Annotated in this window: 63 protein-coding genes (2 of these 63 only partly in view); 30 read left to right on the plus strand and 33 right to left on the minus strand. The window is 52.7% G+C overall.

Features of this window, described 5'->3' with window-relative positions; translation table 11 throughout:
* Together RJ53_RS03365 and RJ53_RS03370 are read right to left on the minus strand one after the other, a co-directional pair.
* Window positions 1–256: the 5' portion of a tRNA(His) guanylyltransferase Thg1 family protein gene (locus tag RJ53_RS03365; RefSeq protein ID WP_211530207.1), read on the minus strand. It extends 470 nt beyond the left edge of the window; the window shows 256 of its 726 coding nt (coding positions 1–256); the start codon lies at window positions 254–256; its stop codon lies off the left edge, out of view.
* Window positions 253–525 carry a PRC-barrel domain-containing protein gene (locus RJ53_RS03370; protein WP_211530208.1) on the minus strand — a complete coding sequence of 91 codons (273 nt, stop codon included), beginning with the start codon at window positions 523–525 and terminating at the stop codon, window positions 253–255. The genes RJ53_RS03365 and RJ53_RS03370 overlap by 4 nt, the downstream gene beginning before the upstream one ends.
* 51 nt (window positions 526–576) lie before the next feature.
* Here RJ53_RS03370 and RJ53_RS03375 point away from each other — a divergent pair, with 51 nt between their 5' ends.
* On the plus strand, window positions 577–1,716 hold the full coding sequence (locus RJ53_RS03375; protein ID WP_211530209.1) for a CBS domain-containing protein: 1,140 nt from the start codon (window positions 577–579) through the stop codon (window positions 1,714–1,716).
* Here the strand turns inward: RJ53_RS03375 and RJ53_RS03380 are convergent.
* Genes RJ53_RS03380 through RJ53_RS03390 form a run of 3 tightly spaced genes read right to left on the minus strand, consistent with a single transcriptional unit; the run spans window position 1,713 to window position 4,935 of the window.
* Complete coding sequence (locus RJ53_RS03380; protein ID WP_211530210.1) at window positions 1,713–3,566, minus strand: molybdopterin biosynthesis protein; 1,854 nt, start codon at window positions 3,564–3,566, stop codon at window positions 1,713–1,715. The two genes, RJ53_RS03375 and RJ53_RS03380, sit on opposite strands and share 4 nt — an antisense overlap.
* Window positions 3,560–4,762 carry a molybdopterin molybdotransferase MoeA gene (locus RJ53_RS03385; RefSeq protein WP_211530211.1) on the minus strand — a complete coding sequence of 401 codons (1,203 nt, stop codon included), beginning with the start codon at window positions 4,760–4,762 and terminating at the stop codon, window positions 3,560–3,562. The genes RJ53_RS03380 and RJ53_RS03385 overlap by 7 nt, the downstream gene beginning before the upstream one ends.
* Complete coding sequence (locus RJ53_RS03390) at window positions 4,759–4,935, minus strand: hypothetical protein (RefSeq protein WP_211530212.1); 177 nt, start codon at window positions 4,933–4,935, stop codon at window positions 4,759–4,761. Before RJ53_RS03390 ends, RJ53_RS03385 begins: the two co-directional genes overlap by 4 nt.
* 91 nt (window positions 4,936–5,026) lie before the next feature.
* Between RJ53_RS03390 and RJ53_RS03395 the strand changes: the two genes are divergently transcribed.
* From RJ53_RS03395 to rpl12p, 8 genes are all read left to right on the plus strand, one after another.
* On the plus strand, window positions 5,027–6,349 hold the full coding sequence (locus tag RJ53_RS03395) for a D-aminoacyl-tRNA deacylase (RefSeq protein ID WP_211530213.1): 1,323 nt from the start codon (window positions 5,027–5,029) through the stop codon (window positions 6,347–6,349).
* Window positions 6,346–7,515, plus strand: coding sequence for a cell division protein FtsZ (gene ftsZ, locus RJ53_RS03400; RefSeq protein WP_211530214.1), 1,170 nt, complete (start codon window positions 6,346–6,348; stop codon window positions 7,513–7,515). Before RJ53_RS03395 ends, ftsZ begins: the two co-directional genes overlap by 4 nt.
* Before the next feature lie 6 nt (window positions 7,516–7,521).
* Complete coding sequence (locus RJ53_RS03405) at window positions 7,522–7,731, plus strand: protein translocase SEC61 complex subunit gamma (RefSeq protein ID WP_246495960.1); 210 nt, start codon at window positions 7,522–7,524, stop codon at window positions 7,729–7,731.
* Between the two features lie 5 nt (window positions 7,732–7,736).
* Complete coding sequence (locus tag RJ53_RS03410) at window positions 7,737–8,210, plus strand: transcription elongation factor Spt5 (RefSeq protein ID WP_211530215.1); 474 nt, start codon at window positions 7,737–7,739, stop codon at window positions 8,208–8,210.
* Window positions 8,211–8,348: 138 nt separating this feature from the next.
* Window positions 8,349–8,825, plus strand: a complete 477-nt coding sequence (locus RJ53_RS03415; protein ID WP_211530216.1) for a 50S ribosomal protein L11 — start codon at window positions 8,349–8,351, stop codon at window positions 8,823–8,825.
* A 59-nt stretch (window positions 8,826–8,884) separates the two neighbouring features.
* Window positions 8,885–9,526 carry a 50S ribosomal protein L1 gene (locus tag RJ53_RS03420; RefSeq protein WP_211530217.1) on the plus strand — a complete coding sequence of 214 codons (642 nt, stop codon included), beginning with the start codon at window positions 8,885–8,887 and terminating at the stop codon, window positions 9,524–9,526.
* Window positions 9,527–10,375, plus strand: a complete 849-nt coding sequence (locus RJ53_RS03425) for a 50S ribosomal protein L10 (RefSeq protein WP_211530218.1) — start codon at window positions 9,527–9,529, stop codon at window positions 10,373–10,375.
* Between the two features lie 10 nt (window positions 10,376–10,385).
* Window positions 10,386–10,694 (plus strand): 50S ribosomal protein P1, encoded by a 309-nt coding sequence (rpl12p, locus tag RJ53_RS03430; RefSeq protein ID WP_211530219.1) that lies wholly within the window; start codon window positions 10,386–10,388, stop codon window positions 10,692–10,694.
* Window positions 10,695–10,783: 89 nt separating this feature from the next.
* Here the strand turns inward: rpl12p and RJ53_RS03435 are convergent, their stop codons facing one another.
* Both RJ53_RS03435 and hypF read right to left on the minus strand, forming a co-directional pair.
* Window positions 10,784–11,386: a hypothetical protein gene (locus RJ53_RS03435; protein WP_211530220.1), complete on the minus strand. Its 603-nt coding sequence runs from the start codon at window positions 11,384–11,386 to the stop codon at window positions 10,784–10,786.
* A 5-nt stretch (window positions 11,387–11,391) separates the two neighbouring features.
* On the minus strand, window positions 11,392–13,623 hold the full coding sequence (gene hypF, locus RJ53_RS03440) for a carbamoyltransferase HypF (RefSeq protein ID WP_211530221.1): 2,232 nt from the start codon (window positions 13,621–13,623) through the stop codon (window positions 11,392–11,394).
* 95 nt (window positions 13,624–13,718) lie between these two features.
* On the opposite strand from hypF, the gene RJ53_RS03445 reads away from it, so the two are divergent.
* From RJ53_RS03445 to RJ53_RS03455, 3 genes are read left to right on the plus strand one after another with little or no spacing between them, the layout of a single operon-like run.
* A complete protein-coding gene (locus tag RJ53_RS03445) occupies window positions 13,719–14,195 on the plus strand; it encodes an ArsR family transcriptional regulator (RefSeq protein WP_343221818.1) in 477 nt (158 codons plus the stop codon).
* Window positions 14,179–14,985, plus strand: coding sequence for a DUF7839 domain-containing protein (locus tag RJ53_RS03450; RefSeq protein WP_211530222.1), 807 nt, complete (start codon window positions 14,179–14,181; stop codon window positions 14,983–14,985). Before RJ53_RS03445 ends, RJ53_RS03450 begins: the two co-directional genes overlap by 17 nt.
* Before the next feature lie 9 nt (window positions 14,986–14,994).
* Window positions 14,995–17,019, plus strand: a complete 2,025-nt coding sequence (locus RJ53_RS03455) for a DEAD/DEAH box helicase (protein WP_211530223.1) — start codon at window positions 14,995–14,997, stop codon at window positions 17,017–17,019.
* Here RJ53_RS03455 and RJ53_RS03460 read toward each other — a convergent pair.
* The 17 genes from RJ53_RS03460 to nifS form a co-directional block, all read right to left on the minus strand.
* A complete protein-coding gene (locus RJ53_RS03460; protein ID WP_211530224.1) occupies window positions 17,016–17,660 on the minus strand; it encodes a hypothetical protein in 645 nt (214 codons plus the stop codon). The genes RJ53_RS03455 and RJ53_RS03460 overlap by 4 nt on opposite strands.
* A complete protein-coding gene (locus RJ53_RS03465) occupies window positions 17,657–17,806 on the minus strand; it encodes a hypothetical protein (RefSeq protein WP_211530225.1) in 150 nt (49 codons plus the stop codon). The genes RJ53_RS03460 and RJ53_RS03465 overlap by 4 nt, the downstream gene beginning before the upstream one ends.
* Before the next feature lie 263 nt (window positions 17,807–18,069).
* Window positions 18,070–18,663, minus strand: coding sequence for a PH domain-containing protein (locus RJ53_RS03470; protein WP_211530226.1), 594 nt, complete (start codon window positions 18,661–18,663; stop codon window positions 18,070–18,072).
* Between the two features lie 53 nt (window positions 18,664–18,716).
* A complete protein-coding gene (locus RJ53_RS03475; RefSeq protein ID WP_211530227.1) occupies window positions 18,717–19,094 on the minus strand; it encodes a desulfoferrodoxin in 378 nt (125 codons plus the stop codon).
* Window positions 19,095–19,129: 35 nt separating this feature from the next.
* Window positions 19,130–20,308 carry an FprA family A-type flavoprotein gene (locus RJ53_RS03480; protein ID WP_211530228.1) on the minus strand — a complete coding sequence of 393 codons (1,179 nt, stop codon included), beginning with the start codon at window positions 20,306–20,308 and terminating at the stop codon, window positions 19,130–19,132.
* Between the two features lie 6 nt (window positions 20,309–20,314).
* Window positions 20,315–20,452: a rubredoxin gene (locus RJ53_RS03485; RefSeq protein WP_211530229.1), complete on the minus strand. Its 138-nt coding sequence runs from the start codon at window positions 20,450–20,452 to the stop codon at window positions 20,315–20,317.
* A gap of 65 nt (window positions 20,453–20,517) precedes the next feature.
* Entirely contained in the window at window positions 20,518–21,036 is a 519-nt protein-coding gene (locus RJ53_RS03490) for a hypothetical protein (RefSeq protein ID WP_211530230.1), read from the minus strand.
* Window positions 21,033–22,271, minus strand: a complete 1,239-nt coding sequence (locus tag RJ53_RS03495; protein ID WP_211530231.1) for an AAA family ATPase — start codon at window positions 22,269–22,271, stop codon at window positions 21,033–21,035. Before RJ53_RS03495 ends, RJ53_RS03490 begins: the two co-directional genes overlap by 4 nt.
* A gap of 62 nt (window positions 22,272–22,333) precedes the next feature.
* Complete coding sequence (locus RJ53_RS03500) at window positions 22,334–22,828, minus strand: TspO/MBR family protein (protein WP_211530232.1); 495 nt, start codon at window positions 22,826–22,828, stop codon at window positions 22,334–22,336.
* Window positions 22,829–22,918: 90 nt separating this feature from the next.
* Window positions 22,919–23,479, minus strand: coding sequence for a manganese efflux pump MntP (locus RJ53_RS03505; protein WP_211530233.1), 561 nt, complete (start codon window positions 23,477–23,479; stop codon window positions 22,919–22,921).
* Window positions 23,476–26,751, minus strand: a complete 3,276-nt coding sequence (locus RJ53_RS03510; protein WP_211530234.1) for a HEAT repeat domain-containing protein — start codon at window positions 26,749–26,751, stop codon at window positions 23,476–23,478. The genes RJ53_RS03505 and RJ53_RS03510 overlap by 4 nt, the downstream gene beginning before the upstream one ends.
* Window positions 26,752–26,872: 121 nt before the next feature.
* Complete coding sequence (locus RJ53_RS03515) at window positions 26,873–27,712, minus strand: 2-oxoacid:ferredoxin oxidoreductase subunit beta (protein WP_211530235.1); 840 nt, start codon at window positions 27,710–27,712, stop codon at window positions 26,873–26,875.
* Window positions 27,709–29,343 (minus strand): 2-oxoacid:acceptor oxidoreductase subunit alpha, encoded by a 1,635-nt coding sequence (locus tag RJ53_RS03520; RefSeq protein WP_211530236.1) that lies wholly within the window; start codon window positions 29,341–29,343, stop codon window positions 27,709–27,711. The genes RJ53_RS03515 and RJ53_RS03520 overlap by 4 nt, the downstream gene beginning before the upstream one ends.
* Window positions 29,343–30,080, minus strand: a complete 738-nt coding sequence (gene fdhD, locus RJ53_RS03525; RefSeq protein WP_211530237.1) for a formate dehydrogenase accessory sulfurtransferase FdhD — start codon at window positions 30,078–30,080, stop codon at window positions 29,343–29,345. The genes RJ53_RS03520 and fdhD overlap by 1 nt, the downstream gene beginning before the upstream one ends.
* Entirely contained in the window at window positions 30,077–30,406 is a 330-nt protein-coding gene (cutA, locus tag RJ53_RS03530; RefSeq protein WP_211530238.1) for a divalent-cation tolerance protein CutA, read from the minus strand. Before cutA ends, fdhD begins: the two co-directional genes overlap by 4 nt.
* A 37-nt stretch (window positions 30,407–30,443) precedes the next feature.
* Window positions 30,444–30,872 (minus strand): Fe-S cluster assembly scaffold protein NifU, encoded by a 429-nt coding sequence (nifU, locus tag RJ53_RS03535; RefSeq protein ID WP_211530239.1) that lies wholly within the window; start codon window positions 30,870–30,872, stop codon window positions 30,444–30,446.
* A gap of 5 nt (window positions 30,873–30,877) precedes the next feature.
* Window positions 30,878–32,059 (minus strand): cysteine desulfurase NifS, encoded by a 1,182-nt coding sequence (gene nifS / locus RJ53_RS03540; protein ID WP_211530240.1) that lies wholly within the window; start codon window positions 32,057–32,059, stop codon window positions 30,878–30,880.
* Between the two features lie 111 nt (window positions 32,060–32,170).
* Between nifS and RJ53_RS03545 the strand changes: the two genes are divergently transcribed.
* From RJ53_RS03545 to RJ53_RS03565, 5 genes are read left to right on the plus strand one after another with little or no spacing between them, the layout of a single operon-like run.
* Window positions 32,171–33,319, plus strand: a complete 1,149-nt coding sequence (locus RJ53_RS03545; RefSeq protein WP_211530241.1) for an LL-diaminopimelate aminotransferase — start codon at window positions 32,171–32,173, stop codon at window positions 33,317–33,319.
* Window positions 33,316–34,617, plus strand: coding sequence for a diaminopimelate decarboxylase (lysA, locus tag RJ53_RS03550; protein WP_211530242.1), 1,302 nt, complete (start codon window positions 33,316–33,318; stop codon window positions 34,615–34,617). Before RJ53_RS03545 ends, lysA begins: the two co-directional genes overlap by 4 nt.
* 10 nt (window positions 34,618–34,627) lie before the next feature.
* Window positions 34,628–35,917 carry an OB-fold nucleic acid binding domain-containing protein gene (locus tag RJ53_RS03555; protein WP_211530243.1) on the plus strand — a complete coding sequence of 430 codons (1,290 nt, stop codon included), beginning with the start codon at window positions 34,628–34,630 and terminating at the stop codon, window positions 35,915–35,917.
* Between the two features lie 55 nt (window positions 35,918–35,972).
* A complete protein-coding gene (gene radA, locus RJ53_RS03560; RefSeq protein WP_211530244.1) occupies window positions 35,973–36,947 on the plus strand; it encodes a DNA repair and recombination protein RadA in 975 nt (324 codons plus the stop codon).
* A complete protein-coding gene (locus tag RJ53_RS03565; RefSeq protein WP_211530245.1) occupies window positions 36,941–37,633 on the plus strand; it encodes a phosphoglycolate phosphatase in 693 nt (230 codons plus the stop codon). Before radA ends, RJ53_RS03565 begins: the two co-directional genes overlap by 7 nt.
* A gap of 5 nt (window positions 37,634–37,638) precedes the next feature.
* Here the strand turns inward: RJ53_RS03565 and RJ53_RS03570 are convergent, their stop codons facing one another.
* Entirely contained in the window at window positions 37,639–37,887 is a 249-nt protein-coding gene (locus tag RJ53_RS03570) for a PRC-barrel domain-containing protein (protein WP_211530246.1), read from the minus strand.
* 58 nt (window positions 37,888–37,945) lie between these two features.
* Complete coding sequence (locus tag RJ53_RS03575) at window positions 37,946–38,824, minus strand: CBS domain-containing protein (protein ID WP_211530247.1); 879 nt, start codon at window positions 38,822–38,824, stop codon at window positions 37,946–37,948.
* Between the two features lie 49 nt (window positions 38,825–38,873).
* Between RJ53_RS03575 and RJ53_RS03580 the strand changes: the two genes are divergently transcribed.
* A complete protein-coding gene (locus RJ53_RS03580; RefSeq protein ID WP_394357503.1) occupies window positions 38,874–39,851 on the plus strand; it encodes an NOG1 family protein in 978 nt (325 codons plus the stop codon).
* Here RJ53_RS03580 and RJ53_RS03585 read toward each other — a convergent pair.
* Window positions 39,787–40,689: a presenilin family intramembrane aspartyl protease PSH gene (locus tag RJ53_RS03585; RefSeq protein WP_211530248.1), complete on the minus strand. Its 903-nt coding sequence runs from the start codon at window positions 40,687–40,689 to the stop codon at window positions 39,787–39,789. The genes RJ53_RS03580 and RJ53_RS03585 overlap by 65 nt on opposite strands.
* Window positions 40,690–40,744: 55 nt before the next feature.
* Between RJ53_RS03585 and RJ53_RS03590 the strand changes: the two genes are divergently transcribed.
* From RJ53_RS03590 to RJ53_RS03620, 7 genes are all read left to right on the plus strand, one after another.
* Window positions 40,745–41,056, plus strand: a complete 312-nt coding sequence (locus RJ53_RS03590; protein ID WP_211530249.1) for a hypothetical protein — start codon at window positions 40,745–40,747, stop codon at window positions 41,054–41,056.
* 11 nt (window positions 41,057–41,067) lie between these two features.
* Window positions 41,068–42,078, plus strand: coding sequence for a flap endonuclease-1 (gene fen, locus RJ53_RS03595; RefSeq protein ID WP_211530250.1), 1,011 nt, complete (start codon window positions 41,068–41,070; stop codon window positions 42,076–42,078).
* Window positions 42,079–42,117: 39 nt separating this feature from the next.
* Window positions 42,118–43,074 carry a phosphoribulokinase gene (locus tag RJ53_RS03600; RefSeq protein WP_211530251.1) on the plus strand — a complete coding sequence of 319 codons (957 nt, stop codon included), beginning with the start codon at window positions 42,118–42,120 and terminating at the stop codon, window positions 43,072–43,074.
* A 40-nt stretch (window positions 43,075–43,114) separates the two neighbouring features.
* Entirely contained in the window at window positions 43,115–44,578 is a 1,464-nt protein-coding gene (locus RJ53_RS03605) for a TrkH family potassium uptake protein (RefSeq protein WP_211530252.1), read from the plus strand.
* 63 nt (window positions 44,579–44,641) lie between these two features.
* The gene (cfbC, locus tag RJ53_RS03610) at window positions 44,642–45,457 is read left to right on the plus strand and encodes a Ni-sirohydrochlorin a,c-diamide reductive cyclase ATP-dependent reductase subunit (RefSeq protein WP_211530253.1); all 816 of its coding nucleotides are present in this window, start codon (window positions 44,642–44,644) and stop codon (window positions 45,455–45,457) included.
* A complete protein-coding gene (locus tag RJ53_RS03615; protein ID WP_211530254.1) occupies window positions 45,417–46,466 on the plus strand; it encodes a nitrogenase component 1 in 1,050 nt (349 codons plus the stop codon). Before cfbC ends, RJ53_RS03615 begins: the two co-directional genes overlap by 41 nt.
* Window positions 46,459–47,571, plus strand: a complete 1,113-nt coding sequence (locus RJ53_RS03620) for a nitrogenase component 1 (protein WP_211530255.1) — start codon at window positions 46,459–46,461, stop codon at window positions 47,569–47,571. Before RJ53_RS03615 ends, RJ53_RS03620 begins: the two co-directional genes overlap by 8 nt.
* A gap of 56 nt (window positions 47,572–47,627) precedes the next feature.
* Here RJ53_RS03620 and RJ53_RS03625 read toward each other — a convergent pair whose 3' ends face one another.
* The 3 genes from RJ53_RS03625 to RJ53_RS03635 form a co-directional block, all read right to left on the minus strand.
* The gene (locus tag RJ53_RS03625) at window positions 47,628–48,503 is read right to left on the minus strand and encodes a glycine betaine ABC transporter substrate-binding protein (protein ID WP_246495964.1); all 876 of its coding nucleotides are present in this window, start codon (window positions 48,501–48,503) and stop codon (window positions 47,628–47,630) included.
* A gap of 101 nt (window positions 48,504–48,604) precedes the next feature.
* Entirely contained in the window at window positions 48,605–49,432 is an 828-nt protein-coding gene (locus RJ53_RS03630) for an ABC transporter permease (protein ID WP_211530331.1), read from the minus strand.
* 7 nt (window positions 49,433–49,439) lie between these two features.
* A complete protein-coding gene (locus tag RJ53_RS03635; RefSeq protein ID WP_211530256.1) occupies window positions 49,440–50,660 on the minus strand; it encodes a quaternary amine ABC transporter ATP-binding protein in 1,221 nt (406 codons plus the stop codon).
* 309 nt (window positions 50,661–50,969) lie between these two features.
* Between RJ53_RS03635 and RJ53_RS03640 the strand changes: the two genes are divergently transcribed.
* Together RJ53_RS03640 and RJ53_RS03645 are read left to right on the plus strand one after the other, a co-directional pair.
* Entirely contained in the window at window positions 50,970–51,665 is a 696-nt protein-coding gene (locus RJ53_RS03640) for a hypothetical protein (RefSeq protein ID WP_211530257.1), read from the plus strand.
* 41 nt (window positions 51,666–51,706) lie between these two features.
* Window positions 51,707–51,967 carry a thioredoxin family protein gene (locus tag RJ53_RS03645; RefSeq protein ID WP_211530258.1) on the plus strand — a complete coding sequence of 87 codons (261 nt, stop codon included), beginning with the start codon at window positions 51,707–51,709 and terminating at the stop codon, window positions 51,965–51,967.
* On the opposite strand, the gene RJ53_RS03650 is transcribed toward RJ53_RS03645, so the two are convergent.
* The gene (locus RJ53_RS03650) at window positions 51,962–52,534 is read right to left on the minus strand and encodes an HVO_0476 family zinc finger protein (RefSeq protein ID WP_211530259.1); all 573 of its coding nucleotides are present in this window, start codon (window positions 52,532–52,534) and stop codon (window positions 51,962–51,964) included. The genes RJ53_RS03645 and RJ53_RS03650 overlap by 6 nt on opposite strands.
* 33 nt (window positions 52,535–52,567) lie before the next feature.
* On the opposite strand from RJ53_RS03650, the gene RJ53_RS03655 reads away from it, so the two are divergent.
* On the plus strand, window positions 52,568–52,996 hold the full coding sequence (locus tag RJ53_RS03655; protein WP_211530260.1) for a DUF371 domain-containing protein: 429 nt from the start codon (window positions 52,568–52,570) through the stop codon (window positions 52,994–52,996).
* 4 nt (window positions 52,997–53,000) lie between these two features.
* Here the strand turns inward: RJ53_RS03655 and xseB are convergent, their stop codons facing one another.
* Window positions 53,001–53,183: an exodeoxyribonuclease VII small subunit gene (gene xseB / locus RJ53_RS03660; protein WP_211530261.1), complete on the minus strand. Its 183-nt coding sequence runs from the start codon at window positions 53,181–53,183 to the stop codon at window positions 53,001–53,003.
* On the minus strand, window positions 53,167–54,411 hold the full coding sequence (gene xseA, locus RJ53_RS03665) for an exodeoxyribonuclease VII large subunit (protein ID WP_211530262.1): 1,245 nt from the start codon (window positions 54,409–54,411) through the stop codon (window positions 53,167–53,169). The genes xseB and xseA overlap by 17 nt, the downstream gene beginning before the upstream one ends.
* 37 nt (window positions 54,412–54,448) lie before the next feature.
* Here xseA and RJ53_RS03670 point away from each other — a divergent pair, with 37 nt between their 5' ends.
* Together RJ53_RS03670 and RJ53_RS03675 are read left to right on the plus strand one after the other, a co-directional pair.
* Window positions 54,449–55,306 carry a sugar phosphate isomerase/epimerase family protein gene (locus tag RJ53_RS03670; RefSeq protein WP_211530263.1) on the plus strand — a complete coding sequence of 286 codons (858 nt, stop codon included), beginning with the start codon at window positions 54,449–54,451 and terminating at the stop codon, window positions 55,304–55,306.
* Between the two features lie 59 nt (window positions 55,307–55,365).
* Window positions 55,366–55,859, plus strand: the beginning of a protein-coding gene (locus tag RJ53_RS03675) for a hemolysin family protein (protein WP_211530264.1). Its footprint extends 787 nt past the window's final position; the window shows 494 of its 1,281 coding nt (coding positions 1–494); it begins with the start codon at window positions 55,366–55,368; its stop codon lies off the right edge, out of view.

Below are 55,859 nucleotides of genomic sequence, written 5' to 3' on the forward strand. Positions count from 1 at the left end.
TCTCGATACGCCCCTCAAATGGAAGGGTTCTGAGGAAGAGATTGATCTCATCGGAGAAGGTGTAGGCAACCTGAAAAGAGAGGCCGCTCCTCCCAAGAAGGAGCGAGGCAACCGCCTCCATTGCGTCTGCCAGCCTCTGATCAAACGGTTTTGTAAGGGATAAAGCCCGGGCTGTACTGCGAAAGGATCGCCCGTCCAGCCTGATGAAACAGGGGGCCGTCGTCCGAAGTGCAGAGAAGATCTCCCGGTCTTTCATTCAAACTGGTCCCGTGCGGCAGACGTCTTGAATGCCCCCGGAATATGACGAATCAGAACGATATCAGAAACCTCTTTTATGAGGCGGTATGGTATCTTGACACCCTTAAACGCCTTTAGATCGATTATGTCGGGATTAATCTTTGTGACTGCAATTGCTGCCATCTTCTTATTATCGACATCAATAATAACATCCTCAATATTTCCAATAAATACGGCTCTGTCGGTATAGACACTCATGCCAAAGAGATCTGTAATCTGCCACTTCATAGGTATCTGTTCAAGATATATACTAAATACTTAAAAAAGATAATCCTCTTCATGGATGGATCGCTGGAGATAGGAAGGGTTTTTGGCATACCCGTTCGTCTACATTTCACATTTCTACTCGTCATTCCTCTCTTTGCCTGGATCATCGGCAGCCAGATCGGTCTGACGGTTGACCTTATCGAAGGTATCTTCGATATTCCGATCGATCGGACGATTATCACGCAGCAATACATACCCTATCTCCTCGGTGCACTGGTTGCGCTCTCCCTCTTCTTCTGTGTCTTTGTCCATGAACTCGCCCATTCCCTTATCGCACGGGCAAAAGGCATCAAGATAAACTCGATCACCCTGATCATCTTCGGGGGTGTCGCTTCAATGGAGGAGACCCTCCCGGATCCGAAGGTTGAGCTGCCAATGGCACTTGCCGGTCCACTGACAAGCCTTGGTCTTGGGATTCTCAGTTTCATCCTCGTCTATGTCGTCGATGCCTTCGTCACATCGGCACCGATCGCCGGGGTCCTTGTCTATGGTTTTGGCTACCTTGCGCTCCTCAATGTTCTCCTCTTCGGATTCAACCTCCTTCCTGCATTTCCGATGGATGGGGGGCGCGTCCTCCGTGCCTGGCTCGCCAAGCGGATGCCCCTTCACCAGGCGACCCGGATCGCCTCAGATATCGGAAGGGGTTTTGCCATCCTCTTTGGGATCGTCGGCCTTCTCTCCTTTAACTTCCTCCTGATCATCATCGCATTCTTCATCTATGTCGGTGCAGGCCAGGAGTCCTCAATGGTGACGACCAATTTCCTCCTCCAAGATGTGAGTGTCGGTGAGATCATGTCCACCGATCTCCGCGTTGTTGAGCCGACGATGCCCCTGCATGAGGTGATCAGGCTGATGTACTCGACAAAACACCTTGGTTTTCCGGTTGTTGACAGGGGAGAGCTGATCGGGATCATAGCACTTGCAGATATTCACCGGACGGGCGAGATCGACCGTGAGGCGATGCAGGTCCGTGATGTGATGAGCCGTCAGCCGGTAACGACCCTTCCTCCGACGGCATCCGTGACCGAGGCTTTGAAGATGATGACAATGCAGAATATCGGCCGGATCCCTGTTGTCGAGGACGGCCAGCTGGTCGGCATTGTTACACGGACAGATATTCTGACCGTCCTTGAATTAAAAGAGATGAATTAGAGGTGAAGGGTCTGTACAGTGCCGGTTTCGCCGGTTCTGTACCCCCCCATCCCGGAGAGGATCGATCTGAAGGAGTCGGATCCGATGGTTTCAATGAGCGCAGAGATTCGGGGATCCGGAAGGTCCTCGGTCATGATCGCCAGTTCATATCGTTCGGTGCCGATCGGAACAAACGAGAGTCCGGCCGTCTCTGCTGCAGATGCGACACAGAGCCCTGTATCTGCCTCCCCGCTCTTCACAGCAAGGGCAACGGCAAGATGTGTGGTCATCTCACGGGTATATCCCGTGATCGATCCCGGATCGATTCCTCTCTCCTTCAGAAGATGATCAAGGAGCATTCTGGTTCCTGATCCCTTCTGCCGGTTTACGAATGAGCCGGTGGTGATATCCTCAAAAGAGAGGCCTTCCCGTGAGACGATCCCCTGCTCCCGTTCGGCGACACAGACGAGCGTCACCTCCTCGCCAGGGAGGTACCGTTCCAGGTACCGGAGATTATAGGTTCCGTCAGGTGCAAGGAGATGCATCGGTGCCGCATGGCAATGCCGCCGCTTCAGAGCCAGCACCCCTCCCATGCTTCCGATATGTGCAGAGTGGACGGGGAGTGGTGCAAGGAGATCAGCCATCCTGTCAAGGGCGGGATCATGGCTTCCGGCCAGGATGAGGCCGGATCGTATCGTCTCCTCAGAGACAGAGAGCGTGATCTCAACACTCTGCCCCGTCTCAGCACCTTCACTATCCCGGGGAATCCGTAATACTCCGTTCGATCGGACCGCGCTCATCTGGACGCCGGCTCCGCGGGAGAGGGGTGTGGCGATCATCCGGCCGGCGACCTCGCCTGCTGTCATCAGGACAAACTCGTCTGTTCCGATATCTGAAGCGAGTGTTCTGGTAAGTTCGGCGGTGATAGTGCCATAGTCCGGAGGTCTGGCTCCAGCCATCCTGATGACCGGGGTGATGATCTCACGGATGATCGTCAATGCGGAGAGTGGATAGCCGGGAAGACCGATGATCGGCGTTGCATTGATTCTCCCGACGATCACCGGTTTTCCGGGTTTGATCGAGACACCATGGATGAGAACTTCGCCGAGCTCTTCGATGATCCGGGCAGTGTAGTCTTTCGTCCCTTTTGATGATCCCGCGGATACTATCACGAGATCACAACTCTCCACTGCCTCGCTGATCGCAGACCTTATGGCGTCCTGCTCATCTGCCACCGGGGGATAGAGGATCGCATCGACACCCAGGGATCTGAGGTGGGCTGCCGCCATCAGGCAGTTACTCTCAACGACCTGGCCGGGTCCCGGGCGGGTTCCATGCGGAACAAGCTCGCTCCCGGTCGGGATCAGCCCTGCCCTGAGGGAGGAGACTGCGAGATCGGTGATGCCATATGCGGCGAGTGCACCGATATCATGGTACATGATCCGATGGCCCCGCGGAATGGCCATCTCCGATTCGGCAATATCCTCTCCGACCGGCCGGACATGCTGCCAGGGAGCAGCCGGCCTCCGGATCGTATACCTTCCCTCATGCTCCTCAACATCCTCGATCATGATCACTGCGTCTGATCCCGGAGGAAGGACATTTCCTGTATTGACCCGGACGGCACTATCAAGGAGAATCGGTTTTTTATCTGTTGCGCCAGTCGTATCCTCTGATCGAACCGCAATCCCGTCCATAGCTGAGAGATGGGCTTCCGGTACTGAGTAATATGCAAAGACCGGTTCTGCAGTAACCTGCCCGACACTCTCAAGGAGCGGGATACGGACGACCCGTCTCTCTGGAGGGCACCGGGTCATGATCGTCTCTATCGCCTCTTCGAGGGAGACGAGAGAGAGGTACCGGTTTACCACAGGATCACCTCCACAGCCGCACCCTCCTCATATCCTTCCCTGGAGGCAGGGACCCTCACATACCCGTCACTCTGGACGAGGGTATGGAGCAGTCCTGACTTTGAGAAGAGCGGTTGTGCAGTCCCGTCACGGACCCTGACCCTGACATAATCCTCTCTCCCCTTCGCAGACGGAATGGCTGCTGTGAGGAGGGCAGGGACCGTTCGTACCGGTATCTTCTGGCCGCTCATCGCTTCGAGGAGGGGTGCAGCAATCGCAAGGAGGACGATGAATGCCGACGAGGGGTGGCCAGGAAGCCCGATGACGGGGCGGCCGGCGATGTCGCCGATGATCGTCGGTTTTCCCGGTGAGAGGGCAATTCCGTGAACGAGGACCTTCCCAAGCGTTGAGATCACCTCTGCAGAGGCGTCCCGTTCATCTTTTGAGCTTCCACCAGAGATGAATACGGCATCGGCACGCTGTACTGCTTCCTGTACTGCAGATCTGAGGTCTTCAGGATTATCCCTGATAATGCCACAAGAGACCGGAATACAGCCGCATTGCCTGATGAAGGTCTCACAGACGATGCTGTTGACATCCCGTACCTGGCCAGGTAACGGATCTGCTGTCGGGGGTATGAGTTCGTCTCCTGTAGCAATGACTGCGATTCGTGGTATCCGTCTCACCGGAAGGGAGAGGATACCTGCTGCGGCAAGGACACCGGCATCCTGTGGGAGAATTCTTCTTCCCGCCTGGAGAATGATCTCCCCCTCTGCAAAATCCTCATCATATGCAACGATATTCTCCCCGGGTGCCGCCGGCCGGTTCACGAGAATCTGATCCCCCATCTCCTCGGTGTATTCTATCATGACGACGGCATCTGCGCCCTTCGGCACCATCCCGCCAGTCGGGACATATCTGCATGTACCCGGCTTGATCTCTCCCGGATCTGGTGATCCCATCTCAACCCGGCCGGTGCTGATGAGCATTGAGGGGAGTGCCTCACCTGCACCAGCGGTGTCTGGAGCGGTGACGGCATACCCATCCACGATTGACCGGGAAAAGCCGGGCATATCATCGGGTGCGGTGATATTCGAACCGAGAATGCGAAAAGGGGATTCTTCCAGTCCAACCATCTCAACACCGGGATCCGGTGCGATGGCAAGGAGTGAAGCGATCGCCTCTGCAACCGGAATGACCCGGAGAAACCTGCTCATTTGAAGCAACCCAGCTGACAACCGCGAATTTTGATACCGTTCTTGTTGCAGTACCGGGAGATATCGAACTTCTCGATGCCGTACTTCTCAGAGATGGCAAATGCCATCTCGCACTGGATCTCTTTCTCAATTCCTTCGGCTTTGAATGCCGCTGCTATTGCATCTGCTGACATACAAGTATCGTTGTATTCCTATGATATAGCATTTACAGATCAGGATAATAAGAGCAGGACTCATTAGCCTGCAGCACGTACGTTTTCCGATATGGTTACAGCGGTTCTTTACTCACGGATCGATCCGGCAGGTGTGTTGATACACTCTGCAATCAATGATCTCATCGATGAAGAGGGAGAGGCAGCATGGCCTCTCCTCTCTGATGAGATCATTGTGCATGAGATTGAGGGGCGTCTCATCTATGAGCGCGGTCTTGATCAGAAGGTCGATGCAGATCGGATCATCTTCCTTTCACGCCATACCAGTACCCGTCCCGAACCTGTCCTGACGGTTCATGTGACCGGGAACTTCCGGGAGGCTCTGTACGGCGGAGAATCTGATGAACTGGCTGCTGCAGATCCCGGGATGATGCAGGCTGTATTGAAGAATCTTCTTCGCTATGCTCCCCCCGGATATCGTGCAGGCTATGAGGTGACACACCATGGCCCGTCTGATCTGACAACCCCGTCTCTCTTCGTTGAGGTCGGCAGTACTGAGGTGGAGTGGCGTGATCCCAGAGCAGCACGGGCGGTCGCAATGAGTGTCCTTTCTGCAGTACCCGGAACCGACACGATCCCGATGATCGGGTTTGGCGGGACGCATTATGCGGTGCGTCAGACGACCATCGCAGCAGAGACACGGGGGGCATTCGGCCATATCGCCCATTCCCGCGAAGCTGGAGAGATCACGGCTGAAACGGTCCGACGGATGGTGGAAAGGAGCGGAGCTGTCGCCGGTTATATCGACAGGAAGGCGGTTTCAACAACTGATGCGCATCGTATCGCAGCTCTTCTTCGGAAGGCGGATCTCCGGGTCCTCTCTGAAGGCATGCTCCGGAGTATGGGTGATATTCCATGGAATACCTGGTGCAGTGCCTCTGATCTGGCAGAGAAGGCTGCCCCGGGATCCAGGATCCGAAACCATGGTATCTCTCGGGATGAGGAGCTCACTATTGTCTCTCTCCCCGATATTCTCCTTACTGAGGCGCTCAGGTTCCATGCGGAGGAGTTCATTGCTTTTCTTGATACCATATCCCCATGTATCCGAATCGAAAAAGCCGGGGTCCCTGCCCTCCCTCTCTTTATAGGTTATCGTGAGACGGGATCACAATTAGCAAGTGATTTAATAACCCTGTGTGTACAACAGATTACGAAACATCATCATTCTGTCATGGAGGGTGATCGCCTTATCATCAGAAGAGATCGTTTCGATCCCGAGCGCGCGCGTAAGCTCGGGGTGCCATCTGGCCCGCTCTTCGGCATGCTTGCCAATGGGCAGCCTGTCACTGTTGGAGATCGGGTCATCAGGCCGGATATGGTCTGCTCCTGTGAGATACAGGAGATAAAAATCCCGGGATTGGAGAGTTATACATGAGATCAATCGTGGAAGAGGCATTATCACGGAAGAAGATGGAGGAAGCAGAAGAGACCGGATCTCATCCATCATCATATGAAGGCAGTTCTGTTGTGGACGCTCCGGAGAGGTCAGTGCATGTTGGAGATATGGAGGACGACGATTTTGATGATATCCTTCAGAGTCTCCGTACCATTATCACCGTTGTCGGATGTGGTGGCGGTGGGTCAAATACCATCACCAGAATGTTTGAAGAGAATATTCATGGTGCACGGATGATTGCGGTTAATACTGATGCCCAGCATCTTGCCATGACCCGTGCCGACAAGAGGATTCTGATCGGCAGACAGACGACGAAGGGTCTTGGTGCGGGTGCTGTTCCCCGGCGTGGGGAAGAGGCCGCTATCGAGAGTGAAGACGATATTCACAAGAATATCGCCGGAAGCCACATGGTCTTTGTCACCGCAGGTCTCGGTGGAGGTACCGGCACAGGTTCTGCACCAATTGTTGCAAAAGCAGCACGTGAAGAGGGTGCCCTGACAATAGCCGTCGTGACACTGCCGTTCACAGCAGAAGGTGCAAACCGCATGGATAATGCGGAGCTCGGCCTTGAATATCTCCGTGATGTTGCGGATACCGTCATCGTTGTTCCAAACGACCGGCTCCTTGAGGTGGTTCCCCGGCTCCCCCTCTCCACCGCCTTTAAGGTTGCTGATGAAGTCCTGATGAAGGCTGTGAAGGGGATCACCGAGCTGATCACCCTCCCCGGACTTGTTAACCTCGACTTTGCCGATGTGCGATCTGTCATGGAACAGGGTGGCATCGCGATGATCGGGATGGGCGAATCTGACTCCGAAGATAAGGCGATCGACTCGGTCAAGAAGGCGCTCCGCTCTCCACTCCTCGATGTTGATATCTCTGGAGCCACGGCTGCGCTTGTCAATGTCGTCGGCGGCCCGGATATGACGATGTCCGAGGCTGAAGGTGTTGTTCAGGAGATTTATGAGAGGATTGATCCAAACGCCAGAATCATCTGGGGTGCCCAGATCGACCCGGCGATGCAGAACCGGATGAGGACGATGTTAATCGTCACCGGTGTCCAGTCCCCGCAGATATATGGAAAGGCCGATTATGCCCCTGGCTCTTCGCGTCTTCAGAAACAGTATGATATCGATTTTCTCAAGTGATGTACCATGGATATGCCTGAGTTCAAGAAACCGAGCCTCAAAGGTCTTAACCTGAATGAGGAGTTATTTCGCAAGTACATCCGTGTCCTGAAACTGGCACGGACCCCAACCAAGGAAGAGTTTTCAAAGATCGCCCTCGTTGCAGGGATTGGTATTCTGGTCATCGGGCTGATTGGATTTGTGATCTATGAATTTATGCTCGTGCTCCCCTCCTGATCACCATGACCGAGGTAGATAATCATTATTATGCTATCAAGACGACCTCCAAACAGGAGCGTGCAGTTGCTGACTCGATATTCCGCACCATTGAGCGGAGGCTTCTTGATATCAAGGTTCATTCGGTTATCGTTCCTGAGGAACTGAAGGGATATGTTATCGTCGAGTCTCCTGAGAGTCATAGCAGGATCCAGGAGCTGGTTGAGAGTATCCCGAGTGCCCGTTCTGTTGTTCCTGGTGAGACGAGCCTTGAAGAGGTACAGCATTATCTCGTTCCAAAGCCGGTCGTATCAGGTATCGAAGAGGGTACGATAGTCGAACTGATCGCCGGACCGTTTAAGGGAGAGAAGGCGGTTGTTAAACGAATTGATATCGGCAAAGAGGAGATCACCGTCGAATTATATGAGAGTATCGTTCCAATCCCGATCACCGTCCGCGGAGACCATGTCAGGGTCATCGAGCGGAAGGGCGAGGAATAATTATATGCGCAGAGGAGCCTGATCTTCTCCTCCCTTTCTTTTGTACTGATGATATCCCATCATCTTTATCATATCTGCCGTTGACATATACAGACCACAGCTGAGAGCCCTTCAAAGGGCGCTCGGCATGGTGATACTATGGCAGAAACTGTCGAGGTACTGGTACCCGGCGGTAGAGCGACCGCAGGCCCGCCACTGGGCCCTGCGCTGGGTCCTCTCGGCATCAACGTGAAGGCCGTCGTCGACGAGATCAACTCGAAGACGAAGGAATTCAACGGAATGACTGTGCCTGTTACGGTGGAGGTCGACGATAAGAAGAACTTCACCATCTCGGTGGGTATCCCGCCGACGACAGCACTGATTCTGAAAGAAGTTGGTTCCGAGAAGGGGTCATCAAGCCCCAACACCCAGCCGGTTGGTAATCTGCCGCTCGAAGCGATCATTCGGATCGCTCGCATGAAACAGGAGTCGATGCTCTCCTATGACCTCAGAAATGCGGTCAAGGAAGTGGTCGGTACCTGTCGCTCCGTTGGAGTGACGGTCGAAGGCATGAAGTCGAAAGACGCTATTGCCGCGATCGATGCGGGCCAATTCGATGATCAGCTGAATGCATAGACATAGAGACAACCATAGGAGATCGCATACGCGGTCGAAGACTATGGAGGCATCATCAAATGGTTGATAAAACCCAAATTCTCAAGGCCGTATCCGAGGCTATCGAACTGGCGCCAGAACGGAAGTTCCGTGAGAGTGTCGACCTGACGGTCAACCTCAAGAACATCGACATGGCCCAGCCGAAAAACCGTATTGATGAGACGATTCTTCTGCCTGAGAGTGCAGGCACCAAAAAGATCGCGGTCTTGGGCAAGGGAGAGATTACTTCACAGGCGAAAGAAGCGGGAGTTGATGTCATCATTGGCCCCGATGAGATTGAACGCCTGGGAGGTGCTCCACGTGAAGCCAGACAGGTTGCATGTGAGTACAACTTCTTCCTTGCAGAGACTGCCGTTATGCCACTTGTTGGCCGATGGTTAGGTCCAAGACTTGGTCCACGCGGCAAGATGCCGATGCCTATCCCTCCAGGACAGGATATCAGACCTATCGTTGAGCGTCTGCGTGGTTCCATCAGGGTCCGAACAAAGGATAAGATGAGTTTCTCGGCGAAGGTAGGGACGACAGAGATGTCGCCTGAACAGATAACCGAAAATATCAACACTATCCTGAAGAGAGTTGAGGCAAGCCTGGATCAGGGGCCACAGAATATCCGCTCGGTCTTCGTCAAGACGACGATGGGCCCTGCAGTGAGGGTGATCTAGATGGCAGTGTACACACGCCACCTTCCTCAGTGGAAGCGGGACGAGATTGAAGCGGTGAAGAAGAACGTAGAGGAGTATGGCCTTGTGGGTCTCATTGACACATACGGCATTCCCGCTACACAGTTCCAGCAGATTCGTCGGAACCTCCGGGGTACCACAGAGATTAAAGTGATGCGAAACACGCTCATTGAGCATGCGTTCACAGAACTTGGTGGTCACTTTGAGGAGCTGAAAGAGCATATCACCGGCCACTCTGCACTGATCTTCACAAACGACAATCCCTTCAGGCTCTTTAAAGCCCTTGAGCAGACGAAGACGAAGCGTACCGCCAAAGCTGGCGAGATCGCTCCTGAGGATATCGTTGTTGCAAAAGGACCAACCAGCTTTAGGCCAGGTCCGATTGTCAGTGAGCTCCAGCAGGCAGGCATTCCTGCGACCATCGAAAGTGGTAAGGTCAAGATCCGTGAGACGAAGACGATTGTAAAGGCTGGAGAGCCTATCGACCGCAAGCAGGTCGGTATTCTTGCAAAACTCGGTGTTGCACCGATGGATGTTGGTATCTCCCTTCACGTCGCTCTGTATCAGGATCAGTTGTACCTCCCCGATGTACTTGGCATTGACGAGACCGAATATTATAACAAGCTCGTTCTTGCTGTCCAGCAGGCATTCAATCTCTCGGTTAATGCAGCCTATCCGACTGCGTTTACCATCGAGACGATCATTGGAAAGGCTGTCCGCGATGCACGCGGTCTCGGTATAGAGGCTGCTATCTATGAGAAGGCTGTCATTGATGACATCATCTCAAAGGCATACAGACAGATGAACACAATCAAAGCATTAGTAGAATAGGTGACGAATTATGGAGTATATCTACGCTGCTCTCTTATTGCACTCTGCAGAAAAACCAATTGAGGAAGAATCCGTCCAGGCAGTTCTCTCTGCCGCAGGTATCGCTGTTAACGAATCCCGTGTGAAGGCACTCATCGCCGCCCTTGATGGCGTTGATGTTGAGGAAGCCATCAGCAAGGCAGCCGCTGCACCAGTAGCCGCCGCCGCAGCAGCACCTGTTGCCGCCGCAGCAGCACCTGCTGAAGAGGAAGAAGAAGAAGAGAAGAAGGAAGAGGAAGAAGAGTCCGGAATGGCCGGCCTTGGTGCCCTCTTCGGCTAATTTTTTTTATTTTCGTACGTTTTCTCCCCAACCGACACAGTCGTTTCCTTTTGTTCAGTTGATCAGATGCTGATCATTTCAGGGGATAATCAGACAGCCGTCTTCTGAGATGTGACGATCAGTTCGGTTTCGGCAATCTTCGTGCAGAGGTCCTTTCTTTTTCTTACCGGCCACAGGTCATAGAGGAAAAACTGGACCGGCCTCCAGAGTGCGACCCACCCGATGATGATCAGCGACTCTGCGATAAGCTCAGCGAGGGATCCCTGTTCAAAGATCTCATTTGCATGCTGGCTGATCGTCAGACAGAAGAAGAGGAAGAGGATGCCGATCATCATATTCTTCCGTTCCCGTTTCATCTGAACCGAGAGGGAGTGTTCGGCAAGCTCTCTGAGATAGAGGAAATGGTTCTTCACTGCCCTTCTCATATTCTCCGTCACCTCATGGGAGATGAGTTCAACAGGAAGATAGATGATGATCCTGACTTTCTGGTCGGGCGGGATCTCTTCAAACCAGGAGTAGATGTACTCTTCTGCATCCGGGTCGAGTTCTTTTTCATAAAATGGAGCAGGATCAAGGGTATTATAGAGCTGCATCACTTTTGAGATTTTCAGCTCAACGAGGGCTACCTCATCGGGATTATCGGGAGGATCTCCAAACTCCCTGATCTCCGGCTCATACTCGCGTGGATCCATACATCTCATCGCCTCCCGGCCATGATCGTCTGGCCATACGAGATACAACCATCTCCAAGAGGATATTCTGTATTGATGATCGGTGTAATGCCATGATCGCTCAGTTCAGAGCAGATGGTTCTCCGGATCATTCTGTTATAGCAGACGCCTCCGGAGAGGGCGGCCTTCATGATCCCATTCTCTTCTGCTGCAAGAACAGCCAGGTGGGCGATCCCTCGAGCAAGGTTATGCTGAAACGAGGCTGCGATATCTGCAACCCCACGTCTCCGTACCATTGGCAACTCACTGGTGTATGGGAGGTATTCAGTCAATGCCTTCTCCATGAGATGGGTTGTCAGGAGGGTTGCAGTGCCTCCGGAGTCATGGATGATGATCTCCCAGTCCGTGGGGCTTCCCTGGGCAGCTGCCGCCTCGAGGCGCATTGCCGGTTCGCCATCATATGTCCGTTCACGGCAGAGGCCGAGGAGGGCCGAGGCCGCATCGAGCACCCTCCCGGTGCTTGTTGTTGTGGTGGTGTTAAATCGCCTCTCTACCTGGTGGGCGAGGGCTGAGAGGGCAACATCATTCCACCCACGGGCTTTCAGAAGATCAAGGATCTCATCCCTCTGGATGATGCCATAGAGCATCCGCTCGGGATGGCGTGTCGCTGTGTCGCCTCCCGGCATCAGGACCTCCTCAAGGTGTCCGACACGTGCATATTCGGGGACCTTCCCTGCAAAGATCTCTCCACCCCAGACCGTTTGGTCATCCCCGTAGCCGACCCCGTCGATGGCAATACCGATACATTCCTCCACAGTGGCTGCAGCTATATGTGCCCGGTGATGCTGGACAGGGATAAGATCTGCTCCAAGCTCTTCTGCAAGGTTCTTTGCATACCGTGTTGAGAGGAACTGGGGGTGGGCATCACAGGCGATGATCTCCGGGGTGATGCCGGTGAGGGTACGAAGGCGGTCGACGGTCTCTTCAAGGTACCGGAGCGTTGGTGGATTTCTGATATTGCCGATATGCGGTGAGGTGATACAGATACCGTCATTGTAGATGGTTGCGTTGGCGTTCAGTTCAGGGCCGACGGCAAGAATCGCCTTCTCTCCAAGATCAACTCTGCTCCTCTTCGGGGCCATGCCGCGAGAGAGGCGGATGATGAGCCCGTCACGGACGACCGAGTCGTCACAACGGTTCATAATCTCCCGGTTATGTGTGAGGAAGTACTCAACAGTGCCGCGGAGACGGGACATCGCCTGGTCTATCTCGGTGATCATCGGATCGCCTGGTGAATTGGCGCTCGTCATCACGAGGAGAGGAGACGTGAGGTGTGAGAAGAGGAGATGATGCAGGCCGGTGTAGGGGAGCATCACCCCGATGGTATGGAGGTTTGAGATCGTCTCATGGGCTGAATGATCCCTCTTCTCCAGGACGACGATTGGTCTTGCCGGACTCCTGAGAATCTCTGCATCTTCGGGATGGATGATGGTCATCTCCTCGGCGATATCATACTCTGCCATGATGGCGAGCGGCTGTTCTGTTCTGCCAAGAAGTGATTTGAGCCGTTCTGCCGCGGATTCTATACATGCGATATGAAAGCCGCCAATCCCGCGGATCGCAAGAATTTTTCCGGCATCAAGGAGCTCTGCTGCTCTCTGTATGGTATCAGTATCAGTGAGACTGTTCCCATCCCGGTCCATAAGCGTGAGCGTCGGCCCGCACCTCGCACAGGCGATAGTCTGGGCATGGTGTCGCCTGAGGAGTGGATTTGTATACTCCCCCTCGCAGATCGGGCATGGCGGAAAAAGGTCCATCGTCGTCCGTATCCGATCATACGGGAGCGCGCGGATGATGCTGTATCGGGGGCCGCAATCGACGCACGATGTCGCCCAGTACCTCGAATAATGCCCCCCCTTCTCAGATATATCCGCGATACAATGCTCGCATATGGCGACATCAGGCGGTATGAGTCCGGTCAGGTTACCAGGGCCGCTCTCCAGGATACGAAAATCATCAGCTATCACTCCTTCGAGTGGATATACAAGAAAATCGTCGATACCCGAGAGCCGGGGACCGATCCGGATCTTTCGGAGAAATTCATCGAACTTCTCTCCCTCGGCATGAATGATAACTTCACTGCCGAGGTTCGTCACTGATCCATGTATGCCAAGCGATCTCGCAGCAGCGTACACGAAAGGGCGGAATCCGACTCCCTGGACGATCCCGCGGATAATAATTGTGCCCGATCTCCGCATGGATTATCAATAAGGTTATAGAATTACAGAGCAATATAGTACACAGGGTTTTTTCAGTGACAGACCATCCGAAGACTAAAATTGTAAGTGACCCGGTGGAGTTAGTTCCTCTCCTTGTTACTTTTAACAACTCTGGATATAAAGTTGTGTATGAGATGCTCTCAAAGTCATGGGTGACGGAAGAGGAACTCTGCGAACATCATAATCGCGAGTGCATCAATACCTGCCTGAAGATGCTCAAAAAGGGGAATCTCATTGAGGAGCAGTGGCGCACAGTCCCCGGTAAGAAGCCCGAAAAGGAGTACAGGGTAAATTATCTCAAATTCAGGGCGAACTTCCAGTGTTCAATGGAAGATCTCGTCTCAATGCTCTATATATCAACATCAAACGATGAATCGCTCAGAGATCTCTCGGATAAAATAATGGGTGAGGTGACATCCGGAAATACCTCAATAGGAGAGATTGCGCGCAAGGTTGGAGTCAAGCCCATCTATGTCAAGGGAATTGCAAAGCGCCTCCCCGCATTTGATGTGCGGGGGCAGGGGTTGATCCTTCTTGAAGGGGACCGATAACGATCCTCTTGGTACCCTGCTTCGGAGCAAGCGGGAGACGACACGGTTCCAGGTGCTGGTTGAGGTGGCCGAGCATCAGCCATCTGTCCGGCAGCAGGAGATCGCTGAGAAGCTTGGGGTAACCCCACAGGCGATCTCTGAGTATATCCGTGATCTCTCCGATGATGGTCTCATCAGTGCTGAAGGGCGCGGGCGGTATGCCGTTACCCGGAAGGGGATCGAGTGGGTTCTTCAGAGTGCGGAACAGCTTGAGAGCTATGCCCGGCATGTACGGCGCGATATCATTCAGCAGGTTGCAGTATGGGCTGCCCTTGCAGCTGAGGATCTGAAGAAAGGGGATGAGGTCGGGGTCTTCATGAAGAAGGGCCTTCTTTATGCCGGTAAGGAGCCACAGGCTGCGATGGGTGTTGTCATCTCGGATGTCCGGAAAGGGAGCGATGTCGGTGTCGCCCGGCTGAATGGAATCATCGATCATACTGAGGGATCGATCTGTGTCTGCAAGGTCCCCCGCATCGAACGTGGGGGTTCTGCCGTGATTGAACAGGAGAAGCTCTTCCGGATCGTCCAGAAGGCCGAGATCGTCGGTGCTGTCGGCCTTGAGGCATACATGGCGCTGAAGAAGGCCGGTATCAGATCCGATATGTTCTATGGTGCCCGGGAAGGGGTGATCGAGGCTGCATTCCACGGGTTAACCTGTGCCATCCTCATCGTCGATTCTGAATTTACCGATTTCATCAAACGGCTGGAGACTGCCGGCCTTTCGTATGCGATCCATGATCTGGCGGCCTGATAGTCAATCATGAGCGCCATAATCCTCCCGTGGAAGAAGGCTTACCGGATCATCTTTTATGATGACCGAAAGATCCGGCATATCGGCACCGTCTCCCTCACCAGGACGACGAAGGGGATTCGCCCGGATGAGTTTATGATCCGGCGGCCGGGGGCATCCCATCTTCAGAAGACACCGACAAAAGATCTTCTTATTGCACTCCGCCAGGGGAGTATCCATCTGACATCGAGAGATCCACAGATGGAGGAGTTTCTGAAGAATCTTCAGATACCATTCGAATTTACCAGTCTCTGCCGGATCTGCATGCTTGAGGATCGTGTCACCCCGCTTGAGAAGGAGACCTCTATCCGGTGTGGCCGCGAGCATATCTGTCCGGAATGTGCACGGAAAGAGCTCTCCCGGGAGCTCTCCCATCTCCGGAAACTTGGTAAAAAAACGCGGAATTACATTGAGGATCTCCTGATGGAGCATCGTGATCTTGAGGCGGTGCTGGCGATCATCCAGCCGGAGAGTCCTGATATGAAGAGGAGCCTCTATGACAGGGTCGAGGCTCACCCGGTGGAGAAAAGAGATCGCCTCGATGAACTCCCTGTACCCAGGGCGTTCCTTGATGTTGCCGGGGTGGAGACCCTTATGCCCGCCCAGCAGCTTGCCGTTGAAGGCGGTCTCCTCTTTGGAAAACATCAGCTCGTCGTTGCAGCTACTGCAAGTGGGAAGACCTTCATCGGTGAGATGGCAGGTTTCAAGAATCTCCTCGAAGGGAGGGGGCGGCTTCTCTTCCTTGTTCCCCTTGTTGCGCTGGCGAACCAGAAGTACGAACGGTTCAGCGAACGCTATAAGAATATCGCCAGTGTCTCCCTATCGACAGGGGTATCCCGGCTCAATCTCCCTGAGACCCGTTCGGTTGCCCGCAGGGACGCCGGTTCCGATATCATCGTGGGAACCTACGAGGGCGTGGATAATATCCTCAGGAGAGGTCGGCGGCTTCGGTCGATCGGTACAATCGTCATTGATGAGGTGCAGATGCTTGAGGATCCCGAGCGGGGCCATCGCCTTGACGGGATGATCGCCCGGTTGAAGCATGTCGCCCCGAAGGCCCAGTTCATCTATCTCTCAGCGACGATCGGGGCTCCTCATCTCCTTGCAAAAAAGCTGAATGCACACCTTGTCACGTATGCCGAACGTCCTGTGCCACTCGATCGCCATCTCCTCTTTGTTGAACGTGACGCAAAGATCCCAACAATCAAACGGCTTGTCTTTGAAGAGTTTGGGAAGAAGTCCTCAAAAGGGTACAAAGGTCAGACGATCATCTTTACCAATGCACGTGCACGATGCCATCAGGTCGCCGAGGCGATCGGTCCCCGTGCCGCTCCCTATCACGCCGGCCTCACCGCACAGGAGCGGCGGGATATCGAGTCGAAGTTTGCAAAGGGAAAGATCGCAGCGGTCGTCACAACGGCGGCCCTCGCCGCCGGTGTCGATTTCCCTGCATCCCAGGTTATATTCGATGCGCTGGCGATGGGGATCGAATGGCTCACCGTTCAGGAGTTCCATCAGATGATGGGCCGGGCCGGTCGGCCTGACTTCCATGATGCCGGCAGGGTTGTCATCCTTGCTGAACCGGGGGGGTCATACTCCCGTGAATCGAAGGTGACTGAGGAGGAGATTGCGCTCCGGCTCCTTAAAGGAATCATGGAGGAGGTCGCTCCGTTCTATGGGATGGAAGAGAGCAGCGAAGAATATGCTGCCAATGCCGTCGTCGCTCGTGGTATCGAGGGTGATCTCGAGCTGATGAACGAAAAGATGGTCGGCACCCTTGAGGATGCTCTTCCTGAGATGGAGAAGCATGGGATCGTCCATCGACGAGGCGGGGTGATCGAGCTGTCGCCGTTTGGACGGGTGATGGCCGAGCATTTCATCGGTATCGAGCGGTTGATGCGGATCCGGAAGCTCGTCCGGAAGGTTGAGGATCCCATGATGATCCTCGCGGATCTCGAATGTAAGACCGATGATGAGGAGAAGAAGAGGCGTTAAGGCGAACCCTCTTTTCGCTCTTTCCCGATCTCTTCGATCTGCCGCCTGCACTCCTCCATAAGTGAGGGATATCTCTTTCCAATTGCAATAAGTGTCTTCTTCTTCAGCAGGCGGTACGCCTCCGCCTTTCCAACCTTCCGATAGAGCTCATCAATATGGTCATCGTACCTGGTGAGATTGTGGCGGGCATAATTTACCATGATCCTCTGAAGAAAACGGGGATCCGAGGTGGTTGAGGCCGGCTCATAATCGTCATGATCCCGCATGATATGAAAGTCATTATAGGACTCGATGGCGTTTTTACGGATATTCCCGTCATCATCGATATTGATCTCAATCCTGCTGACAAGACTGAGGAGTGTCGATCGCTTCGTTGCAGCCCCTTTCTTTGCTCCAAGCTTTCGCCTTCGTGCCTTCTCAAAAGCTTCAATGAATGCATCTGATCCTTCAGTCTCATGAATCCGATCGGGGGCATAGAGCTTCATCGGGGCCGCCTTTGCAAAGATCGGGTTCTTCCTGATCGCATCCGGCTCAGGGGCAAAGAGCTGGATCAGTTTTGCCGTCCATCCCCGTTTCAGGAGATCCGACTGTGTGTACATCCTTGTATTGCTCTTCCCGATCTCCGGCTTATCTGCCTTCATCCTTCGTATCCACACTGCCCTGATCGCGGGGAGTTGGCCACCGGCAGGGACATCTCCTCCTCACATTCATCAACCCTCTTCAATGTCGCCCTCTTCCTGATGAGGAGAAGGATCCAGTATTGGGGCTGATACTTCCCCTGGAACATGACAAGCCATGATAGATTATCCGGCTCCTCCTACCGCTGGGTTCTGAGCATCCTGATGATCTCATTCCTTGCTTTGCGTTTCGTCGTCCCGGTATTCCCAATGAGGCAGTGGCCGGGGTACGTACGTTGAACCATACAGATGATCAGCTATCATGGAAGATAAAGATCATTATCTCTGATTCTGTAGCAGTCAGGGTAAGAACCGGATAGAATTGGGATGAGCCGGGAGAGGGGAGATTCCCCCCTTCGGTGTAGATTTGAGTTTACCGCTTCTCTTCGATCCGCCCGAGTATCGCACGAATCTGCCGGAGTTCATCGACCACCGGATCAGATGCCGGGCCCGACGTTCCATCTCCGCCGGACTCTGTTGCGATGGCCGGCCCTGTTCTGACATAGCTCATAATCAGTTCCCGAAGCTCCTCAGGCTCTGCAATCCCGTTGAGCTGGAGTTCAGCATGTGGTTGTGCCGAGTACCCGGCGGTCTGAATCTTCAGCGAAGAGATACCAAAGATCCGCATTACAGGCCCCTGCGTGATATCGATATTTGTGATCCGTGAATAGGGGACGATTCCTGTCTGTCGGAACCATACCCCCCTTCTCCAGGTGATCTCGGTCCGTGTCAGCTCGTACCTGATGGTCTCATAGTAGAGGGGAATCCAGTAGAGGACGAAGATGAGAGTACCGATGATCGGGACGGATATGACGATCCCACCCATTCCCTGGAAGAGGGCAACTGCCCCAAGACAGAAGAAGATGGCCGGAATGGCAACAATTGAAAAGATCAGGAAGTAATACTTTTTCAGCTCGGTGATCGGAAAGAAGGTCTCTCCAATGCGATACGGGGCACGATCTGGCATACATTCAGATGGTCGTTTGCAGTATAAAGGAATTCTGCAGGAAAAAAAGAATATTATCGATCTGCCCAGAGGAGATGGATATTGCAGTATTCCCGGGCCTTCACCGGCTCTTCGTCCGTCTCGAAGTAGGCGGTCGGGGCCATCCCCTGCTTGAGATACGCCCGGTGGATACAATCCTTTGTCTGGAGCTCGATCCACTCGATATAATGGTTTTCCTCCATCGGATGCGGGGTCGATCCGACGGTCACAAGGTAGCCCTTCCCGGATCGTTCGATGATCGGGACATGCTTCTCGGTCGTCTTGTCGGCAGTCTGCTCAGAGAGGAGTTCCATCTCTTTTCCGCAGCAGACGAGCTTTCCGTTTCCACTGTGCATCACGCCGGTGATATTCCCACAGACGCCGCATTTGTATATCTCATGAATGTGTGTCATGGCATCATCTCAAAATACGCTTACAGAGAGCCCTTCTACGAGGACTCTGCATGCTTCTCCCTGATTGTCCGTGCAAGCTGTTTCAGTGCGGTGATATCCTTCTCAACCGCCTGTCCCTTCACATAGACCGGGTCGAGGATCTCACACTTCAGTGGGGCGATCATATCGCTGATCTGCTTCACCGTCTTCCCTCCCCAGCCAAACGATCCGATGACTGTTGCATACTTCGCCTTCGGCTTGATGGCTGCTGTCAGGTATGCTGCATGTACCGCAAGCGGATGGGCACCGAAGAGGACGGTTGGTGTTGCAATGATGATCGTCTGGGCTTCAACGAGAGCCATTGCGAGAAGGCCGGTATCGCTCTGGGTGAGATCGAACCGCTCAACATGGACTCCTTCTGCGATGAGGGCATTGGAGAGGATATCAACCATCTTTTTGGTGCTTCCATGCATTGTGACATAGGCGATGACGGCAGTATTCTTCGGTGCACCTGTCGCCCACTCCCGGTAATACCCGAGGATCAGTGATGGGTTGTCATAGAGGGGACCATGGCTCGGTGCGATGATCGAGATGTCAAGTCCTTCGATGAGATCAAGGTACCCTCCGATACTGCCGGCAAAGGGCATCATAATCTCGGCATAATACCTCTTCGCCGACTCGTAGAGCCGTTCGGGATCATGGATAAAGAGATCTGATGTGGCGAGGTGTGATCCAAGGAAGTCCCCGGTAAAGAGGACGTTATCCTCAACGACCTGCGTCAGCATCGTATCTGGCCAGTGAACCCAGGGGGTGAGGTGGAAGCGGAGTGTCTTCCCACCGAGATCGAGGGTCTGCTGATCCTCAATAACCATGATTCTGCAGTCTTCGATCCCGAAGAACTCAATTAAGAGCTCTCTGCATTTTCCATTCGTTACCACCATCGAACCCGGATAGAGATCAAGGATGAGTGGGAGGCAGCCGGAATGATCCTGTTCGGCATGGTTGATGACGACATAGTCCAGCGTATTGATCTTTTCTGTCATCAGGTTGGTGACAAGCTCCATCTCCATCTCTTCATCAACGGTATCGATGAGAGCGGTCTTGTCGGCTCCCTGTACCAGATAGGCATTGTAACTGGTACCCTTCGGTGTCGGAACCAGGGCATCAAAGAGACGGCGATCCCAGTCAATTGCTCCAATCCAGGAGATTCCATCTGTTATCTTTCGGACGACCAATGCGGGTCACTCCTTCTTCACAAAGAGGGCTTTGCGTGCTGCACAGACCGGACAGACCCATGTCTCGGGGAGCTCTTCAAATGGCGTTCCTTCCTTCTCTGCGTCATATACATGCCCACAGATTGTACATTTCCATGAATCCATCTTCATTCTCCTTTGGTATCTCCTTATGCAGAAAAAAAGGATAATGGTTGTGATCGTACATCTCTTTATTCGAGATAATATGTATGGAAGAACCAAAACGACCGGTTCCTCCTTACGGCAACCGCGATTCTATAGAGCCTGATGATCTCGATCATCAGATCGATCCGGGAACTATACCTCTCCGGGATCATCTGGTTGAACCGCTCTTTGGTGATCCGATCTGTTGATGAGCTGTACCTGATCCCAAGTATTGAGGAGGCTTTTTTGTCAAGGCCTGCAAGATACCACCCCTCGATCTCTTTGATGACGATGATGATCTTCTGCTCATCAAGTTCGCGGTACCTGCTCATCAGGACCCTCTTCTTCGCCTTGACCGACCGCTTATGATCGATATCCGCGACCAAGAGATAGTCATCCCCCATCGCCCCGATTCCCCGGATGAACCCGTCCACCCGGATATACTTCATACCGGCATAGCCGATCATCCGGATATCATCATATCCTTCCTGCAGGTGCTCCCTGAGAACCCCTTCAAAAAATCTGATGTCATCCGGCCCTTCACAGAAGATGTAGAGGCGATTCATAGCCCGAGCAGGTTCTGGATATAGAGCTCTTCGATACCAACCTCATTTTTGAGGAAGGTTCGGACCTCTTCACGGAGGGCAGGCCTCACAACCTGTGAGAACCCATCCTTGTCCCTGGATATAAGCAGGATGTCCTCGACATCCGCATATCGTACGATCCCCGGGTTATGGGTGGTGATAAGGATCTGTTTGCCTGATGCGGCATCCGCCACCATCGAGACGACTTTGGCGATGAGGTAGGGATGGATATTCTTTTCAGGCTCTTCGATGATGATGAAGGGCTTCTCCTCAAAGTAGAGGGCTACGATGAGGTTGATGACATTGATCGTCCCATCCGATATCACCGAGGAGGGGAGGGTCAGATCATTTCCATACCTCTCGGTGATGGTAAAGTATACCGAACTGTCCATGAACCTCCTGATATCGATATCCTGGATGAAGGGGAGGAGATCATGCATCAGGTTGGCAAGCCGCCTCTTTTTGATGGGATCTGCAAGGATCGTCCGGAGAACCAGTGCAAGGTTCGATCCATCCTCTTCGAGATCACTTCTGCCGGTGAGCGGTATCGCCTTCCTCGGTGATCGCGGATCAAAGTCATAGATGGCAATATCAGAGAAGAACCGCTGAAATCCGGGCAGGGGAACAAGAAGAGGATTTTCGATGAGGAGCGTCCCGGGCCGTGGTGTATTGTCCTGAAGGTACGGCGGGATGATATCAGAGATCTCAATGGTAACCCCTTCCGGTGTCCTGAGATCATAGACGACACCATCATCCTTCCGGATAATCAGGAGCTCACCGTCTCCCCGGCTATCTGCATCTGACTCCGGGCTGCATGAACACGCGAGCCGGAGTGTATCAGAGACTATCTCATAAGCATCATCCCTGATGAGGAGGCTAAAACGGTACTCTATCTCACTGAAGGTAAGGGTATGCCGTCTTCCCTCTGTATCACGGACCCCGGAGAGGACCCCGAGATTATTTTCAAATATAACTCCAAGCTCGGTCGGTGTATCCTTTGGGAAGCTGGCATTTCTGATGAACTCAGCACCCCCCTGCATTGATATTGCGTTTCCAATGCCATGCCGTGCGATATCACGGAAGAACCGGAGTATTCTGATGAAGTTCGTCTTTCCGGCGGCATTTGTTCCGATCAGGATATTGTACGTATCAAGATCCACCACAAGGTCAGAGAAGCTCTTGAAGTTTTTACATGCAACCTGTTGTATCCTCATCATCGGCTCCTTTCATTGCATCTGGCTGAACCCGGATATATCTTTCTCTCAAAAAAGGGGGAAATTCAGGGGTTGAGGATATAGATGGATGCATTCAGGAGCGTTGCAAAGGTGACCCAGCCAAGGTACGGGATGTTGAGGAGGGCTGCTGTGCGTGAGATACGGTTGAATGCGATGATCATCCAGAGGATCATACCCCAGAGAGGGATGATACAGATGAGGCCAAGGAGCGGGGATGGAATCCCGAAGAAGAGGAATGACCAGATTCCATTTAAAAAGAGCTGGCCTGCAAATATCCCGGTTGCAATCCTGACATCACGTCTCTCCCACCCGAATCTGAGTATCAGAAAGAGTGATATCCCCATCAGGATATAGAGTATCGTCCATGCAGGACCAAAGAGCCAGTCAGGTGGGGTGAACCAGGGTTTGGCAATCGTCCGGTACCAGCCGGTGACATTGGCTGCTGTTGCAATACTTCCGATGAATCCCGCTGAGAGTGGAATAAGGATACACCCGATGAGAAGCACCGCATCGCGTGCAAACTGTTTGTTGAAAGCCATACCGGTATCTCCTCTCCGTTTAAGCAAAAAGGTTTCCCCTTCCTGCCTGTTGACAGGTACCCGAACCGTCCGGTGGTGCTTTTGGAGAGATCAGAAAAAAATCCCTTCGATAAGAATTCTGGCGCCGATACCAATGAGGATGATACCGCCAAGAAGCTCAACACGCCCACCGAGATACCTGCCAAAATGCCGTCCGGCCATGATACCGGCGATGCAGACACCGAAGGTAACGATGCCGATGACGAGGGCGGCAGAGAGGATCGGGATCTCAAGCAGAGAAAAGGTGACACCGACAGCGAGGGCATCTATGCTCGTTGCAACTGAAAGGATGAGTAGTATAGAAAAAGAAGCAATACCCGGTCTCTTTTCCTCTTCCTTTTCATATACTGCCTCGTAGATCATCTTCCCCCCGATAACAGCCAGGAGAAGAGATGCGACCCAGTGATCATATGGGGCGATGATCTCAGATCCCGCCTCCCCGATCAGGTACCCGATGATCGGCATCCCTCCCTGAAATATTCCAAAGAAGAAGGCTGCCCTGATCCCGTAATACCAGAATTGTTCTTTGAGGGTAGACCCGGCTGCTATCGAGACGGCGCAGGAGTCCATCGCAAGGGCGATGGCGATGAGAAAGAGTGTAATTCCGTTCACTGTTGGTTGCCTCTGCGCAGGATCCGATCACAGACTCCCTGGATCATCTTCCTTCCCATCGGATCTGCCGTTGCGGACTCATCCTTCAGGGCGGGAAGAGCCTCCTCTCCCATCTCGAAGAGTGCATCTGCACAGACCTTTCGAATCAGGGTATATTCATCAGAAAGACCCTTGATGAGAGGGGGAATCGCAGTGGGATCTCCGGTCCTGCCGAGTGCCCGTGCCGCCCCCATCCTGATATCCTCATCCGGATCAGCGAGTGCGTCGATGAGAATCGGAACTGCAACGGATCCCTCTGCTGACATCTCATTCCAGCGCCCCTGGGCAAAAAGGAACTGTGCCCTGGCTTCACCATCACCCGGAGTCCATCCGATCTCTTTCAATGCATCGGCTGCCCCGGACCGGACATCCTTCACGGGATCAGAGAGTGCAGAAACGAGCGACTGTATTGCTGCATCCTCCATTCCTGCAAGAGCTTCAGCCGATGCGGAACGGACACTGAAATCCTCATCCCCGAGCTTCTGAATGAGTGGAGCTACCGCCGTTGGATCACCGATATAGCCTATCGCCCGGATGGCTGCTACCACGACATCGGGATCATCATCGGTGAGAAGCCCGGTGAGTGCGGAAACAGCTCTTGGATCCATAGAGATGCCGAGTGACTCAGCAGCTGCTATCCGGATACGGTAGTCCCTGTCAGTGAGCATCCGGATAAGAGGATCTATCGTCTGGGGATCTCCGATCTTTCCAAGAAGGAGTGCGACGGTGATTCTTGTATCTCTTCCACCGTCCCTCAGTAATGTCAGCAGCTCTTCAACGGCCGGCCCTCTGATCTCTGCCAGAATCTCTGCAGCCGTTGCCCGTTGTTCCCGGTTTCCTTTGAGAAGAATCTCGATCAGGGGTGAGACGGCGGCTGCCCCCCTGAGGACGAGCTCCTGTGCGGATTGGATCTGTGCCTCCTTATTGCCGCTGAGGAGATCCTGTATCAGGGGTATGATATCTTTGGCGGATTCGACATCCGACTGCTTGGATGACCGATTAATGCCTCTGTCATCAACTCTTCCGATATCTCCCCCCCCAAGCAGGATCTCTGCCTTCTCGCTGATGACCGGATCCGGATCTGCAGAGGCGTGTTCAATGAGATACCTTGCATTCTCTCCAATATCCGCAAGGATCAGAAGAGCGGCAAGCTTCTCCTCACGGCTGCCGGCAGCCAGTATCTCTTCGAGAGGGCGGATAACGGCAACATCGAATCGTTTCAGTGCTTCAATAGCTGCAGCTCTGACACCCGCATTATCACTTCCAAGAAGGTTGACCAGATGTGGGATCGCCCTCTGATCGCCTATCTCTCCGAGTGCTTCTGCCGCTCCCCGCCGGATCTCATCTGACGGTCCGTTCAGGGTGGCAACCAGATTCTCCACTGCAGGTCTGCCTATCCGGCCAAGAGCAATGACTGCCTCCCTCTTCACATCTGCCTTCAGATCAGGGAGGCAGGTGATCAGAGGTGATATTGCATCGGTACTTCGTAGTTTTCCAAGCGACCTTGCCGCCATGGCACGCACGGCTCCTTCACCATCAGCAAGAAGAGGGAGAAGATACCTGGCAGCAGATGGTTCTCCAATCTCGCCGATCATCTCTGCCGCCGCTGCACGAACCGGTGGCGACGTATCTGAGAGCGCCCCTATCAGAACCGGGAGGGCCGGTGGGCCGATGGTGAGGAGGGCGTCAAGGGCGATGAGACGGCTCTCTTCATCTCCCTCACTGAGTACACGGAGGAGGGCATTGATCAACGGCTCGGCCTGCTCATCGATCTTCTCAGGTGTGGCAGATCCGATGCCCGCGAGCTTCTCATGGACTGCCGGATCGATCTTCTGAATCACTCTTTGGATCTTAACAAATTTCTTCTCAGGAAAGAGTGCTACCCTCTCCGTTTCATCATTATCTTCACCCTTATCAGGCTTCTCTTCCGGTTTCTCCTCCGAAACCGCTCTCCTCTCCTCTCCCGTACCCTGGTCCATCCTCTTCAGCTGAATTTTTTCATCAGGTGATCGGTTCTTCTTTGAGAGATCGATCGATCCGGCTCCCCGGCTTTTTTCCTGTTTTGTATCCCCTTCTTCATCCCGGTTTCCGGGCCTGAGCGGACGAAAGACCCGGTCGCTCTTTCCAAGCGAGGTGAGAAGTTCTCCTGCACCATTTCGTATCCTGATATCGGGGCTGCTGAGTGCTTCTTCAAGCGGACCGATTGAATACCTGGCGAGACTTCTGAGCGACTCTGAGATCCCTTTTCTAACGCTGTAATAATCATCTCTGAGAGTGTCGATTAACGGTGGAACTGCGGCTCTTCCGATGGCTGCGACCTTCTCCCACTGTTCGGTTGCAATGAAGTACCGTGCCCGCCCGGTATCGTTTGCTGGATACCATCCGAGCCGATCAAGGCTTGATGCCGCCTCCATCCTGACGCTGTAATACTCATCCTCCAATGCGGTGACGAGGCGTGGAATCGCACGTACGTCCCCGATTGCACCCAGCGCCTCAGCCGCCGCCGTCCGGACATTTCCATCCTTATCTGAGAGTATTCCAAGGAGCGGGGCTATAGCCTCGCTGTCACCGAGATTTCCCAGTGTCCGTGCGGCATTGACCCTGGAGACATAGTAATCATCATCGAGAAGCCTGATCAGGATTGGAACTGCTGCACGCCGGAATCGCTGCAGATCCTTCCATTGCCCAAGTGCGATCAGTCGTGCAGCCGCCTCACTCTCGCTCTCCGGGCTGATACGTATTGCATCAAGTGCCTGTGCAGCCCCCCTCCGGGATCGATACGACGGGCTGAAGAGACCTTCTCTGAGGAAAGGCGCATTATTTGATCCGATATGGACGAGGGTTGCGATGATAAGCTCGCTCTTCTCTTCTTCAATATGATGGAGGCACTCAATAAGAGGTGCAGCAGCGGGTGTTCCAATCGAGGCAAGTGCTGCGGCGGCATATTCTCTCTTCCGCCCATCTTCCTTTATCAGAATTCTCATGAGATGAGGGATGGCCGGGGATTCGATCCGGTTGAGGACAAGCGCAGCACAGGAGCGCCTCTTCTCATCCTGATCCACAGCAGCAGCTATAACCCCGGGCAGGGCTCCGGGCATCAGGCTCATCAGGGCAGAGACGGAATTTTCCCGTATCTGTGAATCGGGGGATTCACATGCCCTGATCAGCCCATCAACATCTCCGCGTTCTTTGAGTTTTTCTATATTGGGGCGAAAAATGTCGAATAATCCCATAGCTGTCTCTTCCCGTGATAATTTAGTAGGATATTCTGCCAGAAAAGTCTGCCTGATCAGAAAAAAGTGTTTGTGAATTTGGATCTTCTTTATCTCCTCGAAAGAGGGGACGAGTATCCGTTTATCTCTTCGCTATCGCTCTTTGGATCAGTCCGGTTCGATCGATCTCTCCTTCCTTCCCTGCAAGGATCCTCTCTTCAAAGGTCGGGGCATCTCGCGAATAAAGGATGCCTAATGGAATCCTCCCCTCTCCGGAATAATTCCATTCCCGGACAAGGACTTCAGCTGCCCGCCGGTCTTCAGGGTCATTCCCTTCCAGACGGTAAACATGATCGTCATAACAGGTGTGAACATCATAGAACGTGGCGCAGACCTGCAGCACCTCGACAAATGAGAATCCCTTGTGCTGGATTGCAGCCTTCAGCACCTCTTCCATCCCCTTCTTATCCCGTGAATACGAGCGGGCAATGAACGTCGCTCCTGCAGAGAGCATCAGATCGAGCGGATTGAAGGGATCTTCCTTCACCCCTTCCGGTGTTGACTTCCCTGCAAAACCGGGTGGTGAGGTCGGGGTGTACTGGCCGGTTGTCAGGCCGTACACCCTGTTGTCATGAATGATGACGGTGATGTCAACATTCCTCTTTGCCGCAAATATCAGGTGATCGAGCCCTTCTGCATAGGCATCGCCATCCCCTGCGGAACAGATGATGGTGAGGTCCGGGTTGCCCAGTGATATCCCGGTTGCTACCGGAATAGCCCTTCCATGGATCGCATAGAAGCTGTTCGTCTGCATATAGTCGGCGATCTTTGCATGGCATCCGATACCGGAGACGATGACCGCCTCCTCGCGAGGGATACCGAGATCGGAGAGGACACTCTTTATTGCATGCTGGATGGTGAAATTACCACATCCCGGACACCAGGTATTCTGTGTCTGGCTGATATACTCTGCTCCCTTCATTCTATCACCTCCCTGATGATACCTTCAAGTTCATCGATTGTAAATGGACGTCCATTGACTGATCGGATGTTTCTGTCAGCTGTATAGCCAAACCGTTGGATAAGCGACGCGAGCTGGCCGGTGGCGTTCTCCTCAACGATGATGATCTCTTCTGCTTCATGGAGTGCTTCTGCAAACTGCATGATCGGGAATGGTTCAAGGACGATCGGCCGGACAACCCGGAGAGAGAGGCGTTCACCCACCTCGCGGCAGGCTTCTCCTGTTGACCCAAAGCAGATGACAGCAATTGGTGCATCCGAAATACCATCAACCCTGACACAGCCATACAGCCCCATCTCATTATCCAGGGTTGCCCCTTTTCGTATCAGCTTGACCATTGCAGCTGCGGCTTTCCTCGGCTCTTCTGTTGTGATTCCGTCCTCATCATGGGTATAGGAGTTCACCTTGACGACATTTCCAGGAACCGGCGGGAACCGGAGTGGTGAGATGCCATTATCGGTGGTGCAGTACCGCCTGTATATCCCCTCCCGGTAGTGTGTTGATGGCGAGGGTATCGGAAAATCCGGGTCGATATCGGTTGATGCCGGGTGTTCCCCGAGATTTTTGTCTGAGAGGATGAATGTCGGGCACTGGAACTGCCATGCGAGATGGACGGCACGGGCAGACCACTCATATGCCTCATTCGTCGTGCCCGGAGCGATGACGATGCGTGGAAACTCGCCATGGCCTGCATGAAGGACAAAGCCGAGATCCGCCTGTGAGGAATAGGTCGGCATCCCGGTTGAGGGTCCCGGCCGCATCGCCATCACGATGACAACAGGTATTTCAGCCATTCCTGCAAGCGATACCCCTTCATTCATGAGGCAGAACCCTCCACCCGAGGTTCCTACGGCAACCCGCTTCCCTGCATACGACAGCCCAAGCGCCATCGTGATGACGGCGATCTCATTTTCCGGATGGACGACGATGAGCGGGCTATCCCTGGCAAGATCGGCCATGGTGTGAAGGATCGAGGAGGAGGGCGTCATTGGATAGGATACATATGCGTCCAGTCCCCCCCGGATAAGACCGAGTGCAATCGCATCGTTTCCGGTCATGACAGGCGACTCCTGGGGAGTTTTTATCTCTACGGATCTCCCCTCTCTGCTCTCATGGTAGCCACGGAGAGCCAGGCGGATATTCTCTTCCGCACGCGATCCAAACTCACGCCGGATCGCCTCTTCCATGATCTCCCGTGGAATTCCGGCTGCACGGCAGAACGCACCGATGATAACGGTATTTCGTGCGATTGGTGACGCATTCTCCTCTTTGATGATGCTGGATGCAGGTACGCCTATCCCTTCGGCTTTGGCTACATCTGTGTCATACACGATGATTTCTATACCCGTATGGCGTCGGATCGTCTCCTGATCCATGGCACAGAGGAAGTCCGGGCGGCGGGCGATACCTCCGCAATCCTTCTCGGCTGCACGGATCGTCGCAAAATTATGCCCTCCGCGGATGAGCGACGGGTAATCATAGTACATATACACCCGGTATCCAAGCAGGCCCGCAATCCTTGCGAGGAGGAGACCGCCTCTGTTGATCCCCTCCCCCGCCTGACCACCAATAGAAACAGTAAATTCTGACATTATTCCCTCCTTTTTTCAAGACCGATAACACGTTCAGGATGAGTATAGACCGTAAACCGCCCTTCCCTGGTGAAGCAGATGAGCGTAATACCTGCCGCCTTCGCGGTCGCGATCCCTTGATCTGTTGATGCTGCCCTCGATACGATGATCGGAATCCCGGCATTTGCCACTTTGCCGACCATACCCGATGGCTGCCTTCCTGTACAGCCGATGACACAGCGGGATAGCGGGAGTTTGTTTAAGACCGCATGTCCTACGACCTTGTCAACAGAGTTGTGCCTCCCGATATCCTCACATCGTATCGCCATCTCATCATCGTAAAAGAGAACCGAAGCATGGAGTGCCCCTGTCTTCAGCCAGGCATCTGAATCGATAGCAGCCCTGACATCCAGGATCTTCTCCGGGGCGATCTGCTGCCCTGATTCGACCATGCGTGGAGTGAGCCTGTTTGAGTACCCGCCCGAGGATTCGAGGGTTGCCTGGTACTCCCCGGTTACCGGGGCCTCGACATAGATCCTGTCATCACAGACAGTCACCTCTTTGATACGATCTGCAATCCCTGAACAGATGATGAATCCGGCTCCAAGCTCTCTGAGGTGATCATCGGATGCAACCATCGTCAGGAGCTCCTCATTATTCAGATAGAGTGTAAAGGTGTCTTCACAGACGATCTGATCCTCAATCGTCGTGAATACCTCATTTTTATAGAGGATCCCGGTCTGTTGTATGAGCCTCATCCCGAAACCTCCGCCCTCACCCAGGAACAATACCTGGGATCCCCGTCTTTTACCGGAAGGGCAAGTATCTCCGGTACATCATAGGGATGTATCTCCCTGAGGCGCCTGAATGTCTCCTCTCTTCTGCCGGTCGTTGTCTTGCAGATCAGGAGCATCTCATCTTCAACCTGCACCTCCCCCTCCCATCTGAAGACTGAGCGGATCTCCTGGATGTTGACGCATGCAACAAAGCGCTCATCGACAAGTATCCGGGCGATTGAATCGGCTTTTTCAGCCGGAGCAGTGCATAGTATCAGTTCAATTTCTTCTCCATTCACGTGCATCATACCAACAGATGCAGTCGGGGTTAAAAAAGATTCGGTATTAGTCGGTCCCGCAGCCACTGCATCCGGCGCAGCTCCCCTCCCCCTCTTCCCAGGGCTCAAGCCCCATCTTCTCGAGATAATTGTTGATTGCGGCGTGTATCGCCTCTTCAGCAAGAACCGAGCAGTGGAGTTTCTGTGGGGGGAGCCCTTCAAGTGCCTCAGCCACGGCTTTGTTTGAGATCTCCCATGCCTCCTCAAGGGTCTTTCCTTTGATCATCTCCGTTGCCATCGATGAGGATGCAACAGCTGCTCCGCATCCGAAGGTCTGAAATGATGCATCTTCAATGACATTATCATGAATTTTGAGGAATATCCGCATGATATCGCCACATTTCTGGTTACCGACCTCACCGATGCCGTCAGCATCGGGTATCTCCCGCTGGTTCCGGGGGTTGTTGAAATGATCCATCACTGTCTCTGAGTACATACGCTTCACCTTGTTCGCAGTTCTTTTGGCGTTAATGGTGACATATCCCTGAGTCGCTGTACGACCGTTGGAACGACCCCAAGGACATAGTCTATATCTGCTTCTGTCGTCTCCTCGCCAAGTGTCAGGCGTAGTGATCCATGGGCCTGTTCATGAGGAAGGCCGCAGGCGAGGAGCACATGGGAGGGATCAAGAGAGGCGGAGGTACAGGCGCTCCCTGTTGATGCCGCAATCCCGTTGGCATCAAGGAGGAGGAGGATCGATTCTCCCTCGATATAGTCGAAGATGATGTTGACATTGTTTGGGAGCCGTTCGGTGGGATGGCCGTTGAGCCTGCTCTTTGGGATCGTCAGAAGCCCGTCAATGAGTCTTTTCCGGAGCTTTTTCATCCTCTCAGCCTTCTCCGACATCATTGCGGCTGCACGCTCGATAGCCGCACCGAGGCCGACGATTCCGGGGACATTTTCGGTACCCGCCCGCCGCCTCTGCTCCTGCGCACCTCCATACAGAAGGGGATCGATCCGCAGGCCACGCCGGATAAAGAGTGCTCCCACTCCCTTTGGTCCGCCGAACTTATGTGCTGAGATGGAGAGGAGATCAACATTCATCGTTCTCACATCGACAGGAATCTGGCCGATAGCCTGGACTGCATCGCTATGGAAGATAATCTTATGCGATCGTGCAATCTCTCCGATCTTCTGAACAGGCTGAATGGTCCCGATCTCATTGTTTGCAAGCATCACCGAGATGAGGATGGTATCGGGTCTGATCGCCTCCTCAACACTCTCCGGAGATACCATTCCGTACTCATCGACGGGAAGATATGTGATCTCAAACCCCTCTTTTTCAAGTGCCTCGACGGTATGCAGGACAGCATGATGTTCAATTGCGGTTGTGATAATATGGCGCCCTTTCTTCCCATGCGCTGATGCTATCCCGCGTATTGCCCAGTTATCAGACTCCGTCCCCCCGGATGTGAAGAAGATTTCCCTTTCATCTGCTCCAAGTGCTGCCGCGACCTTCCGGCGTGCCTCTTCTATCGCGGTGCGCGAGCTTCTGGCAATGCTATAGAGCGATGATGGATTCCCGAAATGCAAAGAGAAGTACGGGAGCATTGCGGAAACCACATCCGGGTGTGTTCTGGTCGTGGCTGCATTATCCAGATAAATTTCATGTTTATTTTCCATCTCAGCCCTCGTATCATAGTATCTTCCAATGGTGCAATAACCTTTTGTCAAGGGGAATATACCTTCCACATACGTGATTCTTAAGTACACCAAGGAAGAACAGTACCTCGTATGTACGCAAAACGCCTTGACAACCTTCCACCCTATCTGTTTGCACGCATTGATGAGATGAAAGATGAAAAGAGGCGTGCCGGTGTAGATGTCATCGATCTCGGTGTTGGAGATCCTGATCTCCCGACACCACCGCATATCGTCGAGACCCTCTGCACAGCTGCCCGTGACCCGGCGAACCATCATTATCCATCATATCTTGGTCTTCCGACGTACCGGGAAGCAGTTGCGTCATGGTACAAAGGACGTTTTGGTGTCACCGCTGATCCGAAGAGTGAAGTGATCACCCTTATTGGTTCAAAAGAGGGGATCGCCCATGTTCCGGAGGCATTCGTCAATCCCGGCGATGTCGTCCTTGCAACCGATCCCGGATACCCGGTCTATAAGACCTCGACCCTCTTTGCGGAAGGTATCTGCCATCCCCTCCCTCTCCTTGAAGAGAATGGCTTCCTCCCGGATCTTGCATCAATTCCAAAGGATATTCTCGAGAAGACGAAACTCTTCTTCTTTGGATACCCGAACAACCCGACATCAGCCATCGCTCCTCTCTCGTTCTTCAACGAGGTCGTTGAGTTTGCACGGGAAAACAATATCGTCGCCGTCCATGACAATGCCTACTCTGAGATAACCTTTGACGGATATACTGCCCCTTCGTTCCTTGAGGCAGATGGTGCATTTGAGGTTGGAATCGAGATGCATTCACTCTCAAAGACCTACAATATGACAGGATGGCGTCTTGGAATGGCTGTTGGAAACAAGGAGATCATCGCCGGTCTCGGCAGGGTCAAGACCAACATCGACTCAGGTGCTTTCGATGCGGTTCAGCTTGCCGGTGTCACTGCCCTTACCGGACCTCAGACCTGTGTCGCCGAGGCATGCAGCATCTACCAGGAGCGGCGTGACGTCCTTGTCAAAGGACTTCGCAGTCTCGGATATGAGGTTCAGGCTCCGAAGGCAACCTTCTATGTCTGGCTGAAGGTGGATGACTCGATGGCGTTTGCCGCCCGCCTCCTCGATGAGGCCGGGATTGTCGCAACACCCGGCGTCGGGTTTGGGGCGAGTGGTGACGGGTATGTCAGGTTTGCCATCACCCGGTCTGTTGAGCGGATCACCGAGGCGGTAGGCCGTATGGAGGGGATGAGGCGATGACCCTCCGACTCCCCGCCCATCTCTCCATAAGAAATGGCCATCTGGTAACCGGGAAGCATGATCTCGTCGATCTGGCAGAACGCTATGGAACACCCCTGTATGTCATCAATGAAGATCATATCGTCTCTAATTTCGAACGGTTCCAGTCAGCCCTGGCCAGCTACTACCCCGGAGTTCAGATCCTCTATGCAGCCAAAGCAAATGGTAACCTTGCCGTTCTCCGTGCACTTGCCAGAAAAGGTGCAGGTGCCGATGTCTTCTCCTCAGGTGAACTGACCCTCGCCCTTCGTGCAGGGATGAAGCCTGAACGCCTCCTCTTCAATGGCACCTCAAAATCAACGGATGATCTCAGGCTTGCGGTTGAGAGTGGTGTTCGTGTATCCATCGACTCCATTGATGAACTCAATCAGCTCTCAAAGATCGCATCTGAAGCGAAGAAGACGGTTCCTATCGCATTCCGGGTGAATCCTGCACTTGAGGTGCCGACACACCCAAAGATCGCAACAGGCCTTGCAACAACGAAGTTTGGAATACCTGCCGGCGAGATCATCGCTGCATATGCGGCAGCACGTGATGCACCCTATGTCATTCCCGTCGGGATGCACTGCCATATTGGATCACAGATCCTTGATGTTGAACCATTTGCCCGTGCCGCTGCTGTAATGGCGGATCTTGCAGGTGAGGTGACCGCGCTTGGCGTTACGCTCGAGTTCATCGATCTCGGCGGCGGCCTTGGTGTGCCGTACCACCGTGAGACTGATGTTGCTCCGACACCGGAAGAGTATGCAGCCGCCGTCATGCCTGTCTTTGTTGAAGGGATGATGAAACACGGGATCTCACCACAGCTCTGGGTCGAGCCGGGCCGATGGCTCCTTGCGGAGTCGACGGTTCTCCTCACCAGGGTCAACTCGGTGAAGCGTGCTTTTAAGACGTTCGCGAATGTCGATGCAGGTTTCAACCTTCTCCTACGGCCTGCAATGTATGACTCATGGCATGAGGTGATCATGGCAAACAAGGCGGACCAGCCGGGTGAAGAGAAGGTGACGGTCGCAGGTCCCATCTGTGAGACCGGAGACATCATCGCAGAGGATCGCCTCCTGCCGGAACCGGTCGCAGGCGATCTCATTGCGATTCTTGACACCGGAGCATACGGGTATGCCATGGCATCCCAGTATAATGGACGGCCGCGATCTCCTGAGGTGATGGTAAAGGGAGATCATGCCGAGCTTGTCCGACGGGGCGAGACGATCGATGATCTCTGTGCTACGATGCTGATCCCTTCATGGCAGCAGGAGTGAGAGGTTCTCTGTGAGGTTTCATTACGCCCTCGTTGATGATATCCTCAGCAGAGAGGAGTTTGATCGTCTTGTCGAGGAGAAGGCCGCTTTATATGGTGGTGCCATTGATGAGACGGCAGCCGCCCTTCTCGTCGTTGAGGATATCGGCAGGGCCCATCAGAAGATAGGATCGATCACCCCCTCCCCCTCTCTTGTCTCCCTCTATGGCAGGGTGATGCGTCTCACCGAACCCAAAGAGTTTACCCGTGATGACGGCTCAGTCGGATGTGTCGCCAGGGTCGAACTCGCCGATGAGACAGGAAGTATCATCCTCGTCCTCTGGGATGAAAAAGCGGCGGGTATTCATGAAGTCGGGACAGGTACTGTCCTTGAGGTGATCGGGCGTCCGAAGGAAGGAAAAAAAATCGAGATTCATGGCCTTGCCGTCCGTGTCACCGGTGTTGAGATCCATGTTCCGGTACAGAAAGAGTCCTCCCTCCCCTCCGAAGCTGATATCGATGCACGAATTCTCGCGATCCAGCCACCACGAGCCTTCGTTCGGAGAGATGGGGGTGAAGGAATCATCTGCGAGGCGATCATCGGGGATCCGACAGGCTCAGCGCGGCTTCTTGGCTGGGATTCCACCCTCTTTGATACCCTCCGCGAGGGTGCATCTGTCAGGATAACCGGTGCAAAGCGTCGTTCGACGGATGATGGTGTCGAGTATCTCCTTGACGAGGGATCAGCGATCATTCCGCTTGATAACGAAATTGGTCTCCTCCTGACTCCGCCGGGTGAGGTGATGGATAAAGGCGTCTACTCTGTTCGTGGTCAGATCACCACCGTCCATCCGGCCCGCCCCTTCACCACACGGAAGGGGGATGCTTCATGGGTTCGGAATCTCTTTATTGACGGCCCGCTCAGGATTGTGATCTGGGGTGAGCGGGCGAGGGATCCGTTCTTCCCTGGTGAGATGATTGAGGTTTACAATGCATCGGCACGACTGAACCGTTATGGTGATGTGGAATTATCTGTCGGTTTTGGGAGTGCCATCAGCGTTATCCCGAACCTTTCCTGTGATGTTCAGATTGAAGGGGTGATCGTCCTATCTCCTGAAGGGGTTGCTTTCGCTGCTGACGGGAATCTCTATATTCCTGAATCAAAAGACCTAATGATCGCCGGACGATACCGGTTGAAAGGGAGGCTTTCTGGTGTACGACTCTCTGTTGATGAGGCCGAGCTCATCGTCACCGATCCCAGGGATCTCGGGGCTCGTGCAGATGAACTTGTTTCACTTTCACCCCCTGCTGTCAGGTATTGATAACCTCTCCCTGAGAATATCAGATCATATCTCAGCACAGGAGTAAGAAGATATTATGTCATTAATAGAACTGGAAGATGTCCCGGGTATCGGTCCTGCAAGTGCAGAGCGGCTTCGTGAAGCCGGATATTGCACGGTGGAGAGTATCGCCACCGCTACAACAGCTGATCTTGCCGAGGCTGCAGAACTTGGTGAGGCGACTGCAAAAAAGATCATCAAGGGCGCACGGGAGATCGCCGATATCGGTGGCTTCAAGACCGGAACGGATGTCCTTATCAAGAGGCAGGATGTACGAAAACTCAGGTCATTTGTTCCTGAGTTCGATGAGCTCCTTGGCGGAGGGATCGAGACCCAGGCGATCACCGAGCTCTATGGGGAATTTGGATCCGGAAAGAGCCAGATCGTCCATCAGATGGCGGTTAACTGCCAGCTTCCTGAAGAGTGTGGCGGCCTGGCAGGGAGCTGTCTCTATATCGATACTGAAAATACCTTCCGGCCTGAACGTATCACCCAGATGGTGGAGGGGCTTTTGGTCGACTGTGAGGTGGGAACCCCTGCCGAGTTCCTTGAGAATATCCATATTGCACGGGCACACACCTCGGATCACCAGATGCTCCTCATCGATAGCGCGCGGGATCTTGCAAATGAGAAGAGGGATACAGATAAACCTATCCGGCTTATTATCGTTGATTCACTCACCAGCCACTTCCGTGCAGAGTATGCGGGGCGGGGGACACTTGCACCACGACAGCAGAAACTGAACCGCCATATGCACGAACTCTTCAAGCTCGTCGATGAGCATAATGCAGTCGCCCTCGTCACCAATCAGGTTATGTCAAACCCCGGTGTCTTCTTTGGAGATCCGACAAAGCCGATTGGTGGAAATATCGTTGGTCATTCGGCGACATTCCGGCTTTACCTGAGGAAGAGCAAGGCTGGCAAAAGGATTGCACGGCTCGTTGACAGCCCGAACCTCCCTGAAGGCGAAGCAACCTTCATGGTTGAGAAGGCAGGAATAAAACCGTGTTAAAGGCCCTTGTCTGTGATATTGACGGCACATTGACCGATGAGAACCGAAGGATCAATACCCGTGCGATCGAGACGATCCGCCTCCTCCTGGATAGGGACATCCCGGTCGTTCTTGCTTCCGGGAATACCATCTGCTTTCTTGATGCAGTTGCCCGGATGATCGGGACGGGTGGTGCAGCCATCGGTGAAAACGGAGGGGTATTTCAGACCGGCTATGATGGCGATCCTGTTGTGACGGGTGACCGTTCGATCTGCCTTCTGGCTTATGATCGCCTCTCATCCCATTTTGGAGATCAGGGGAAGAATCTCATTCCGTACAGCATGCATCTTCGATATGCGGATGTTGCATTTGCAAAGACTATCCCGGCAGGGGAGGTCAGGGATGTCCTGGCCGATATGCCGGTGAAGGTGATCGACACCGGATTTGCAATCCATCTTCAGTCGCCCGGTGTTTCGAAGGGGACCGCGCTTAAGGAACTTGCTCCGCTCCTCTCCCTCTCTCCGGAAGATTTCCTCGCTATCGGAGACTCGGATAATGATATTGAGATGCTGGAATCTGCGGGGTATGGAATGACGATGAAAAATGGAACTGCCGGTCTGAAAAAAGTTGCTGATTGTATTATCGAGCGCTCTTATGGTGATGGTTTCTCTGATGGAGTTTTATCTGCCCTTGAACGCTTTCTATAATCTGATTATCTGAGCATATACCGGTCAACAACGATATAGTCCTTTATATCCTTCACTGCTTCAAACGGGACGAGCATGCAGTTGTTATCCAGCTTATAGCTTGAGGCATCAAACCCGGCTTCGGGCAGCACGACCAGGTTGATCACCTGACCACTGTCAACATCAATCATAATATTTTTTAGTTGCCCGATCACCTTGCCATCACTACTCATGATCTTCTTCCGCCGAAGCGTACGAGCAAAAGCCAAAGTCATAGAAAGATGGTTGGTTGATAAGTATATAAATTATTCTCATTTTTCCAAAAAGAAGAAGTTACAGGGTGGGAAAGACCCGGATAATATCAGACTGGGTGAGGATGCCGACCGGCTTTCCATCCTCGACAACGATCAGCCTTCCGATCTCACGCTCTTTAAACCTGCGTATCACCTCATACAACCTGGTATCTCCATCAGCCTCGATAACTTCATGGGTCATTACGGTACTGATGGGAGTATCGAGGGGAAGGTTGCGATCAATTGCCTTGATGATATCTGTCAGGGTGACAATGCCGATGAGCTCCTCCCCCATGATGACCGGGGCTCCATGAATTTTGTGCCTGTTGCAGATGGTTATCGCTTCATGAATTGATGTTTCTGGTGCCATACTGATGAGGGGAGCGCTCATATAGTGGCGGATCGACTTCTTTGGGAGTGATGTCATCTCGGATATTGAGATAAGAAGCGCGCCCTGAATCTCATCCCTGCCGAAGACCTCACCGCGGATCATCAGTTTGTTCACAGGTGTCGGGCCGATGGTAATCTCTTCTCCGATTGCGAAATTTCTGACATTACCTATTATCCTGATCAGGGAGTGGCAGAGATCCGGGTGGCAGAGGGTGGTAAAGTCTATCTCTGTCACTTTAATCCCCTTTATCACCTCCCCGTCTTTTTTTATTGTCACCTCAGCCTCATCATCTGTCGGCTTAATATTCAGCTCCTTATATGCCTCTGCGGTTGGATGATACCCGCCTTTTGGCCCCGGAACTCCGTCAACAAGGCCAAGGGCTTTTAAAGCCTGCATCTGGTTTCGAACAGTTCCCGGATTTCGTTTTATGATATTTGCGATGTCATCTCCTTTCACGGGATGAGAATGTTGATGATAGAGGGAGATTAATGTAATAAGAATATCTTTCTGGATGAGTGAGAGATCCATAATGATTGTTCATTTATATACAAATAAATAGCTTGGGGATACGTCGCTGATGTTTGATACAATACCAACCGTTCCGACGGCAGATGAAGTACTCGACAGGAGTTTTCGCCGTGCGGCAAAGAAGATGCGCAAAAAGAACAATAAAGATCGAGCCAATGAAGAGTTTGTCAGAGCGATCACCCAGGCGGTTCATGATAAACTGGTGGCGATCATCCAGTCATTCCCTGAATTTCATACTCTCCCCCCGTTCTATCGGGATCTTGTCGACATCCTCTTTGATATCGAGGAGATGAGAAAGGCATTTGGCGCTGTCGGCTGGGCGGCATGGCACACCCGTGATAAAGGCAAGGAGATCGCAAAGACGATGCGCCATACTCCTGACAGCCTTGCCGCACGTAAACAGGCAGTGGCACGGATCGCTTCGATGGTTCACCAGATCGATAAGGATCTCAGGTTTTTAAATGATGCACGCAACATCCTCCGGAAACTTCCGGTCGTCTCACCGGATGAGTTTACGGTCGTCATCGCCGGGTATCCGAATGTCGGAAAGAGCTCTTTCATCAGGCTCGTCTCAACAGCGACCCCCGAGGTGGCATCATATCCGTTCACCACAAAAGGGGTCGTTGTCGGTCACCGCCAGGTGACCCGACGGGAGAGGATACAGTTCATCGACACACCTGGTATCCTGGATACTGCCGGGCGAACCGAGAGGAACCGGATCGAGCGGCAGGCCCTTAACGCCCTCATCTATGTTGCAGATCTCATCATCTTTATCATCGATGCCAGTGCCCATTGCGGCTATGATCTTGAGACACAGGAACTGCTTCTTGAGGAGGTCAGGGAGCTGGCGAAGGTCCCGGTCATCGTCGTTGCCAACAAATCGGATTTGGCCCGTTATGAAGGGGTTTTGAATATGTCAACAGTGACAGGAGAGGGGGTTGAGGAGGTTCTGGAGGCCGCTCTTAAAGAACGAACACCCACGACCACTCCGATACCAGCATACACCCTGCCAGAAAACCAAGAATAACCCCTCCGTTTAATGGTGGAAGCCCTGCCTGTGGTTTTCCGGAAAAGACCATTGTAAGGAGGACGAAAAGCCCGACAAAGGTTCCGGCGGCAGCTCCAATCGCCGGAACAGGGCTTTCGAGAAAGGTGAATGCAGAAACAACAAGAATTGCAGGCATGATTGCATCTCCCATACCCATAAGAAATGTGCTCCTCTCTTTTTTCTTCCCTTCCTCTGCAGGTGGGGGAGATATCTTCTCATATGTGCCGGTGAAATGTCGATCCTTTGGTATAATAAACAGGATTGGCATCTTCTGCTCCATCACCCCTTCGGCAAGCGTGATCATATGCTTTGTCCGGTAGACTGAGATGGCATCATAGATGGCAAGGGCCGCGAGCAGGATGATCACCGGCATGATCGCAAGCGAGGCACCAAAGATTGCCGCGACACCAGAGGCGAGGATAATGCCGAGCGCGTCGATGACATACCATCGGGGGTACCTGTAGAGGAGCCCGATGGAGACTCCTGCAAAGAGGATGGCACCAGGTATGGTGATGATATCATCTCCGAAAACGTGGTGGAGGATCGCAGAATAGACATAGATGTAGGTGAGGAAGATTGACCCACCGATGATCAGACTGATCAGATTCTGTTTTGCCGCGCGTATGAGGAGAAGAAGGATGGCGGTGAATGTCAGGAGAATGGCAAGGAAAATGAAGGGATTTGCCATTGAATCGGGATCCTCAAATGCGGTTAATCCTGCACCTTCAACAGGTCCGGCAAGAAGTACTCCACCGATGATAACGGCGAGGAGGATGATCGGCATGCCGATGATAGCAGGTAGATTTTGCTGATCCATAAGAGTCTGCTCCGGATAGGTAGCTTAATTATTATGGTTCTTCTTATGGTAAAACATGGACGCTCGTGATTCTCTCTGGGATGGTATCCTCATCGTCGTGCTGGTCCTCTCGACACTGATGCTCGTCCTCCGGCTCTGGCAGGATATTACTATCGTGGTCGCAGCAACGCTGATGATGCTCTCACTGGGAGGTCTCTTCTTCTCACTCGGATTAAAGATTCGGCGTTTGGAAGAGAGTATCATCTCCCGGGAAAGGACAATGCGGGTAAATCTTGAAGAGATCTCTTCAAGCCTCAGCCGCAAGCATGAACGCATTATTGAACAACTTGGTGTGATCGTCGATGGTATGAACCGCCGGTACCGCTAACGGATCCATATATGGGAGTACCTATTCGTCCTCTCCTTGAAGGGTACCGCCATCCCGTCGGGTGGGAGGAGCTTAAAGGAGTGGCAGCCATCGATGCACATAATGCACTCTATCAGTTTATCTCGATCATTCGACAGCCTGATGGAACCCCGTTGAAGGATACAGAAGGAAGAATTACCTCCCATCTCTCGGGAATCCTCTTCCGGACTGCACATCTCCTTGAGAAGGAGATCAGCCCTGTCTATATCTATGACGGTTCTCCACCGGATCTTAAGCAGAAGACCATATCAGAGAGGCGCGAGGTGCGTGAAGCCGGGCAGGCGAACTGGGAGGATGCTCTGAGACGGGGTGACACCGAGGCCGCGTATCGTGCAGCTATGGCCTCGTCCCGGATCGATCATGCGATCATCGGGAGCAGTCAGCGGCTTCTGGATGCACTTGGCATCCCCTGGATGCAGGCCCCCTCTGAAGGTGAGGCTCAGTCTGCAGCACTCATCGAATCCGGAGTAGCGACCTACTCGGTCTCACAGGATTATGACTCACTTCTCTTTGGAGCATCGGTTCTTGTCAGAAACCTTACCGTCTCCGGGAAGCGGCGAATACGGGGGAAGCAGCAGACGATCTCTCCTGAGCGGATATATCTCCCCGAGCTCCTGGATGGCCTTTCGATGACAAGGGAGATGCTGATTGATATCGCTATCCTCGTCGGAACCGACTTCAACGATGGGATCTATGGGATAGGCCCGAAGAAGGCCGAGAAGATTGTTCGTGAAGGACGATTTGATGAGGTGCTCAGGGAGAAGGATCCGGCATTTGATCCCGATCCCGTCCGGGAGTTCTTCCTCTCCCCCCCGGTCACCAGAGAGTATCGGCCGGAATGGCGACCCCCGGATCCGGAGGGTGTGAGGGAGATGCTGATCGAGGAGTATGGCTTCTCTGCTGATCGCATCTCAGGAGTACTGGAGCGGATTGCCCCTTCCCGCTCATCTTCCGGCCAGAAGCGCCTTGATCAATGGTTCTGATACAATAAGGCTGAATAAAACCAAAAGCAACTATCAACTATGACACCCGACGAGTATCATATCGCGCTATCAGAATCAACCACCCCGCTCATCATCGGGGTTGCGGGGGATAGTGGTTCCGGAAAGACGACATTTACTAATCTCATCCGGGTTATCCTTGGGCCATCGGTTGTCGGAACGATCACCCTCGACGACTACCACAGATATGATCGGGAGGAGCGTGCAGAGAAGAGGATCACCCCCCTCCATCCGGATGCAAATCGCTTCGATCGTCTCGCCTCTGATCTTGCCGATCTCCGATCAGGAAAGGTGATATCCAAGCCCGTCTACAACCATGAGACCGGCACCTTTGATCCGGAGGTTCGGTTTGCTCCCCGGAACATCATTATCATCGAAGGACTGCACCCCCTCTTCAATGAGGAGCTGCGATCATTAATTGATATCTCGATCTATGTTGATCCCGATGATGATGTCAAATTTGCATGGAAGCTCAGGCGTGATGTCGGGGATCGGGGCTACCGCCGTGAGGAGGTTCTTGCAGAAATCGAGGAGAGAAAGCCTGATTTTGAAAAATACATCGCTTTCCAACGGAAATACGCAGATATAATCATCAGGATCGAGGAGAGCAGCTGCGCTTTGCCCGATGATTCCTCACTCTACAGGGTATCTCTTCTCCAGGCTATCCCGGTTGGTTGTGTCCCTGCGGTTCCGTTTACCCTTGATCTCGCACGGATCCTCCCGTGTGCAGACGGGCCTTTCAGCATCGGATCAGGTGAGGTGATGCTTGATGACCGCCGGCTCTCCTCACTGACTCTTGATGGGTATCTCCCTTTCGGCTTCGCCCGTTCACTTGAGGAGAGTATCGAGGAGCAGACCACAATATGCGCTCTCCCTTTCTTCCCGGGGAGAACGATCACCCCGACGAACGTGGTTGCTCTCCTCATTGCGTGGCGTATCATCTGCAGGCGATGTTCTCTCACCGAAGAGCCGTTCTGACCGGTGAATCTATTTACGCTCAACCGTACTATCTGATACAATGGATCGGTGGGAGCACTTCCTGGTCATCGCCCGTGATCTCGGGGGCATCCTTCAGTTTATGGGGTTTGCCTCTTCGGCCCCTCTCCTGATCACAGCATATTATCATGAGTGGGATGTTCTTTTGGCGATGGCGATCGTTCCCATCATCTTCTTCCTCACCGGCAGTCTCCTCAGGAATGCGCCACCTTCAAATAAGCAGGCACGCCTCTCGGTCTCTCTCAGCTCTGTTGCTGTTGTCTGGCTCTTTGCAGCTATTATCAGTGCACTCCCGTTCCATCTTACCCTTGGAATGCCCTATCTTGACTGTGTCTTTGAGGCGATGTCCGGATGGACGACGACAGGCCTGACCATGATCAGCGGACTGGATGATCTTCCAAAGACACTCCTCTTCTGGCGATCCTTTATGCAATGGATGGGGGGTATCGGGATTGTTGCTTTTACTATCGCAATGGTCAATCGATCTGGCCTTGTTCAGAGGGGGATGTACCGATCTGAGGCACGATCAGAATCTTTCCTGCCAAGTGTCGTTGATACCGGGGTCTATATGTGGAAGATCTATATTGTTCTGACACTCGCCGGAATCGGACTGTTGCTCTTCTCCGGTGTGGGTCTCTGGGATGCGCTGAATCTTTCTCTGGTCGCGATTGCGACAGGCGGGTTTACGATGTATGATGCAGGCATCGCACATTATGATAATTATCTGATGGAGCTCCTTCTCATCCCCATCATGATCGCAGGCGCTCTTCCATTCAAACTCTATTTTCTCCTCTATTCAAAGAAAGTCTTTGCTTTTGTCCGGGATCGCCAGGCAGCCCTGCTCCTTGCCATCATTGGGTGCGGTCTTCTCTTCATCACATCTGATCTCATCTATCAGAGTGGTCTTCCTGCATCAGATGCCATTCGCTATGGTCTCTTTATGTCTGTATCTGCTGCGACGACCACAGGGTTTCAGAATACCGATCCCGGGCTCTGGCCGAGTGCGACCATCCTCTTCCTCTCAGCCATGATGATCATCGGAGGGTCGGCCGGGAGTACTGCCGGGGGCCTGAAACTTGAACGTGTGGTGATCTGTTATGAGGGTCTCATATGGTGGTTCCGGCGCATCTTCATCTCCGGACGGGCGATTATTCCTTTCCGGCATGAAGGCCGGAGCATACCGAAGATGGTCGCGGAGTATGAGGTCTCAAAGAATATGCTGATCATCGTACTCTACTTCATCATCGTCTTCGCAAGCACCGTATTCATCCTCTTTTTTGAAGGTGCTGGATATGATACCAGTCATGTCATCTTCGATGTCATCACAGCCGCCTGCAATAATGGGATCAGTACCGGCCATGTCTCTGCGGATATGTCGGCAATCTCCAAGATCTTCTTTATTCTCCTGATGTGGATCGGGCGGCTTGAGGTGATCCCGGTCATCGTTCTCTTCATGGGCATTCTGAAAGGATTTGACCGGGCGTGAGGTTGACAATCATTGTGGAGTTATCACAAGTTCTATACTCTTTTACACCCAACCTCAACAGTAATGAGACAGATTGCCCTCTATGGGAAGGGCGGTATCGGGAAATCGACGACTTCGGCGAATCTCTCGGCTGCATGGGCTGAAAAAGGGCTGGATCTCCTTCAGATAGGATGTGATCCAAAACATGACAGCACCCGGATGCTGATGAACGGGCGTGTGATCCCGACGGTCCTCGATGTGATTCGTGAGAAGCAGAAGGACATATCCGTATCGGATATCGTCTTCACCGGATACCGGGGTGTCCGGTGTGTTGAAGCCGGAGGACCTGAACCGGGAATCGGATGCGCTGGCAGGGGTATTATCGCGACGTTCCAGCTCCTTGAGAAGCTTGGGGCCCTCAAGGGCGATCTCATCGTTTATGATGTCCTTGGTGATGTTGTCTGCGGTGGATTTGCAATGCCGATGAGAGAAGGATACGCAGAAGAGATCTATCTTGTCACATCAGGCGAGCTGATGTCCCTCTATGCGGCAAATAATATCGCAAAGGCAATTGCCCGCCTCAGCGCCAATAAGAGGAGCAGTGTCCGACTTGGCGGAGTGATCGGCAATGGAAAGAATATTGTCGATGAGGAGGATCTCGTCAGTGAATTTGCTGAAAGTATCGGATCCCGCATGATTACATTCATCCCCAGATCCCCGACGGTCCAGCAGGCCGAGCTGAACAAGAAGACGGTTGTCGAATATGCCCCGGAATCTTCTCAGGCGGAAGTGTACCGGCGCTCTGCTGATATTATTCTTCAGAATACGACATTCCATATCCCAACACCACTCTCGATGGATGATCTTGAATCACTCGCATACCGATATCTCAAGGAATGAAGGGTGCACCTTAACCGGTGTCCTCTCTGTCACCTGTTTTTTGCAGGATGCCGTCACGGTGATACATGGTCCGACCGGCTGCACCCATCATAACGCCTCACTTCTCCATGCATCACTTGCCGAGAACGACTGTTTTGATATACCCCTCCTTGTATCAAGCAATGTCAGCGAAGAGGAGGTGATCTTCGGCGGTGAGGGGGCACTGATGCAGGCGATCCGCTCTGCAGAATCCTACAACCCATCCCTCATCTGTGTCGTCTCCACCTGTATCGCAGAGACCATCGGTGATGATACAGCCGCTGTCTGCAGGGAGTCACGGGGTGTTCCGGTTGTCCATATTCCGGGATCCGGGTTTCTTGGTGGTGGCTTCTCTGATGGAATACAGAATGCACTCATGAGCCTGATGGATCTCTCGTCCCCTGATCTCCATTCCACTGAGGAAGGTGTGATGATCGTCGGTGAGAAGAATCTTGAATATGAGGCGGAGGAGAACTATGCTGAAGTTGCCCGCCTCCTCTCCCTCCTCGATATCGACTCAGGCCTCAGGTTCGTCCGGAGGATGCCCGCGGGAGACTGTTCCCGGATCAGTTCCGCCCGCTACGCAATCCTGCGCGATCCCTCACTTGATCCGATAGGATCTGCTCTCTCTTCCCGTTTTGGAACCGAGATCATTTCTGGTTTCCCCCTCGGGCTGGAGGGGAGTCTCCGGTTCCTCCGTCAGGCAGGGGATATGGCGGGAATAGACGCTCTTCCTGCGATCCGGGATGAGGAAGGGATGCAGGATGATCTTGTGGCGACATTTTCTGATCTTGCAGGTATTTCAGTCTCGATTAATACTTCTATGGCCGATCCTGGTGTTCTCCAGGTTGCACGTACGGTCATGGACTCACTCGGTATGGTAGAGGAAGACCCGGGAATCCCCCTCCCTCTCCCGTTTGATCCACCCGTCGGAACCACCGGTGTCCGGAGGATGCTCCAGAGCTGGCGGAGGGGTATTTCACGTGCCTGAATGTATCAATCCCATCTGGCCATGTGCCCTGACAGGGGCTGTCGCGTTTCTTGCCGGTTATACCGGGATATCTGTGGTGATTCACGGGTCGAGCGGCTGTTATTATTATCCAAAATCCCTCATCAGAACCCCTCTCTTCGGTTCGTTCATTCTGCACGATGAGGTCGTCTTCGGAACCGGAGAACGGCTTCGATCAGTTGTTGCAGAGGTTTCAAAAAGGGGGGGGCGGGTCGCGGTTGTCAACTCCTGTGTTCCTGCCCTGATGGGTGAGGATCTCGCCCCGTATCTTGATGGGTATTCTGCTCTCTTCGTTGATGCACCAGGATTTCTAGGGGGGGTCGAGACAGGCTATCGTATCGCCGGAGAGACGCTGATGGGAGAGGCGGCAATAACCGGAGATGGAGCGAATATCGGGGGTGTCTGCCTTCTTGATCCCTTCTGGCGGGGTAATCTGCATGAAGCAAGGAGAATGCTTGCACGTGCCGGTATTCCCGTCGGGACAGTTGTCGCAGCTGATCATATTAAGGCTGTCTCTCATGCCTCCCCTCTGACGGTGATGGTCAATCCTGATTATCCCGCGATTATTGGCGAGGATTCCGGGTCACTCCTCGGCATATCATCATGCAGCGATACGATCATGCGGGTTTCGGAGAGGGTACCCGGTGCGGATCCCTCCCCTCTTCTTGATGAATGCAGACTTGCTGAGGAGCGTGCTATCACCGCCTGTGAGAAATATCTGAGGCGGCACGATCCCCCGGTTGCCGCCATCGCCGCACAGGCAGGATACGCTTCGTTCTTTGGTGAAATCCTGACAACGTATCTTGGAGCCGACTCTCCGCTCATCCTTCCAAGAAATGACTCTTCTGGTGTGGCTGTCACGGATTATGCCACAATCGCCGATGCTCTCTCCTCTGATGAATATACGCTTATCCTTGGATCAAGCTATGAGCATCAGATGCAGCCCTGTGCAGCATTCGTTGGTATCACCCCTCCACAGAGGGGAAGGGTGATCCTTGGAAGCCCGCCCCTTGCAGGTAGTGAAGGGATGCTCAACGGGGTTGAGATGATCCTTAACGCCTGCATGGACCGGAAGAAAAAAGTCTGATTTGATCCGGTGTGAGAGACGGGATGGCCCCGTCTCCGTTACCGGTATGATCCTGTTCAGCCGTGAAGCCAGTAGTTGACCTTGTCAGGGTTGGCTGCAATCCATGCCTGGGCGGCTTCCTTGTCAGGGACACCGTCTTCAATGGCAGTCATAACTTCTGCAATGTCATCGCCGGTCCACTCGAACCGTTCGATGATGGCATATGCTTCAGGCTGGTCCTCTTTGAGTCCGAGACGGGCGATAGTGACGACATCTTCAGCATCGCCATAGACACCCTTTGGATCATCAAGGAACTTTAGGTCCCAGCGGCCGAACTTCCAGTGTGGAGCCCATCCGGTGACGACGACCCACTCCTCGCTGTTGATGGCTGATCGAAGTTCAGCTGCCATGCCTGCACCGCTGCTTGCAACAAGCTCATAATCGAGATCGTACTCTTCAATGGCGTTCTCTGTTGCAGTCATAATTCCTGCGCCAGGGTCGATTCCGATGATCTTTCCATCAAAGTTCTCCACAACGCCGTTCATCTCCTCAATGGAGTCGATAGTGACGTATGCAGGTACGACAAGACCGATACGTGCTTCTCCTTTGATATTCTCGTTTACGTAGTCGAGATCATCTCCATACTCCTCCCAGTATGTTGCGTGGGTGAAGGGGAGCCATGCTGTCGTGGTGACGTCAATATCGCCCCGGGCAAGACCTGCATAGAGTGGCCCTGCATCCACACCCATGATCGTTACATCATATCCTGCTTCTTCAAGGACCTCTCCGAGGACATGTGAACTGGCAATGGCACAGTCCCAGGTGACCAGCCCGATGGTAATCTCTTTTGCAGGCTCAGCAGGTGTCTCATCAACACATCCTGTTACAAGGACTGCTGAGAAGAGTATAAGCCCTATGATAAGGGGAATAAATGTTCGTTTTGTAATCATCATTTCACCATCCATCCCGGTTCATTCGTTGGGATAAATAAAAGTCTATAGAGACCGATACTGCTTTTGAGATTAATATATTAAAAAAGTTGGTGGGTATCTTTTTATTTGATGAGGTTCTGGGTGATCCGATCAAGGATAATGGCGATGATGACAATGGCAAGTCCTGCCTCAAACCCCATCGCGATATTAACCCTCTGAATCCCGACGAGAACCTGGTATCCCAGACCTCCTGCGCCGATCATCGATGCGATGACGACCATCGAGAGGGCGAGCATGATACACTGGTTCACACCTGCCATGATCGTCGGGAGTGCCACAGGCAGCTGCACCTTGATCAGTTTCTGGCGGGGAGTGGCACCGAAGGCATCGGAGACCTCGATCAGTTCGGTTGGAATCTGACGAATACCGAGATTTGTCAGCCTGATTGCAGGCGGCATCGCAAAGACGACTGTTGCAATCATACCCGGAACATTACCGAGACTGAAGAAGATAACTGCCGGAACGAGATACACGAACGCCGGCATCGTCTGCATAAAGTCGAGGAGAACCCTGACAACAGCATTGATGGAGTCACTGTTTGCCGCAAGGATGCCGATCGGTATCCCGATAAGCAGAGCAATAATGGTTGATGCAAGGACGAGTGCGAGTGTCATCATCGCATGATCCCAGAGCTGAAGATTCCATATCAGGAGCAGTCCGATAAAGCTGAGTATTGCTAGTTTGTGATCCTTCCGTGTGACAAAATAGACGATGATCGCAAGAATCGGGATGAAGATCTCCGGTGGCAGGAACATAAGAATTTCCTGAAATCCGTTTAAGAGGTACCGTAGTACTGCGGTAATTCCATCAAGGAGCCACCCGAGATTGGCCTCAATCCAGTCGACGAGATCTGATACGAATGCCCCGACAGGGATCTTCGGGAGATCAATTCCAATATTAAGCGACAATTGGTTCACTCTCCTTTCGGGCAAGTGCAGAGAGGACCGATCCTCTCACAATGATCCCCTTGAGTCTGTTATCATCATCCATCACCGCAAGCGGAAGTTTTGCTTCAGCAATCATCGGAATGATATCTGCAAGCGGTGTAGTCAGATGAACCTGTGGAACGTCAGTTGTGACTATCCCTTCGAGGGTTGTATGATCATTCTTCACCGCCTCGACGACATCGTCGATGGTTACTATCCCTTTCAGAATACGGTGCTGTGTCACCACAAAGAGGTTTGAGATCCCATATTCTTTCATCAGCCTGGCAGCCAGGCGTGGACCGCTTTTGCAGGAGATGATCGGATCAGCCTTCTTCATCACATCCTGTGCTGTCAGTACCCGGGTCATATCAACATCGGCGACGAAACGCTCAACATATTCATTGCTGGGGTTCATCAGGATCTCTTCAGCAGTTCCGATCTGAATGATCTTTCCATCCTTCATGAGTGCGATCCGGCTTCCGACCTTCAGGGCTTCATCAAGATCATGGGTGACAAAGATGATCGTCTTGCTCAGCCTTTGCTGGAGATCTATCAGCTCGTCCTGCATATCACGACGGATAAGTGGATCAAGGGCACTGAATGCCTCATCCATCAGGAGAATGTCTGCATCGCTTGCGAGTGCGCGTGCAAGGCCCACCCGCTGCTTCATTCCTCCTGAGAGCTGATCCGGCATGCTCTCCTCATAGCCGGCAAGTCCAACGAGCTTGATCGCCTCTGCGGCTTTTGTATGCCGCTCTGGAATGTCAATCCCCTGGATCTCAAGACCGAAGGCGACGTTATCGATGATCGTCCGGTGCGGCAGCAGGGCAAAGTTCTGAAAGATCATTCCGAGCTGCTGCCTGCGAATCTTCCGCATCTCCTCATCGTCCATTCCGACGATATCTCTTCCATTTATGATGATGCTTCCCTCAGTCGGCTCGATAAGACGGTTTAAGCATCGGAGAAGAGTTGACTTTCCACATCCTGAAAGCCCCATTAAGACGAATATCTCACCTTTGTATACCTCAAAAGAGTTATTGTCAAGACCTACTGTCAGCCCGGTCTTTTCAAAGATCTCCGGCTTTTTTTTCCCTTCTTTCAGCATCTGAACTCCTTTTTCGGGTTTACTGCCAAAAACCTTGTACAAATTTTTTACTTCTATCTGTATCTCCGGGGTTTCTTCTTCGTCCATAGTAGTGCCTCCATAAATGTCTTCTTCCGGTGGGTACAGTGGTTTCACCCTCCCTCCGGAACTGAATCTGGATGATAAAATAATATGTTCTTATGGCTTCTGTCTCAAAAACCTTCCTGCCTTAGTACCCTTGTATAAATCCCTAATAGCTGTTTGGGTCATGAAATGATTCTATTCGTGAGGTAATATTGTAAAAAACCAGTCTTCGCCTGAGGATCTTCTGCAGCCCGGGCGATAGCAGCCTTTCTGTCGGATTGAAACGGGTATTGACAAAGGCTTTAGGGTTATGGTGCTTATATTGATATCAATATGGCACAGCAGAAGAAGAAAAAGAAGGCAGAACCGATCAACTGGACAAAGATTGGAGCGATATCCATCGCCATACTCTTTGCTGCAATGATGGCGCTCTCTCTTCTTGGTACCGGGTGGATAGGCGGACTTCGTGCAATTCAGCCTGGCGATGGTGTTGTTATCGATTATACAATATATAATGGTGAAGGAATACCTGTTCTGACCACTTCCGATCTGGTCATGGCAGATGCAGAGGGGGATGGTGTTTTTGTCTATCTATCAGGGCCGATTCAGGTGACTGCAGGGTATGCTCCGGCAGATGACACTATTGCCATTCCTCACCAGTATGGTGGTATCTCTCCGTTTGCACTCTTCAGAACAGAGTTTAAGGCGATAACTGATTCCGTCATCGGACATCGTGAACGTGACCGGGTCACCGTTCCATTTACCTTTGAGGATCCTGATGCCCCGCTTACCAGGGAGATGACCCTTGAACAGTTTGAAGGAATAGGCGGCGATTTTGAGACAGTACAGATTGGCGATCTTGTTCCTCTCGGATTTGCGGACTCTCCAACGATAGCTCTTGATGATATTGAGCCGGATGTCATGACGCGGTTTGCCTATGTGACAGCTATGACCGATGAGACGATTACGCTCAGATATGGGTATTCACATGCCGTCGTCACGATACAATCTGTAAGAGCGGCATCATAGAACCAATACTTTTTTCATCTTCACCACGAAGAATCTCCATCATGGCAGTGAAGATTCTCTCCTTTTACCAGGATGGGTGTATGGGGTGCCTTGAACAGGACCCTATTAACGATCAGATTGAAGAGGCGTTATCAGTTACCATCGAATCGATTGATGCAAAATCGAGCCCTGAATATATAAGTGAGTATAAACTCAGGGTGACGCCGACGACGGTCATTATTTCAGATGGAGCCGTCGTCGAGAAGTTTGAGGGTGTTCTTCATCGTGAGGAGTTTGAAGAACTCGTTAAAAAATACTTATGACCGCTCACCATAGATCCGCTTTATAAAACGGGCCTCTGCATAGGAACCTGGTTTTCTGACAACCTGCCCATCCCTCATTTTTATTCGGGTTACACGGAACTGACGTCCTCCGACCTCTGTGATCTCTCCGATGGTATAAGCAGTCTCGCCATCAACGCCTTCATAGAGCGGTATCGTTGTTGCTCCTTTATGGAGTGATGCACGGATGATGACCGTATCGATAACCCTTGTCCAGAGGCAGGTGATCTCCTTTGCGGATGCTCTCCTTCGCCGGGCCGGTCCAACTTCTATTCCTGTCACTTCGACACCAAAGGCATCGTCTCCGACATCTGCAACGAATGTGTCCCCGATGTTCACCAGATCATCATCTGAGAGTTCTATGGTCCCTTTGTTTGATTCTGCTTCATTACTGACGATCGCAGGGATCTCAAGTACGGCAGGAAACGTAATAGTGGTTCGGTGTATGTGATCACACTCACAACAACGTACTGTGGCGGGTGATCCATCACGAACGATATCGTGATCGGTCTCCTCTTCACAACCCGGGCATCTGATCGATATCGACATGCTCTATAGGTGGTACATAGAGACTCATAAACGATGGAGATCAGGGAAGTCATACAGTGCCGGGGCCATGCCAATGTCACCGGTCGTCATCCGACGACATTTATGATCACGACTGAAGAAGAGATGACCCTTAACGGCGATTGTATTATTGGTATTTCAGCAGACAAATCTCTCCATGACCTTTCAGATGCTTTCTCCGATCTTCTCTCTGATGACAGGACGATTCTGCGAACAATACTGGTGGCTGAAGGTATCGCCTGCGAGATTCGGTCAGAGGGATCTGCTCAGATGGCGCTTGATCACCCGACAGATCTCGTCTGGAGGAGGAGCGATTACGTCTGCGGCCGTACAATAGGTATCCGGTCGAATTACGTGGCGCGCACTCTTCCGAAGGGGCTGATAGAGGCGCTCTCCTCTGGTGCCCTGATGGAGGTCACCCTTATCGCAGAAAGGATGGATTAACCATCTACTCTTCTGTAATCTCAAGTATTCGCAGTTCTGCCTGCGACAGGAATGATTCGCATCGATTGATAAGATCAATACCATCCTTATACAGCCTGATGCTCTCGTCAAGGGGTGTATCAGGATCTTCAAGCTTTCGTGCAATCTCACGGAGTCGTTTTACCATCTCTTCATACGTCTCTGTCATCTTCTACCTCGGTAATCGTTGCTTCTGCCTCTCCATCTGAGAAGTAGATTGTCACAGCATCGCCCCTCTTCAGTTCAGCAGCTGATCTGATCAATTCGCCTTCGGCAAAGAGGAGTGTATACCCCCGTCTGAGAGGTGCCCGGCTGTCTGCGGCACGGATTTGTGCTGTAAGATGCTTAAGCTCCTTCTTCTCAGTCTGAAGACGGATGGCTATCCCACGTTGAAGTCGTTCAAGCAGGTCTGAGGAGGTCTGTTTCATATCACTGAGCCGCCGCTCGATTCTCCTGCTGATGATCCGCAGCCTGAGATCCTCAAGATCGTTTCTATACCTCTCTATCCGATCAAGAAGGAGCGTCTGCATGGCTCCCTTCTTATCCTGAAGCTCGATAAGGAGCTGTGCCCGGTCAGTGACGACGAGCTCGGCAGCGGCAGATGGTGTCGGGGCTCTTACATCGCTTGCAAGGTCCGAGAGGGTAACATCCACCTCATGGCCGATGGCTGAGATGATCGGCGTGTGGCAGGCAGCAATTGCATGGATGACATCCGGGTGATTAAAGCAGAAGAGATCTTCAAAACTTCCTCCGCCACGTGCAATGATGATCACATCCACACCCCCGTCGAGACGGGTAATCGCAGCGGAGATATCGATATGAGCGTACTCACCCTGGACCTGTGTCGGTGAAAGGATCAGATCGACCGGGAACCTTCGTGAAAGAATATTTCTGATATCCTGGAGGACTGCCCCGGTTCTGGAGGTGACGACCCCGATCCGGGAAGGGTAGGGGGGGAGAGGCAATTTTTTGGATTCAAGGAAACATCCTTCCTTCGCAAGTTCCTGTCTCCATCGTTCAAGAAGGAGGTATTTTTCCCCGGCTCCTGCATGGATGAGCCCATCACCGATAAACTGTGTCTTTCCGTAGGGGGGATAGTGATCGATGTAACCGGTGACGATAACATCCATTCCGTTCTCAGGAGGGGGCTTGACCTGCTGTGCTGCCCGCCGCCAAATCACGCAGTCAATTGCTGCATCCCCATTCTCTCCTCTGTCAGAAAGTGAAAAGTACATATGGCCTGATGAGTGGAGGCGGTAATTGGTCACCTCACCTCTGACACGCACTCCCCGAAGGTCTGGTGTGTCAAGCCTCTCTCTGATGATGCGGGATAGATCGATGACGGAGAGGATCTCGGGTTCTTCCGATACAAGGGTCGCCTGTTCGCCACCGGGCATAGGAATCTATTTGTGCCGGGATGTGAAGAATCTGCGTATGGTCCGGCTTGGTGCTTCAAGCATGTTCTTTCATGAGTATGCACTTGAACATGTCTTTTCAGCTATTGTTGCATCAGGTCTTGATACGATTGAATTCTGGCTTGAAACTCCCTCGTTCTGGACGACCGGCCGGAGGCTGGAGAACCTTGAGGTGGTGATCGCAGACTATCCATCACTCTCCCCGATCACCGTTCATGCCCCTGTCCTTGATCTGAATCCGGTCTCGATCAACCCTGAAGTCGCCACTGTATCGGTTGAGTCTGCCTGCTCCGCCATCCGGATTGCGGAGCATCTGGGGGCCACGGTCATTACCATCCACCCGGGCAGGAGAACGGCGAAGCGACCTCCCAGCAGGGCCGATATGGATCGGTTTGAACTTTATATGGAGGCTGTCGAGCGGGTTTCCGGGGGTCTCTCTGTCGCTGTTGCGGTAGAGAATATGGAGCAAAAAATCAACGCTCTTCTGACAACCCCTGAGTCTGTCCGGAGCGTGCTGGATGAGTATCCACGCCTCTCCTTTACTTTCGATTATGCTCATGCCCTGATGAGCGGACACTCCTTTCCTGATGATTTTCTCTCACTCTGTGGGGATCGCCTCGTCAATGTTCATGCAAGTGACGGATCGGCATCATCCATGCATCACCCCCTTGGTCGGACAGGTGGCATGAATGATCTTGCCGGGTTATTAGGGAGATACGGATACGACGGACCAGTAATTTTTGAAATAGAAGATCTCAGCTTCCCTGAGGCACCGGGGTATGATGAAAAGATTGCCATCCTCTCCAGGGAAGCGAATTATTTTCGGGAAGCATGGCACAAACAGGTATATTTATCATTTCTTAACTCCAGAGAATGATTACACGAAGCAACCATGAACGATAATCCACATAAGGTGTTAGACAGGGGTGATAGTTGATGGCGGCTGATGCACTTCATTTCATCCTCTTTTTTATCTGCCTCTTCTTATCTGGTTTCTTCTCCGGATCCGAGGTTGCCCTGATAGCAATCAACAGGGCAAAAGTACGGACACTTCTTATTGAAGGGAACAGGAGTGCTCTTGCACTTGCCAAACTCAAGGAGAATACCGATCATCTTCTGATAACGATCCTGATAGGAAATAATGTTGTCAACGTCTCAGCAGCAACCCTGGCAACGGCGATTGCTATTGATTACTTCGGTGATGCAGGAGTTGGCATCGCAACCGGTGTCGTCGTCATCCTGATGCTCGTCATCGGGGAGATCGGGCCAAAGACCTACGCTTCAAAGCGTGTTGACTCCTTTGCCCTCCTGGTCGCCCGTCCGATTTTATTTCTTGAAAAGATCCTAACTCCGGTTCTCTGGCTGAATGATGTTATTCGCAAGATCCATGCCGCGGATGATGGTTCATATCATCAGGAGGTTACAGAAGA

Origin of the sequence: Methanocalculus chunghsingensis (assembly GCF_018132105.1) — an archaeon.
Lineage (GTDB): Archaea > Halobacteriota > Methanomicrobia > Methanomicrobiales > Methanocorpusculaceae > Methanocalculus > Methanocalculus chunghsingensis.

Bases quoted from the DNA above. Each gene is read 5' to 3' on its own strand.
- fen (WP_211530250.1), top strand. From the start codon at position 41,068: ATGGGAGTACCTATTCGTCCTCTCCTTGAAGGGTACCGCCATCCCGTC.
- RJ53_RS03545 (WP_211530241.1), top strand. From the start codon at position 32,171: ATGTACGCAAAACGCCTTGACAACCTTCCACCCTATCTGTTTGCACGC.
- ftsZ (WP_211530214.1), top strand. From the start codon at position 6,346: ATGAGATCAATCGTGGAAGAGGCATTATCACGGAAGAAGATGGAGGAA.
- RJ53_RS03500 (WP_211530232.1), bottom strand. From the start codon at position 22,828: ATGGCTTTCAACAAACAGTTTGCACGCGATGCGGTGCTTCTCATCGGG.
- RJ53_RS03470 (WP_211530226.1), bottom strand. From the start codon at position 18,663: ATGCCAGATCGTGCCCCGTATCGCATTGGAGAGACCTTCTTTCCGATC.
- xseB (WP_211530261.1), bottom strand. From the start codon at position 53,183: ATGACAGAGACGTATGAAGAGATGGTAAAACGACTCCGTGAGATTGCA.
- radA (WP_211530244.1), top strand. From the start codon at position 35,973: ATGTCATTAATAGAACTGGAAGATGTCCCGGGTATCGGTCCTGCAAGT.
- RJ53_RS03575 (WP_211530247.1), bottom strand. From the start codon at position 38,824: ATGGATCTCTCACTCATCCAGAAAGATATTCTTATTACATTAATCTCC.
- RJ53_RS03390 (WP_211530212.1), bottom strand. From the start codon at position 4,935: ATGTCAGCAGATGCAATAGCAGCGGCATTCAAAGCCGAAGGAATTGAG.
- RJ53_RS03580 (WP_394357503.1), top strand. From the start codon at position 38,874: ATGTTTGATACAATACCAACCGTTCCGACGGCAGATGAAGTACTCGAC.
- RJ53_RS03625 (WP_246495964.1), bottom strand. From the start codon at position 48,503: ATGATGATTACAAAACGAACATTTATTCCCCTTATCATAGGGCTTATA.
- RJ53_RS03460 (WP_211530224.1), bottom strand. From the start codon at position 17,660: ATGAAGGCAGATAAGCCGGAGATCGGGAAGAGCAATACAAGGATGTAC.
- RJ53_RS03370 (WP_211530208.1), bottom strand. From the start codon at position 525: ATGAAGTGGCAGATTACAGATCTCTTTGGCATGAGTGTCTATACCGAC.
- RJ53_RS03645 (WP_211530258.1), top strand. From the start codon at position 51,707: ATGGCAGTGAAGATTCTCTCCTTTTACCAGGATGGGTGTATGGGGTGC.
- RJ53_RS03485 (WP_211530229.1), bottom strand. From the start codon at position 20,452: ATGGATTCATGGAAATGTACAATCTGTGGGCATGTATATGACGCAGAG.
- RJ53_RS03590 (WP_211530249.1), top strand. From the start codon at position 40,745: ATGGACGCTCGTGATTCTCTCTGGGATGGTATCCTCATCGTCGTGCTG.
- RJ53_RS03425 (WP_211530218.1), top strand. From the start codon at position 9,527: ATGGCAGTGTACACACGCCACCTTCCTCAGTGGAAGCGGGACGAGATT.
- RJ53_RS03605 (WP_211530252.1), top strand. From the start codon at position 43,115: ATGGATCGGTGGGAGCACTTCCTGGTCATCGCCCGTGATCTCGGGGGC.
- RJ53_RS03475 (WP_211530227.1), bottom strand. From the start codon at position 19,094: ATGACACACATTCATGAGATATACAAATGCGGCGTCTGTGGGAATATC.
- RJ53_RS03455 (WP_211530223.1), top strand. From the start codon at position 14,995: ATGAGCGCCATAATCCTCCCGTGGAAGAAGGCTTACCGGATCATCTTT.
- RJ53_RS03515 (WP_211530235.1), bottom strand. From the start codon at position 27,712: ATGAAGGGAGCAGAGTATATCAGCCAGACACAGAATACCTGGTGTCCG.
- RJ53_RS03435 (WP_211530220.1), bottom strand. From the start codon at position 11,386: ATGGATCCACGCGAGTATGAGCCGGAGATCAGGGAGTTTGGAGATCCT.
- cutA (WP_211530238.1), bottom strand. From the start codon at position 30,406: ATGATGCACGTGAATGGAGAAGAAATTGAACTGATACTATGCACTGCT.
- RJ53_RS03510 (WP_211530234.1), bottom strand. From the start codon at position 26,751: ATGGGATTATTCGACATTTTTCGCCCCAATATAGAAAAACTCAAAGAA.
- RJ53_RS03405 (WP_246495960.1), top strand. From the start codon at position 7,522: ATGGATATGCCTGAGTTCAAGAAACCGAGCCTCAAAGGTCTTAACCTG.
- hypF (WP_211530221.1), bottom strand. From the start codon at position 13,623: ATGCGGAGATCGGGCACAATTATTATCCGCGGGATCGTCCAGGGAGTC.
- RJ53_RS03415 (WP_211530216.1), top strand. From the start codon at position 8,349: ATGGCAGAAACTGTCGAGGTACTGGTACCCGGCGGTAGAGCGACCGCA.
- RJ53_RS03395 (WP_211530213.1), top strand. From the start codon at position 5,027: ATGGTTACAGCGGTTCTTTACTCACGGATCGATCCGGCAGGTGTGTTG.
- RJ53_RS03420 (WP_211530217.1), top strand. From the start codon at position 8,885: ATGGTTGATAAAACCCAAATTCTCAAGGCCGTATCCGAGGCTATCGAA.
- RJ53_RS03640 (WP_211530257.1), top strand. From the start codon at position 50,970: ATGGCACAGCAGAAGAAGAAAAAGAAGGCAGAACCGATCAACTGGACA.
- RJ53_RS03600 (WP_211530251.1), top strand. From the start codon at position 42,118: ATGACACCCGACGAGTATCATATCGCGCTATCAGAATCAACCACCCCG.
- RJ53_RS03385 (WP_211530211.1), bottom strand. From the start codon at position 4,762: ATGAGCAGGTTTCTCCGGGTCATTCCGGTTGCAGAGGCGATCGCTTCA.
- RJ53_RS03410 (WP_211530215.1), top strand. From the start codon at position 7,737: ATGACCGAGGTAGATAATCATTATTATGCTATCAAGACGACCTCCAAA.
- RJ53_RS03570 (WP_211530246.1), bottom strand. From the start codon at position 37,887: ATGACTTTGGCTTTTGCTCGTACGCTTCGGCGGAAGAAGATCATGAGT.
- RJ53_RS03650 (WP_211530259.1), bottom strand. From the start codon at position 52,534: ATGTCGATATCGATCAGATGCCCGGGTTGTGAAGAGGAGACCGATCAC.
- RJ53_RS03495 (WP_211530231.1), bottom strand. From the start codon at position 22,271: ATGATGAGGATACAACAGGTTGCATGTAAAAACTTCAAGAGCTTCTCT.
- lysA (WP_211530242.1), top strand. From the start codon at position 33,316: ATGACCCTCCGACTCCCCGCCCATCTCTCCATAAGAAATGGCCATCTG.
- nifS (WP_211530240.1), bottom strand. From the start codon at position 32,059: ATGGAAAATAAACATGAAATTTATCTGGATAATGCAGCCACGACCAGA.
- RJ53_RS03465 (WP_211530225.1), bottom strand. From the start codon at position 17,806: ATGTTCCAGGGGAAGTATCAGCCCCAATACTGGATCCTTCTCCTCATC.
- RJ53_RS03635 (WP_211530256.1), bottom strand. From the start codon at position 50,660: ATGGACGAAGAAGAAACCCCGGAGATACAGATAGAAGTAAAAAATTTG.
- RJ53_RS03655 (WP_211530260.1), top strand. From the start codon at position 52,568: ATGGAGATCAGGGAAGTCATACAGTGCCGGGGCCATGCCAATGTCACC.
- RJ53_RS03615 (WP_211530254.1), top strand. From the start codon at position 45,417: ATGATCTTGAATCACTCGCATACCGATATCTCAAGGAATGAAGGGTGC.
- RJ53_RS03520 (WP_211530236.1), bottom strand. From the start codon at position 29,343: ATGTCAGAATTTACTGTTTCTATTGGTGGTCAGGCGGGGGAGGGGATC.
- rpl12p (WP_211530219.1), top strand. From the start codon at position 10,386: ATGGAGTATATCTACGCTGCTCTCTTATTGCACTCTGCAGAAAAACCA.
- fdhD (WP_211530237.1), bottom strand. From the start codon at position 30,080: ATGAGGCTCATACAACAGACCGGGATCCTCTATAAAAATGAGGTATTC.
- nifU (WP_211530239.1), bottom strand. From the start codon at position 30,872: ATGTACTCAGAGACAGTGATGGATCATTTCAACAACCCCCGGAACCAG.
- RJ53_RS03585 (WP_211530248.1), bottom strand. From the start codon at position 40,689: ATGGATCAGCAAAATCTACCTGCTATCATCGGCATGCCGATCATCCTC.
- xseA (WP_211530262.1), bottom strand. From the start codon at position 54,411: ATGCCCGGTGGCGAACAGGCGACCCTTGTATCGGAAGAACCCGAGATC.
- RJ53_RS03670 (WP_211530263.1), top strand. From the start codon at position 54,449: ATGGTCCGGCTTGGTGCTTCAAGCATGTTCTTTCATGAGTATGCACTT.
- RJ53_RS03375 (WP_211530209.1), top strand. From the start codon at position 577: ATGGATGGATCGCTGGAGATAGGAAGGGTTTTTGGCATACCCGTTCGT.
- RJ53_RS03490 (WP_211530230.1), bottom strand. From the start codon at position 21,036: ATGAATCGCCTCTACATCTTCTGTGAAGGGCCGGATGACATCAGATTT.
- cfbC (WP_211530253.1), top strand. From the start codon at position 44,642: ATGAGACAGATTGCCCTCTATGGGAAGGGCGGTATCGGGAAATCGACG.